Consider the following 56746-nt stretch of genomic DNA (forward strand, 5'->3'; position numbering starts at 1 on the left):
TTTTTGAAAAAGTATGGCCCGGTTCTTTCTGCTTCATGCAGGAGAGCCGGGCCATTTTTTTTGATTCCGGGTGGTTTCGCGTGTCCTTTGATGGGTACTGACATAATCCCGGCATGATGTACCCATTATCCACAGGCTTACCCACTCAGGCATCCTCAGATTCTGGGGATAAGTGTTCACGGGGCCCAAAGGGGAGGGAAATGACGCCTGAATGCGCGGCGAAAGCTGGAAGGAGCTGGCCTTCCAGGCACTCTGTTTTGGGAGGTTGTCAGCGAGAATGGCGGGGGCGTATTTCGCCCCTCTCTGAGAAAAATTCTGTCAGGAGAATATATTTTCAGATCAGACGAGGGGAAGACTGCCTCACCGGTTCTCATGACATCAAAGGCACGGAGATGAAGAGCAGTAGATACAAAAAAACCGCAGTTGCCTGCGGTTTTTTTGGTGCCCAGAAGAAGACTCGAACTTCCACGACCTTGCGGCCACAGATACCTGAAACCTGCGCGTCTACCAATTCCGCCATCTGGGCTCAGAGAGCAACCGGGTCACCCCGGCTGGTGAAGGGGTATTTAGCTTGCCCCCCAAACGCCGTCAACGGGGAAAATACATTTTTCTTCAGTTTTGTTTCATTTCGCCTTCACCTCGGTGTCCGGGTGGGTGAAATACCCGGAAAACCGCCGATTTTCGGATGCGGCTGTCCATGCTGGCGGCGGCCATCGCACCGTTCATCCGATGTGCTGAACCATTTGTGCGCAGCCTGATGGTGTAAAAAGGGCGTAGAGTTCGCATCATCAGAAGACACAGGTAGGCACAGGGCAGGAGCAAAGTCATGATGGAACAGAAGATCGCGACAGTTTTGGGGGGAAGCGGGTTTCTCGGGCGCTACGTTGTCCAGCACCTGGCGGAAGCGGGCTACCGGATCCGTATAGCCTGCCGCAGGCCAGACAGGGCCGCGGCCCTGCGCAGTCTGGGGGATGTCGGGCAGATTGCGCCGTTTTATGCGTCTGTGCTGGATGAGGGGTCTGTGGCCTGCGTGGTGGATGGCGCGTCTGTTGTTATCAATCTGGCGGCGGTTCTTGGCGCTTCGTCCGGGCAGGGGCTTGAGGCTGTCAATGTGGAGGGGGCCGGGCGCGTGGCGCGTCTGGCGGCCGCTGCCGGAGTGCCTGTGTTTGTGCAGGTGTCCGCGCTGGGGGCATCGCCTTCAGCACCATCGGCCTATGGGCGGAGTCGTGCCGCGGGAGAGGCTGCCGTAAGAGCCGCGATACCGCATGCCTCCATTGTCCGGCCCTCTGTTATTTTCGGGCCGGAAGACCATTTCTTCAACACATTTGCAGCTCTGGCCCGCTACCTGCCTGTATTGCCCGTGTATGGTGCGGATACCCGCCTCCAGCCTGTTTATGTGGGGGATGTCGCGCAGGTTATCGCGCGTCTGGTGCAGGAGCCGGCTCTGGCCGGGCGAGAGTGGGATCTCGGCGGGCCGGATGTCCTGACCATGAAGCAGATTTACCAGTGGGTTCTGCACACAACGCAGCGCTCTCGTCTGCTGTACGTCGTCCCGCAGGGTCTGGCGCGGATGCAGGCGGCTGTTCTTGAGCATCTGCCCGGGCATCTTCTGACACGGGACCAGCTTCTGATGCTCTCGCAGGATAATGTCGTGCCCGCCGGTCAATCAGGCTTTACCGCCCTTGGTCTGGAGCCACGGAGCATTGAGGCGATCGTGCCGTTTTATCTGGCCCGTTATCGGGCAGGGGGCGGGCGCTCTGGAGTTGTTGTTGAAAAACATGTAGTTAACTTATGAATGGTCCGATCTGGCACCTATTTGAGTGAGGTGAAAATCAGAGAATCGTCTTAAAAAGAGAAAAATTCCAGAAAGGGCAGCAATGCTGTCTTTTCAGGGTAAGGCATAAGGCGCTACCTCAGTCTGGCTTGTTTGGAGCGCAGCTTGTCCGTCGTGCGCCCTTTCTCCGGGAACCGCCTTATGACCACACCGATGCTGAAATTTGTCTCTGTCGCTCAACAGCAGCCTGATAAGCGCACTGCGCAGGCGCGGCGGGCGGATTTCAATGAAATTTATGAAGACTTTGCGCCTGCCGAGGCTGGTGAGCAGGCCAGCCGGTGCTCGCAGTGCGGGGTGCCGTTCTGCTCTGTGCATTGCCCGTTGGGCAACAACATCCCGGACTGGCTGATGCTCACGGCGCAGGGGCGTCTTGAAGAAGCCTATGAGGTCTCATCCGCCACCAATACCTTCCCGGAAATTTGTGGTCGCATCTGCCCGCAGGACCGGCTGTGCGAGGGAAGCTGCGTGATTGAGCCGGGGTTCGAGAGTGTGACCATCGGTGCGATCGAGCGGTACATTACTGATACCGCGTTCGAGAAGAACTGGGTCAAACCCACACGCCCTGCACAGGAACGGCCGGAATCCGTCGGGATTGTCGGTGCGGGTCCGGCGGGGCTTGCAGCGGCTGAGCGCCTGCGTGCAGCGGGGTATCAGGTCCATGTGTATGACCGGTATGACCGCGTGGGCGGCCTGCTGGTATATGGCATTCCCGGCTTCAAGCTGGAGAAGGACATTGTGGCCCGCCGCCATGCGCTGCTGGTGGAAAGCGGTGTGGTGTTCCATCTGGGGCAGGGTGTCGGCAGCGGTGCGGGAGATCTCTCCTTTGAAGAACTGCGCAGCCGCCATCAGGCTGTTCTGATTGCCACCGGTGTCTACAAATCCCGTGAGATTGGTGGCCCCGGCGCTGGTCTGGCAGGAATTGAACGCGCACTGGACTATCTGACGGCCTCCAACCGCCGCTCTCTGGGGGATGCCCTGCCGGACGAGGCTCAGGCGCTGAATGCCGAAGGCAAAAATGTCGTGGTTCTGGGTGGCGGCGATACCGCCATGGATTGCGTGCGCACGGCCATCCGGCAGGGAGCAAAATCCGTCAAATGTCTTTACCGGCGTGACAAGGCCAACATGCCGGGTTCCGTGCGGGAAGTGAAAAACGCGGAAGAGGAAGGTGTGGAGTTTGTCTGGCTCTCTGCCCCGGAAGCCTTTCTGGGTGATGAGCATGTGACGGCTGTACGCGCCACCCGGATGAAGCTTGGCCTGCCGGATGCCACGGGCCGCCAGTCCGTGGAACCGCAGGAAGGCGGCTCCTTCACGCTGGAAGCTGATCTGGTGATCAAGGCTCTGGGGTTTGACCCGGAACCACTCCCGCAACTGTGGGGCCAGCCTGACCTTGCCGTGTCCCGCTGGGGCACACTGAAAGTCGGGCATGAGAGCTTCATGACCAGCCTGCCGGGCGTGTTCGCCGCGGGGGATATCGTGCGCGGCGCCAGTCTGGTGGTGTGGGCTATTCGCGATGGTCGGGATGCGGCGGAACGCATTCATCAATGGATTGAAACACACGCAACGGCGCAGGCCGTGGCGGAGCAGGGATAATGGGTATGCAGAAGCATCCTGAAACCACGCACGGCGAAAGTGCCGAAGCTTTTTTTGAAGCATGGGACAACAATGTTTCCGCTCTGGAAGGGCTTTATGACCCGGCGGACGAACGGGATTCCTGTGGCGTTGGTCTGATTGCGGCACTGGACGGCAAGCGCCGGCGCGATGTGGTGGAAGCCGGTATTGCAGCGCTGAAAGCCATCTGGCACCGTGGCGCGGTGGACGCCGATGGAAAAACCGGAGACGGTGCGGGCATCCATGTGGAAATCCCGCAGAATTTCTTTGCCGATGCCATCACCAGCACGGGTGATCAGCCTGTAGAGGGTTCCATCATTGCTGTCGGGCAGGTGTTCCTGCCCAAGACAGACATGGTGGCGCAGGAACAGTGCCGCCAGATTATTGAAACGGAAATCCTGGCCTTCGGATATGGCATTTACGGCTGGCGTCAGGTGCCGATCGATACTGCCTGTATTGGTGAAAAAGCCAATGCAACACGGCCGGAAATCGAACAGATCATGATCCGTAACCTGCCCGGTTCCACGGAAGAGGTGTTTGAGCGTGACCTGTATGTGATCCGCCGCCGGATTGAAAAAGCAGCGATTGCAGCTCAGGTTGACCTGTATATCTGCTCGCTGTCCTGCCGGTCGATCATCTACAAGGGCATGTTTCTGGCCGAACATCTGACAGAGTTTTATCCGGACCTGCTGGATGCCCGCTTTGTCAGCCGTTTTGCCATTTATCATCAGCGGTATTCCACAAATACCTTCCCCACATGGAAGCTGGCGCAGCCGTTCCGGCGTCTGGCGCATAATGGTGAAATCAACACCATTTCCGGTAACATCAACTGGATGAAAAGCCATGAGACACGGCTTTCCCATCCGGATCTGGACCCGTGGATGCAGGATATCAAACCGCTTGTGCAGGCAGGTGGGTCCGATACGGCAACGCTGGATAACGTGTTTGAACTGCTGACTTTTGCCGGGCGTGATGCGCCCGCCGCCAAGGCGCTGATGGTTCCGGCCAGTGTTGGCGGGAATTCACTCATGAAGCAGTCCCATCGCGATATGTTTGCATATTGCAACGCCGTGATGGAACCGTGGGATGGCCCTGCCGCGCTGTGCGCAACGGATGGCCGCTGGGTGATTGCCGGGCTGGACCGCTCCGGCCTGCGCCCCCTGCGCTACACCGTGACGGACGATAATCTGCTGATTGTCGGTTCTGAAACCGGCATGGTGCGTGTGCCGGAAAACAATATTATCAAACGCGGGCGGCTTGGGCCGGGGGATGTCATTGGCGTTGATCTCCAGGAAGCGCGCCTGTACGGCAATGAAGAGCTGCTGGACCTTCTGGCCGCGCGTCAGGACTTCTCGTCCTGGGTTGGCGGGATTCAGAAAATTGGCTGTATTGTCCGCTCGGATGTGACAGAGCCGGTCTTCTATCAGGGTGAGGAACTGCGCCGCCGCCAGTTGGCGGTGGGCACCACGCTGGAAGAGCTGGAAGCCATCCTGCACCCGATGGTGGAAACCGGGAGCGAAGCTGTCGGCTCCATGGGGGATGATACGCCTCTGGCTGTGCTTTCCTCGCGTTTCCGTGGATTGTCGCATTATTTCAGGCAGGGTTTCAGTCAGGTTACTAATCCGCCGATCGACTCCCTGCGCGAATCCCGCGTGATGAGCCTTGTGACGCGTTTGGGAAATCTGGGAAATATTCTGGATCAGTCCGCAGAGCAGTGCGAGATGCTGCAACTGCCCAGCCCGGTTCTGACATCGGGTGAATATGAAGCCCTGCGGTCTTTCTGCGGCACATCCTGCTGCCTGATTGACTGCTCCTTCCCCGCGAAGGAGGGTGAGGCTGGCCTGCGCGATGCCATTGCCCGGATCCGGCGTGAGGCAGAAGAAAGCGTACGCGGCGGCTGCACCCATGTGTTCCTGACAGACGAAAACCAGTCACCCGATCGGGCTTATATCCCGATGATTCTGGCGACAGCGGCTGTCCATACGCACCTTGTCCGTCATTCCCTGCGTACCTTTACATCCCTGAACGTGCGGAGTTCCACCGCGCTCGATGTGCACGCCATAGCGGTGACAATCGGGGTGGGGGCCACCACGGTTAATCCGTATCTGGCGCAGGAATGTATTGCGGACCGGCACCGCCGGGGTCTCTTCGGGTCCTACACGCTGCGGGAATGCATGGAGCGCTACCGCAAGGCGGTGGATAAGGGGCTGCTCAAGATCATGTCCAAAATGGGCATCTCGATCGTGGCGTCTTACCGTGGCGGCTGCAATTTTGAGGCTGTTGGCCTCTCCCGTGCGCTGACGGCGGAATTCTTCCCCGGTATGCCCTCCCGCATTTCCGGTATTGGTCTGCCCGGCATTGCCCGGAATGTGCTCACATTCCATCAGGAAGCATGGGATTCTTCCTCTCTGGCGCTGCCGGTGGGCGGTTTTTACAAACTGCGCCGCAGCGGGGAACAGCATGCGTTTGATGGCACGCTGATCCACATGCTCCAGACAGCCGTGGCGAGTGACAGCTTCACCATCTACAAGCGGTATGCCGATGCCGTGCGGGCACAGCCGCCGGTTGCACTGCGCGACCTGCTGGACTTCCGGGAAGGGCGCACACCCATTCCGGTGGAAGAGGTGGAAAGCATTACGCAGTTGCGTAAACGCCTGATCTCTCCTGCTATTTCTCTGGGTGCGCTCAGCCCGGAAGCGCATGAGACTCTCTCCATCGCCATGAACCGGATTGGCGCGAAATCTGATTCCGGTGAAGGTGGGGAAGACCCGGAACGTGCAAAGCCGCGCCCGAATGGTGATAATGCCTCCTCTGCTATCAAGCAGGTGGCGTCTGGCCGTTTCGGTGTGACCGCACAGTATCTGAATGATTGCCGCGAGTTGGAAATCAAGGTGGCACAGGGTGCCAAGCCGGGTGAAGGCGGGCAGTTGCCCGGCTTCAAGGTGACGGAGCTGATTGCAAAGCTGCGCCACGCCACCCCGGGTGTGACTTTGATTTCTCCTCCGCCGCATCATGATATTTACTCGATTGAGGATCTTGCCCAGCTTATTTATGACCTCAAGCAGATCAACCCGGAAGCAACGGTTACGGTCAAGCTGGTGGCCCGCTCCGGCATTGGCACCATTGCGGCGGGTGTGGCGAAGGCGAAGGCCGATGCCATCCTGATTTCAGGCCATTCCGGCGGCACCGGGGCAAGCCCGCTGACATCCGTGAAATATGCTGGCCTGCCTTGGGAACTTGGTCTGGCGGAAGCGCATCAGGTGCTCATGCTCAACCGCCTGCGGCATCGCGTGAAGCTGCGCACGGATGGCGGCATCAAAACCGGGCGTGACGTGGTGATTGCCGCCATGCTGGGGGCTGAGGAATTCGGGATCGGCACGGCAAGCCTTGTTGCCATGGGCTGCATCATGGTGCGCCAGTGCCATTCCAATACCTGTCCGGTGGGCGTGTGCTCACAGGATGAGGCGATGCGCAAGAAGTTTGAAGGCACACCGGAGAAGGTGATCAACCTGTTCTCCTTCATTGCGGAAGATGTGCGCAATATTCTGGCCTCTCTGGGGTTCAGAACGCTGAATGAGGTGATCGGCCGTACCGATCTGCTGCGTCAGGTCTCCCGTGGTGCGGATTATCTGGATGATCTGGACCTCAACTCCCTGCTTTCTCAGGCAGACCCCGGGCCGTTTGCGCGCTACTGCACGCTGGAAGGCCGGAACGAGGTGCCCGATACGCTTGATGCGCAGATGATCAGCGATGCGAAGCCGCTGTTCGATCACGGTGAGAAAATGCAGCTGCACTATAATGTGCAGAACACGCAGCGTGCCATTGGCACCCGCATGTCTTCTCTCATTGTGCGGCAGTTTGGCATGACCACACTGGCGCCGGGGCATCTCACGGTGCGTCTGCGCGGGTCTGCCGGGCAGTCTCTGGGGGCGTTTGCCGTACAGGGGCTGAAGCTGGAAGTGCTGGGTGACGCCAACGACTATGTGGGGAAAGGCCTTTCCGGCGCGACCATTACGGTTCGTCCTTCTCCGTCTTCCCGCCTTGTCAGCAACCATAACGCCATTATTGGCAACACGGTGCTGTATGGCGCGACCGCGGGTGAGCTTTATGCCGCGGGGCAGGCGGGCGAACGCTTTGCCGTGCGTAACTCCGGCGCTGTGGCTGTGGTGGAAGGCTGCGGCTCCAATGCCTGCGAGTATATGACAGGCGGCACGGTGGTGGTGCTGGGTGAAATTGGTGACAATTTCGGGGCTGGCTTTACCGGTGGTGTGGCGTTTGTGCTGGATGATGCGAATACTTTTGAAAAACGCGTCAACCCCGAATCCCTGTTCTGGACCCGCGTGACCGATGGGCATTGGGCGCAGGAACTGCGGCGGCTGGTGGAGCGTCATGTGGAGGAAACAGGTTCTCCGTACGCCACGACACTGCTGCATAAGTGGGAGGATGTCCTGCCGCGCTTCTGGCAGATTGTGCCGAAGGATTATGCGCGCATTATCGGCTTCAGCGTGCCGGAAGAGGTATTGGCCCGCTCTGCCTGATCAGGCATGCGTCTGAAAGCAGGAGTATCCTGAATGACCTCCCCTTGTTTCCTCTGTGTATGAAGCAGGGGGAGGCTTTCGGAAACCGGGCCTTCAGGGCCGCCTGACCTGCGCTGTATGTGAACCCCGTTTGCGCGCACATGTACTCGCCTCATGCCGAATTGCACGGTAGGATGCGGATATGGAACATACAGCGCACCTTCTCCGTTCATCCCGGCTTCCGGCCTTCGCTGCCGACGCCGGAACAGTGGCCGCAACCAGTCCCGCGCAGGGGCAGGGGACTTCCGCCCTTCCGCGCTGGGACCTTTCGGCTCTTTATAACAGCATGGAAGATCCCGCGATCCGTCAGGATCTGGATCAGGCCGAGCAGCAGGCCCGCGCATTCGCCAGCCGCTATCAGGGCAAGCTGGCGGAGTTGTCCGGCGCGGAACTCGCGGAGGCAATCCGCTCCTGTGAAGCGCTGGAAGAAACGCTGGGCAAGGCCGGGTCCTATGCCTCGCTGCTGTTTGCCGCCAATTCCTCGGATACTGCCATCAGTCGCTTCAGCCAGTCTATCAGTGAGAGACTGACGGATATTTCCGCGCACCTGCTGTTTTTCACGCTGGAACTCAACCGGCTGGATGATGCCGATCTGGCGGAGAAGGTGCGGGACCCTGCTCTGGCCCGCTGGAAACCGTTTCTGGATGATACCCGCCTGTTCCGCCCGCATCAGCTTTCTGATGAGGTTGAAAAGGTGCTGCTGGAAAAATCCGTAACCGGAGCCCAGTCCTGGTCCCGCCTGTTTGATGAGACCATTGCCGCCCTGCGTGTCACGCTGGATGGCGAGGAAATGCCGGTAGGGGATGCGCTGAACCGCCTTTCCGATTCCGATCGTGCGGTGCGCGAGCAGGCCGGGAAAGCGGTGGGCAAGGTGTTTGCCGAGAATGTGCGGCTGTTTGCCCTTATTACCAACACGCTGGCCAAGGACAAGGCGATTTCTGATGGCCTGCGCCATTACGCCCGGCCTACCTCCTCACGCAATCTGTCCAACATGGTGGAAGATGAGGTGGTGGATGCGCTGGTATCCGCCGTGCGGCAGGACTACCCCCGCCTTGCGCATCGCTACTACGCGCTGAAAGCCAAATGGATGGGGCTGGACAAGCTGGAGCACTGGGACCGCAATGCCCCGCTGCCCGGCTGTGAAGACCGCAAAATTCCGTGGGATGAAGCCAAGCAGATCGTGCAGAAAGCCTATGATGATTTTGACCCGCGCATGGGCCGCGTCATCACCACTTTCCTGACGCATCCGTGGATTGATGTGCCGCCTGTGCCCGGCAAGTCTCCGGGCGCTTTTGCACACCCCACTGTGCCCTCCGCCCATCCGTTTATCCTGCTGAACTATCATGGCCGCACGCGGGATGTCATGACACTGGCACATGAGCTGGGCCACGGCGTGCATCAGGTTCTGGCGGCAAAGCAGGGCTATTTCCTGTCCAACACACCGCTGACACTGGCTGAAACGGCCAGCGTGTTTGGGGAAATGCTCACATTCCAGTCCCTGCTGGATGCGGAAACTGACCCGGCCCGCAAGCGCACGCTGCTGGCAGGCAAGGTGGAGGACATGCTCAATACCGTGGTGCGCCAGATTGCGTTCTACGACTTTGAAACCCGCGTGCATGATGAACGGAAAACCGGTGAGCTTCTGCCTGAACGGATTGGAGAAATCTGGCAGCAGGTGCAGACGGAAAGCCTTGGCCCGGCCTTTAACTTCACGCCGGATTACAGCGTGTTCTGGGCCTATATCCCGCACTTCATCCATTCACCGTTCTATGTCTACGCCTATGCTTTTGGGGATTGTCTGGTGAATGCGCTGTATGGTGTGTTCAGTGAAGGCACACCGGGCTTTCAGGATAAGTATATTGCCATGCTGGAAGCAGGCGGCACCAAACGCCACAGGGAGCTTCTGGCTCCGTTCGGGCTGGATGCGTCTGACCCCGGCTTCTGGCGCAAGGGGCTGGATGTGATTTCCGGCTTTATCGACCAGTTGGAGCAGGCATAACATGGCTGAACGCGATCTGGATAATGGCGGCGTTTTTGGTGAACTGCGCCGCATGGTCCAGACAACTGGCACCGTGGGGGGCATTGCCGCCCGCCTTACCGGGCACAAGATGGGGTTCCGCTCAGGCGGGGCCTCTCATGCGGAAGAGCTGAAATCCATTCTTGGCGGCCTGAAAGGGCCGCTGATGAAGGCAGCCCAGCTTCTCTCCACCATTCCCGGCGCACTGCCGGAAGAATATGCGGAAGAACTGGCCCAGTTGCAGGCCAATGCGCCGCCCATGGGCTGGAATTTTGTCCGCCGCCGCATGACAGCGGAACTGGGCGCGGGCTGGGAGCGGAACTTTCGTTCCTTCGGGCGTGATGCCGCGGCAGCAGCCAGCCTTGGGCAGGTGCATAAGGCCGTGCTGGTTGATGGCAGGCAGGTGGCCTGCAAGCTGCAATATCCGGACATGAATGCCGCAGTGGAAGCGGACCTGCGGCAGTTCCGGATGGCGATTGGCGTGTATCACCGTCTGGATAACGCCATCCGTCAGGATGATGTGGTGGAGGAACTGACCGAGCGCCTGCGGGAGGAGCTGGATTACCAGCGCGAGGCGGCCAACATGCGCCTGTATCGCAGTGTTCTGGCTGAGTGCCCGGAGGTAACGGTCCCTGCGCCGGTGGATGAACTATGCACCCGCCGCCTGCTGACCATGGAGTGGGTGAATGGCCGTGGCCTGAACAGCGTGATTCAGGCCGGCCTGAGTGAAGAGCAGAGGCAGAGAATTGCCCGCACATTGTTCCGTGCGTGGTATGTGCCGCTGTATCACTACGGTGTGGTGCATGGAGACCCGCATATGGGCAACTTCACCGTGCGGGATGATTATGGCCTGAACCTGCTGGATTTCGGGGCGATCCGTATTTTCAGCCCCTCCTTCATCAAGGGCAATATTGATCTCTACCGCGCCCTGCAGACCAAGGATAACGCACTCGCTGCCAAGGCGTATAAGGCTTGGGGCTTTACCGACCTGACACCTGAGAAAATCGAGGTACTGAATGAGTGGGCCGGTTTCCTGTATCAGCCGCTGATGGATGACCGCGTGCGTTATATTCAGGAAGGGAACGACCCGGCTCAGGGGCGTGAGATTCTCACGCGCGTTCATGAAGGGCTTCAGCGCACCGGTGGTGTGCGCCTGCCGCGTGAATTCGTGCTGGTGGACCGCTCTGCCGTGGGGCTGGGGTCTGTCTTCATGCGGCTGAAAGTGAAGATGAACTGGTATCAGCTCTTTCACGAAATCGTGCAGGACTTTGATGAAGCCGCTCTGGCCGCCCGCCAGAGCGCTGCCGTGGCGGCTGCGCGCTTCCCCGCGGAGCCTGCCGGTTCATAAGGCAGGCTGACCGGAGCCGCAGCGCACAGGCTGCCTGCGGCTCCGGGCTTCAGTAGGCGTGGTAATCCACTTTTTTCAGGTGGGTCTCGTTATAATCAAGCTGGTCCTTGGTGAGCTGGAAGCCCACTTCAAACCGGTAGTCCGACTCCGTATTTTTGGGTGGAATGGGCAGATCCACCGTGATGACCTTGGTATCCGTGGAGATGCTGGAGAGGTTGGCCGGGAATTCGAACGTGTGTCTGAACACGTGCTTGTTCACAATTTTGTCTCCATGCAGCACGGCCACAAACCACGGGAGCGTGACAGTGCTGCTGGTGGCCGCCGGGCCACGGTTCACCACAAAACGCAGCGCGATTCGGGTTTTCAGATCCTTCGGGCCAGCAGCCAGACAGTCCCCCTGAAGCTTCAGGATGCTCGCACGGGTGACCAGATGCGGAAATGTCGCTGTCTTGCCGTCATACAGGTAATAATCCGCCGCTTCCGGCGGAATGTGTGTGAGCGGGCAGGAGGGCGCGAAGGATACGGAAGCACTTTCCTCATCCCCACAGCCGCCAAGGGTTGTCAGCAGGCCAAGAGCGGCGAGACCTGACACCGCAAAACGGGGCAGCAGACTGCGTGGGCGAGAAAGCTTATGAGACATGTGCAAATCCGGAATTATCGGTTAGAGGGGGTTGAACAGATGAAAATAAGCAAAACATAGGCTCAGGCATGGCTTTGCAGGGCTGAATGCCGGAAAACGGGTTGCATCACCATCTCGCTTTGCGTAGGCCATGGCCACGGTTACCGCGACCTTCTCGGGGTTTCGGGCATAGCCTACCTTACTTATGCTTCTTTAATAGCTGTTTTTCTATACCGTCCGCCGCAAGTTTGGGGAACACCATGCCCGATCAAACTCCCACCCTTGCCACACAGGCGCCTGCACAGGCGCCGCATGGCAGGTCTCTCAAGGTTCTTCTCGCCGGTCCGCGCGGATTCTGCGCTGGTGTAGACCGCGCGATCCGCGTGGTGGAGGAAGCCATCCGCCGTTACGGCGCACCTGTTTATGTGCGCCACGAAATTGTCCACAACCGGACGGTTGTGGAAGCGCTGGAAGCGCAGGGTGCCATTTTTGTTGAGGAACTGGATGAAGTTCCGGCAGATGGTCACGTTGTGTTTTCTGCCCATGGTGTGCCCAAAACAGTGCCGGCCGAGGCGGAACGCCGTAACCTGCTGTACCTGGATGCAACCTGCCCGCTGGTGTCCAAGGTACACCGTGAGGCTGAGCGGCATTTTGCCGGTGGTGGCCCTGAAAGCCGCCATATCCTGATGATCGGCCATGCCGGGCATCCGGAAGTGGTGGGCACCATGGGGCAGCTTCCCGTGGGTGCTGTCACGCTGATTAACGATGCGGAAGAAGCCCGCACCGTGCAGCCTGCCGACCCCTCCCGTCTGGCCTTTATCACCCAGACCACCCTCTCCGTTGATGATACGGCCGAGATTGTGGACATCCTGCGTGAACGCTTCCCGCTGATTGAAGGGCCGAAGCGCGAGGATATCTGCTACGCGACCACAAACCGGCAGGAAGCTGTGAAGGCTATTGCTCCGGAATGTGATCTGGTGATTGTCATCGGTTCTCCCAACTCCTCCAACTCCCAGCGCCTGCGGGAAGTGGCCGAGCGTTCGGGTGCGCCGCGCGCCCTGCTGGTGCAGCGTCTGGATGCGCTGGACTGGTCCGTGCTGGACGGCGTGAATACGCTGGGGATCACGGCCGGGGCTTCCGCGCCGGAAGCACTGGTGCAGGAAATGGTGGCCGAAATGGCCAAGCGCTACACGCTGTGCATTGATGAGCGCACGGTGAAGGAAGAAAACGTGATCTTCCGCCTGCCTGCGCCACTGGGCTGAGGGCAGCGCGGAGGCATGGCTGTTTATACAGATGTGAGTGATGAAGCACTCGAGGCTTTTCTCGCGGACTATGCCATTGGCAATCTGGTGGCGTTTCGCGGCATTGCCGAAGGGGTGGAAAACAGCAACTTCCAGCTTCGCACCACGCAGGGTGACTTCATCCTCACGCTGTATGAAAAGCGGGTGAATGCGCAGGAGCTTCCGTGGTTTCTCGGGCTGATGCAGCATCTGGCGGGGCAGGGGGTAACCTGCCCGCAGCCGGTGCCCAGCACGGCCGGGCAGACGCTTGGCACACTGGCCGGGCGGCCTGCGGCCATCACCACCTTTCTGCCCGGCGTCTGGCCGCGCAAGATACGGCAGGAGCATTGCCGCCCGCTGGGGCGGGCTCTGGCGCAGTTGCATGAGGTCGGGCGGAGCTACGCGCCTGTCCGGCTCAATGCTCTGGGGCCTGCGGCTTGGCCGCCGCTGCTGGAGTCCTGTCGGGCTGGCGCGGATGCCGTGCATCCGGGCCTGCTGGCGGAACTCGATGCGGCATTGGCGCATATTCTGCCGCACTGGCCGGGGGAGGGAGAAAACCCCGCCCTGCCGCGCGGGCAGATCCATGCCGATCTGTTTCCGGACAATGTGTTCTTCCTGCACAAGGGCGTGTCCGGCCTGATTGATTTCTATTTCGCCTGCACGGATTTCCTAGCCTACGATATTGCCATCTGCCTGAACGCCTGGTGCTTTGAGGGGGATGGCGCATTCAACGTCACATTCGCGCGGCAACTGCTGCAAGGGTATGAGGATGTGCGCCCGCTGGGTGCGGAAGAACGGCAGGCTTTGCCGGTTCTTGCCCGGGGTGCAGCCATGCGCTTTCTGCTGACCCGGCTGTATGACTGGATCAACACACCGCCGGATGCTCTGGTAACCCCGAAAGACCCGCTGGATTATCTGAAGCGCCTGCGCTTTCATCTGGCAACGGAGACTGCTGATGGCTATGGATTCTGAAACCGGCTCCGGGGCAGGGCTGCAACCGGATATGCCGTCTGCCTCTCAGCCTGAAGGGGCGCCAGCAGAGCAGGCACAAGCGCCGGAAAAGCAGGTGGTGGAAATCTGGACGGATGGCGGCTGCCGTCCCAACCCCGGCCCCGGCGGCTGGGGGGTTCTGCTGCGCTTTAAAGGCGTTGAGCGGGAACTCTCAGGCGGGGAAGAGGCAACAACCAATAACCGTATGGAGCTGACAGCCGCGGCAGAAGCGCTGGAAGCCCTGAAGCGCCCCTGCGTGGTGCGCCTGCATACAGACAGCGAATATGTGCGGAACGGTATTACCCGTTGGCATACGGGCTGGGTGCGGCGCAACTGGCGCAATGCCGCGGGGGACCCGGTGGCGAATATGGATTTGTGGCGGCGCCTGCTGGATGCGGCCAAGCAGCATGATGTCTCCTGGCATTGGGTTAAAGGCCATTCCGGCGTGCCGGAAAATGAACGCGTGGATGAACTGGCGACCCAGGCGCGAAAAACCATGGAAGAAACGCTGAAGACAGCGGGCTGAGCATGAGTATCCGCCCGATTGTGCAGTTTCCGGACCAGCGCCTGCGTGCGTGTGCCGCGCCTGTTACCGTCTTTGATGACGCTCTCTCCGCGCTGGCCCGGGATATTCTGGACAGTATGCGGGCCGCACCGGGCATCGGCATGACTGCGCCGCACCTCGGCGTGGCGCAGCGTGTGGTGGTGCTGGAACTCCCGGATGCCCCCCACCCCCAGACCTATGTGAACCCTGAGATTGTCTGGATGTCGGAAGAAACGTTCCGGCAGGAAGAGGGCAGTGTGTCCATGCCCGGCGTGACAGACGAGATCGAGCGGGCGGCCAAAGTCCGCGTGCAGTATCAGGATCTGGAGGGGAACCATCATGTTGAGGATGCAGAGGGCCTGCGGGCGGCCTGCCATCAGCATGAAATTGATCAGTTGAACGGGGTGTTCTGGCTGCAGAGGCTTTCCAGCCTGCGGCGTAACCGCTTGATTGCCCGCTATGAAAAGGTGAAACGCCTTCAGCGGTAATGGGCAGGAGTGGGGCCGTCTTCCCTTCTGCCCTGCTCTCCTGATTGACTTTCAAGGGCGCACCCGGAAGTCTGCCCGGTGGGTTTGAAGAGGAAGAGCAGCCTCCAGAACCCGGCGCCGCAGGATGGCGTGGTTTTTTAGGGCGCGGTTTTCCCGGCTCCTGTTTTGCAAGAGGTCCATGGTGCCTGCCCCTTTCAAGCAAAGCCGCAAGGCGTCTGTCTGGTATCTTCTGGCGTTTGTGGTTCTGTCCGGTTTTTATACGCTGCTGGCGGCAACGCTTCCGTTCAATTCAGACAGCGTTTCCGCACTGCTGGAGGCGCGGGACATCCTGCACGGCAACATTCTGCTGCATGGCTGGGATCTTTCAACAGAGCCTTATTATGTCACGGAAATCTTGCCCTACAGCGTGGTGGCGGGTGTGGCAGGCTGGCACCTGTCCTTTTATTATCTTGTGCCGGCGGCGCTGCTGGCGGGCATGGTCCTGCTGGCCTTCCGGCTGTGCCGGGAACTGGCCCCGCAGGGGGCGTGGTGTTTTCTGGTGCTGGTGGCAGCCCCCACAGCCTTTGGCGTGCAGGTGATGCTGATCCCCTGTATTCATATGGGGGCCTATGTCGGGGTTCTGCTGTGCTGGCTGCTGGTGCTGGCTCAGAAAAAGCAGGAAAGACCAGCACTGTGGGGTGTGTTCGTAGCGCTGCTGTGTCTGCTGCTCTTCAGTGATGACATCGTCAAATACTGCTTCGTTTTCCCTGTTCTGGGCGCGGCGGTGCTGCAGGGCGTGCAAACATGGCGGCTTCAGAAGTCCCGGCCTGCGGAGAACTGGCGGCTGGTGGCCTGCGTACTGGTGGCGTTGCCGCTGGCGTCCGGGCTGAAGAGCGTTCTGGCCCATAATGGCGGGTTTCATGTGCCGGGGTTATGGACCATGTCGTTCGCCGGGCAGGAGCGGATTGGTTATAATTTTTCCGTGCTTGTTTCTGGTGTTCTGCATTTCTTCGGCGCGTATTTTTTCGGAAAAGACTTTTCCCTGCATGGCTCAGGGAACGAGCTGTTCCATCTGGCCGTGCTGGGGGCTGCTCTGGCGGGGGTGGTCAGGCTGGTGCGGAGCCGGAGCATCCGGTTCGATCTGTTCGATTATGCCGCCCTGCTGTGTATGGGCATTATGGTCGGGGCGTTTATGCTCAGCCAGTTGCCGATTGATGATGCATCCACCCGCTATCTGGTTTTTCCGTATGTCATGATGGCGCTGCTGCTGGCGCGGCATACCGTGTTGCCCGCCGTCGGACGGGCGATGTGTCTGGCCTGTGCCGCGGTATATGCGGTTTTGAGCATGCCCGCCCCCGTGCTGCATTTCTGGCAGACCAACAGGAATTTCCCCATCAATATGGAATTGGCGCGCCGTGGTCTGACGCAGGGTTTTGCACCGTACTGGAGCGCTGCGGTGAACAGCCTGCCCAATCCGGTGCGGATTGCCCCGGTGACGTTTGGCGCGGAGATCAAGCCGTTCCATTTCCTGTCACGGCGGGACTGGTACACGCAGGGCGGCACTTTTTTTCTCTGTGAGACACCCGCGCAGGCCGCACAGGCGCAGGCCCGGTTTGGCCCGGCCAGCACCGTTGAGACTGTGGATGGTCATCTCCTGCTGGTGTGGAACAGGTCTCTCACGGTGCCGGATTAGAAGAGAAGCCTGAAAGCCCCTTCAGCGGTCCGTCAGGCGGAATTCAATGCGGCGGTTGCGGGCGTAGGCGGCGGCTGTGCTTTCGGTATCCAGCGGCTGATAATCGGCAAAGCCGGTGGCGGCCAGATGGTGGGGGTTGATCCCTTCAGCCACCAGAAGCTTGACCACGGTAATTGCACGGGCGCTGGAGAGTTCCCAGTTGCTGGGGAAGGCGGTGTGAATGGGCTGGCGATCCGCATGGCCATCCACGCGCAGAATCCACGGGATTTCAGCAGGGATATGGCTGGAAACGCTTTTCAGCGTTTGTGCCAGAGTATGGATTTCCGCACGCCCTTCCGGAGAAAGATCAGCACTCCCGACGGGGAACAGGACTTCGCTCTGGAAGACAAAGCGATCTCCCACAATGTGAACACCCTGCTGGTTGTGCAGGATGTCCCGCAGGCGGCCGAAAAATTCGGACCGGTAGCGGCTGAGCTGGCCAACCTTGTCCGCCAGTGCCGTGTTCAGTTTCGCGGCGAGGTCACCAATGGTGGCATCCTTGCTCTGCACGGCTTTCTGAGAGACATCCAGCGCCTCCGCGAGGGATGCCAGACGGGTGTTCAGGTCTGTCAGCTCATCATTGAGCTGTGTGACGCGTGACTGGTCCGCAAGGCTCAGGGCGCTGGCGGCCTCGGCCTGTGCGGAAAGGGCTGCGGTGTCCTGTGTGTGCTGGGCCTGCAGGCCTTTCACGCTCTCTTCCAGGGCGTGGCTGCGGGCGTGTTCGGTATCAAGCTGGCGCGCGAGTTCCGCCGTCTGGCCTTCCAGCTTTTCCAGAACATGCTCACGCCGGTTCAGCGCCGCGGAGAGCAGGGTCTGCCCCATCACGAACACCAGCAGCACGAAAATGACAACCATCAGCAGGGTGGAAAGAGCATCCACATAGCCGGGCCACGCGTCCAGCCCGGCATGCAGTTTTCTGCGGCGGCGGGCCATGATCAGGGTGCTTTCCGGTCGGTGGCCGTGGTTTCGGCTGTGGCGGCAACGGTGCGGGCCAGCAGGCGCAGGTCGTTCCGCAGATCAGCCGTCATGCGGGTCCGGCCTTCCTCTGTGTTCTGCACCAGCGTGTGCAGCAGGCGTTCAATATTGTGCAGGACTTCTGTCTGGCCAGCGGAGGCTTCCAGCCTGTCGGAAAGCGTGCTGAGCACGGCAGTCTCGCGCTCGCGGCGGGCTTCGCTCGTGCGGACCAGATTTTGCAGGGATTCCAGATTTTCCGCCGTCTGTTCCAGCAGGGCCTGAATATAGGCCGGAACGGAGGCAGAGCTTTCCGCACCAGTGCTGGAGGGCGCGGCAAAACGGGTCTGTTCCGCCAGCCATTCTTCCAGTTCATTGAAGAAGCGGCTCTGGGCCTGCCCGGCCGTGAGGTCCAGAAAGCCGAGCACCAGAGCGCTGGCCAGCCCGAACAGGGAGCCGGAAAAAGCGGTGCTCATGCCGTGCAGGGGTTTGGCCAGCCCGGTTTTGAGCTGGCTGAACATGGCATCCAGATCGCCCCCGCCAACGGACATGTTGGCAATCACATCCGCAATGGAGGCAACAGTCAGCAGCAGGCCGTAGAACGTGCCCAGCAGGCCCAGAAAAATCAGCAGACCCGTGAGATAGCGGGAGACTTCCCGGCCTTCATCCAGCCTGCCGGAGAGGGAGTCCAGAACAGCCTGCATGGCGGGGGTGGAGAGGGCGGCGGGGTTGCCCCGCTGGTCCGGGCGGGTGCCAAGGGCGGTGGCCAGAGGGGCCAGCATGCGCGGCGGTGGCAGGGCCGCCAGACCGGTGCGGGACTGGCGGATGGCATCCACCCAGTCCACTTCCGGCAGCAGGCGGCGCACCATCATGACATTCCACAGGATACCAACGGCCAGAATGCCCAGAATCAGGCCGTCCAGCAGCGGGTTACTGAAGAACGCATCCCGCAGGGGGCGCCACAGCGCGCCGGCGACGAGCAGCACACACACGAGAAAGCCGAGCATTCTGAAAAGATAGTGTGTGGGGCGTGTCATGCTTTTCCGGTCCGGTTATGAAAGGGCGATCTGGGGTGGGTGCGTCAGGGTACAGCGTCCGACTGGTAGATATCCATATAATCCTGCACGCCATCCGCCGCGGGCGTTTTGGGCAGGCCGACCACGCGCAGATAGATGCGTGTGGAGGGAATCCCGCCATTCATCAGCACACTGCGGGCCGCAAGCCCGCGTGAGAGCGCCATGCGGCGAGGCATGGAGGGGTCATCCGCCGCACCCGAGCTATAGGCATCCACCATCGCCCGGACGTGCGGTTTGTCTGCCAGTGCCTGCCCGAAGGCCAGCAGGGCCTGATGCGTTGCCGGGTTCAGTGTGGCCGCACCGGCGGCAAAGGTAATCCGCACCCCGCCCGGAATGGGTGTGACCGTGCCGGTGGCTTTTTCCTCAACGGCGGGCTGGGGGGGAATGGGGAAGGGATGAAGCTCCACATCGGGCGGCGCCGGTGTCAGCTGCGGCACGGGCGGGGCTGCGGGCGGAATGGTGGGGGGCGGGGCCGGGTGCGCGGGTCTGGCAGGAGAGGCCGCCTGCGGTTTTGCCCCTGTGCCCGAAACCGCGCCGGACTGGTGGGGTGCCGCTGCACCGCCGGAGGGTGCTGCCGTGGCGGTCTGGCCGCCTGACTCCGCAGGTGGCTGCGTGACAGGGTGCGTGAGCGGCGGCTCTGTCACCGGTTTGGGGATCACCCGTCTGGGGGCCTGCGCGGGCCTGTGCGCCGCAGGGTGCGGCGTGGCTGCCGGGGCCGTGGGGGCAGGGCTGCTCCCAAGGCTGTCCAGTGCCTCACTGTTTGTAACAACCTGTGCGTGCGCGGCGGTGGCCGGCAACAGGAGGAGGGCGCACAGTCCGGTCAGACGGCGCAGTCTAGGATGAGAGCTCTGCATTGCGTGCAAGACTAAACCAGAAGAGGGGCGGGATGAAATGGGGGAACACCGTTTGGCCTGATCTTTTGCAGCCCGGGAAGGCGAATATACGGCATCAGGCTGAAAACTGTTCTGCGGCAATCCGTTCGGAGAGGGTCTGACCGGGGTCAAACAGCACGGTTACGGCTAGAGTCCGGTCTTCATGAATATGGACGCACACGACATCACGGATTTCAATCGAGTCTGCCACAGCGGCCACCGGGCGCTTTTCGTGCTCAAGAATGGTGAAGCCGACATGCGCCGTGGAGGGCAGGAGCGCCCCGCGCCAGCGCCGCGGGCGGAAGGGGCAGATGGGTGTGAGCGGCAGCAGGTTGCCCGAAAGCGGGACAATGGGGCCGTGGGCTGAGAGGTTATAGGCCGTTGAGCCCGCAGGGGTGGAGAGCAATGCGCCATCACAGATCAGTTCGGGCATGCGCACCAGCCCATCCACCTCCACACTGATCTTGGCGGCCTGCCGCGTCTGGCGGAACAGAAAGACATCATTCAGCGCCAAAGCCTCATGCGTGTCTCCCTGTGTGGTGCGCGCCTTCATGCGCAGCGGGTGCAGGGTGGCGGCCTGCGTTGTGGTCAGGCGTTCAGGCAGATTGTCTTCAAGCATCGGGTTCATCAGAAACCCGACGGAGCCGCAGTTCATGCCGTAAACCGGCGCGCTCAGCCCTTGCTCCAGCACCACACGCAGGGTCTCCAGCATGAAGCCATCTCCCCCAAGGCAGACAATAACCTCCGCCTCTCCGGGGTGGAGATTGCCGTACTGGCGCACCAGACGGTCAAACTCATGCCGCGCCACATCCGTCGGGGCGGCCATGAACGCAATGCGTTCCGGGGGCTTTTCCCATAACGGCGGGGCAGCGGGAACGGGGGCGGGGGGGAAACTGGTCATGGCAGGCACCCCGTGGCGAACCGGTGGCAGACAGATCTGGTGGTCACGCCGCGTCCCTTATCCTGCAACGGGTTGATCCTGAAAGGGGGATGTCTCATTTTTATAGTCAACCGGCGCGGCGAGGTGCGTGCCAAGCAGTTCATCATACACACGCAGGGTCGCCTGCTGCATGGCGTAGGTGGTGTAATGGGCCAGCACGGCGGCGCGGGCAGCGTAGCCCATGGCCTCCAGAGAGTCCTGCGGCGCGTGCAGTACGGCGAGAATGGCCTCGGCCAGCATGGACACATCGCCCGGCGTGACACTCAGCCCCGTGACCCCCTGTTGCACTGTTTCCAGCGCGGCGCCGTGTGCGGTGACAATAACGGGGCGGCACATGGCCTGAGCCTCCACCACCACACGGCCAAAGGGTTCCGGCCGGAGGGAGGGGATCACCACCAGATCAGCCAGCGCCATGGCGGCAGGCATATCCTGACAATGCCCGGCAAAACGCACGTGGTCCGCCAGCCCCAGAGCGCTGGCGTGGGCGGCCAGTTTCTCGCCATAGGGGTCTCCGGGCGGGCAGGAGCCCGCAAAAACACAGATCCACGGGGCAAGGGGGGCTGCCTGCTTTACCTGTGCGAGGGCGTCCAGCAGAAAGCACTGGCCTTTCCATTCCGTCAGACGGCCCGGCATGAGCAGAACCGGCACCCCGGCGGGCACATTCCATGCTTCTCCCAGCCGGTGGACCCGCTGCCCGCTGACAGCGTCCGGGCTGAATACAGCGGTATCCGCGCCGCGGGGGATCACCCGCAGGCGGTCCGGCCCCACATGATAATCCTCCTCCAGCCGCTGCCCGATGTGCTGGCTGATGGCTATCACCCTGTCTCCGGAGGCCAGCACCGCGTTATAGTGCCGCTTGCCGGGAAAGCTGTTGGCATGAACCCCATGCCATGTGGTGACAAGAGGGGTGCCCGTGCGGCGGCAGGCCAGCCGGGCCACCCATGCGGGCGCACGGGAGCGGGCATGCACGAGCGAGACACCGTTCTGCTGGATAAACCGGGCCAGCGTGCCCGCATTGCGCAGGATGGAAACCGGGTTCTTGCTGCCGCAACCGGGCAACGAGAGATGCCTGGCCCCAAGCCGTTCAAGTGAGGGAACCAGCCGGCCGCCGGCACTGATAACCAGTGCCGTGCCACCAGCCTGCGTAATGGCCTCGGCTATTTCCAGCGTGCCCCGTTCAACCCCGCCCTGTTCCAGCGCAGGGAGAATTTGCAGGATGACGGGGGAGGAGAGCGAAATCGTCATATCTCAACTGCTAGCATGGTTTTCAGGCAACAGACACTCTTCTCCGTAAACCGGAGCCTGATGTCCGGCTTGACCATCTGGCCCGATATACGCCCTATGGGCGATGTGATGACGCATGTGTCCTTCTCTGTCTGGTCTGCGCCGGGCCGTTATCCGGCTCTGGCCGTTCCTCTCGGGCTTGGCCTGAGCCTTCTGCTGGCCGAGGTTCCCGCCGCCCGTGCGGCCATTGTCCAGCCTCATGCGCTCGTGGGGCAGGGCGGCACCGGGGCTCCTGTCGCGGGCAGCCGGAAGGGGGCTGTAAAAACATGGTCCTCGTCGGACTGCATGGCGATGGTGGAGACCGACCCGTTCGGTGCGCGGGATTACGCGCAGGACTGGGGAAAACATGGAGGAGACCGCGAGGCCCGGCATTGCCATGCGCTGGCCCTGCTGGAGCTGGGGGATGAGCAGACCGCAGCGCAGGAACTGGATGATCTGGTGCGCAAGGCCCCGCCCTCCGGCCCGGAAAGTTCTGCCAGCCTGCGGGCAGTCATCGCGGAGGAAGCCGCCGAGGCATGGCTTTCCGCCGGAAACCCGCAAAACGCCCTGAGCATTGTCGAGTATGGTTTGTCCGTGCGGCCGGGGGATACCAATTTACGTCTGGTCAGGGCACGCGCCCTGCTGGAGCAGGGGAACGCCGGAGCGGTCATCCCGGATCTGACCGCGCTGGTCGCCCGGGCTTCCGAAGCCCCGCCGGGGGCGTTCGTGCTGCTGGCTTCAGCGGAGCGCAGGCTGGGGCAACTGGATAAAGCCACACAGCATATCACACAGGCCGTGCAGCATATGCCCGATAACCCTCCGGCTCTGCTGGAACGCGGGATTATTCGCGAACAGCTTGGGGATGCCGCAGGCGCACAGGCGGACTGGCAGCGTGTGCTGGAGCTTTCTCCCGATAGCCATGAGGCGGATCTGGCCCGGCAGGATCTGGCTGTTCTGGCGGCAGACCCGGATTCGCCGTGACGCAATGCCAGAGACCGGCCTGTATGAGCCCAGCCCGTATTCTGGTGATCCGGCTGGGGGCGCTGGGGGATTTCGTGCAGAGCTTCGGGCCGTTTCAGGCCATTCGCTCCGCCCACCCCGCCGCGCATATTACCTTGCTGACAACAGCCCCCTTCGTCGCGCTGGCCCGCCTTTCCCCCTGGTTTGATGCGGTTGAGGTAGACCCTCGCCCGTCGTGGGGGAATATTCCGGCCTTGCTGGCCCTGCGGCGGAAACTGCGGGGGTATGACCGCATTTATGATCTTCAGACCTCCAGCCGCACGGCTCGTTACTACAGTCTGGCAGGCCGCCCGGCAGGGTGGTGCGGGCATGTTGGCCGTGCGCCGCTGGTGCATGCCAACCCCTGGCGGAATGAGATGCATACACGCAGCAGGCAGCGGGACCAGTTGCGTATGGCCGGGCTGGCAGAAGTCCCCATGCCCGATGTGTCCTGGCTGGCGGAGCAGGGGCCGCGTCTGGCGGCAGCCTATGTGCTGATTGTGCCCGGAGCCTCTCCGCACCGGCCTGCCAAGCGCTGGCCGGTGGGCCGGTATGCGGAGCTGGCGTGCCGTCTTGCGCGGCAGGGGCTACGGCCTGTGGTGGTGGGGGCGCAGGCGGATAAACCTCTGGCGGCGGCCATCGTGCAGGCCTGCCCGCAGGCGCTGGATCTGGCCGGGCAGACCTCGCTGGCAGACCTCGCGGGCCTTGCCACGCGGGCTGAGGCGGCTGTGGGGAATGATACCGGGCCAATGCACCTGGCCGCTCTTATGGGCTGCCCCTGCGTTGTGCTGTTTTCCGCGGAGAGCAATCCGGCCCTGACAGCCCCCCTCGGACGTGCGCCGGGGCAGGTTTGTGTGCTTTCTGTGCGTGATCTGGCGACACTTTCTGTCAACAGGGTTGCAGCCGCGCTCTCCTGACGCCATTAAAAGCTTTTGCAACTTTCTGATTTCCGGAGTTCTTCCATGCCTGCCATCACCTTGCCCGACGGTTCCGTTCGCAGTTTTGACGGGCCGGTGACGGGCACGGCCATTGCCGAGGCCATCGGGCCGGGGCTGGCCAAAGCGGCACTGGCCATGGAGGTCAACGGTGCGTTGCAGGATCTCGGTCGCGCTGTGACCGAAGATGCGGCTGTCCGCTTCATCACCCGGAAAGACCCGGAGTCTCTCGAGATGATCCGGCATGACGCCGCCCATGTGCTGGCTGAGGCTGTGCAGTCTCTGTATCCCGGCACACAGGTCACCATCGGGCCGTCCATTGAAAATGGCTTTTATTACGATTTCTATCGTAACGAGCCGTTCACTCCGGATGACTTCGCCGCCATTGAAGCGCGGATGAAGGAGATTGTGGCCAATGCGGAGCCGTTTGTGCGGGAAGTCTGGCCGCGCGATAAAGCCATTGCCTTTTTTGAAGAGAAAGGTGAGCGCTTCAAGGCCGAGCTGATCCATGATCTGCCGGAAGATGAGGATATTTCCATCTACCGTCAGGGCGAATGGCTGGACCTTTGCCGTGGGCCGCACCTGCGGAACACGAAGGATGTCGGCACGGCCTTCAAACTGATGAAGGTGGCCGGAGCCTACTGGCGCGGGGACCACCGGAACCCGATGCTGACCCGTATTTACGGCACGGCCTGGCGGGACCAGAAGGAACTGGACGCCCACCTGCACCAGCTTGAAGAAGCCGAACGGCGCGACCATCGCCGGATTGGCCGTGAAATGGACCTGTTCCATTTTCAGGAAGATGCTGTGGGTCAGGTCTTCTGGCATCAGAAAGGCTGGCGTCTGTATTGCGCGCTGCAGGACTATATGCGGCGGGTACAGACTCGCGCCGGATATCAGGAAGTGCGCACGCCGCAGCTGGTGGACCGCGCGCTGTGGGAAGCCTCGGGGCACTGGGACAAATATCGCCACCACATGTTCATCGCCACGGTTGAGGATGAGGACAAGACCCTTGCCCTCAAGCCCATGAACTGCCCGTGCCATGTTCAGATTTTCCGCCACGGCCTGCGCTCCTACCGTGAACTGCCCATGCGGATGGCCGAATTCGGGGGCTGCCACCGCTATGAGCCTTCCGGTGCGCTGCATGGTCTGATGCGCGTGCGCGGCTTTACGCAGGATGATGCGCATATTTTCTGCACGGAAGAGCAGATTGCGGATGAAACCGTGCAGTTCATGCAGATGCTGCGTGAGGTTTACAAAGATCTGGGCTTCGAACATTTCCGTGTGAAATTTGCGGATCGTCCGGAGCAGCGGGCAGGCAGTGATGAGACATGGGACAAGGCCGAAAACGCCCTGAAGGAAGCGTGCAACGTTGCGGGTGTAGCGTATGAATATAATCCGGGTGAGGGCGCGTTCTACGGCCCGAAACTGGAATTCGTACTGCGGGATGCCATCGGGCGTGACTGGCAGTGCGGTACTCTTCAGGTGGATCTGGTTCTCCCGGAACGACTCGACGCGAACTATATTGGCGAAGATTCAGCGCGGCATCGTCCGGTTATGCTGCATCGGGCCATTCTGGGTTCTTTCGAGCGCTTCATCGGGATTCTGATCGAGCAGCATGCAGGCCGTTTCCCGCTCTGGCTCGCACCGGTGCAGGTGGTTGTGGCGTCTATCGTCAGTGATGCCGGGGCTTATGCGGAAGAGGTTGCGGCAGCCCTGCGTGCTGCGGGTCTCGCTGCGGAAGCCGATGTGCGGAATGACAAGATTAACGCCAAGATTCGCGAACACAGCGTGGCTCGCGTGCCGATTATTCTGGTTGTAGGCCGCCGGGAAGCAGAAGAGCGGACCGTCGCCATGCGGCGTCTGGGTGGGCAGGATCAGGAAACTCTCGGGTTTGATGCCGCCGTGGCACTGATTACAGAGGAAGCCACTCCGCCTGACCTCCGCAAAAAGGGGTGAGACCAGGCTGATTGTTTCAAGCAGGGCTGGAATGAGTCCGTTTTCTGGCCGGACCTGCTTGATAAACGGCCAGGAATTGCGCACATAATAAAAGCCTGAGCGGAAGCACCGGGAGGTGCTTCTGTTTGTTGTTTTATCCACGACAGGAGCTGACCATAGCCAGACCCCCTATTCCCGCGCCGCCCACCCGCGAGGGACCACGTGTTAACGAAGAGATCCGTGTACCGCAGGTTCGTCTGATTGACGAAGAAGGCGAGATGGCGGGTGTCATGTCCACCCGCGATGCGCTGGCTCGCGCTTATGGTGTCGGTCTGGATCTTCTTGAGATCAGCCCGAACGCGGAACCGCCTGTTGCCAAGATTCTTGACTACGGCAAGTTCAAGTACGAGCAGCAGAAGAAGCGCAACGAAGCCCGCAAGAAGCAGAAAGTTATTGAAATCAAGGAAGTCAAGGTTCGTCCGAATATCGACGAAAATGACTACCAGGTTAAAATGCGTTCTGTGAAAAGCTTCCTGGGCGATGGTGACAAGGTGAAAGTCACCCTGCGTTTCCGTGGTCGTGAAATGGCGCATCAGGAACTGGGCATCAAGGTTCTGGAGCGGATCCGGACCGAGATGGATGAACTGGCTAAAGTCGAGCAGATGCCGCGCCTTGAAAACCGGCAGATGATCATGGTGCTGGCACCGCGCTAACTCTGTTTCCGGCTGCCGGGCCTGTCTTGCAGCGTGACGGAATTTAAAAAGGCGTCTGTGCGGGGGGTAACCTCCGCACAGACGCCTTTTTTATTTGGCGCAGGGAAAGGCCTCAGGGGGCCAGCAGCACAGTGGCTGTTGCTCTTGCCTGCACGGTCTGTTCTTCCGCAGTGCTGGACGGTGGCGGGGGTGCGCTGTCTGCTCCGCCGCGGGCGGAGGCCATGGCAGCCATCATCAGCACAGGGCGTGGAAATGCGCCGTTTGAGACAGAAATATTGGTAAAGCGCACCACATGCAGGCCCAGAGGGGCTGCCAGGGTTTCAGCCTGTTTTTTCAGGTCCTCCACGGCTTTTTTCCCGGCTTCGAGCATCAGAGCTTTCTGGTTCTCGGGAGAGAGAGACCATGAAAGGTCTTCCAGCATCAGGCCTTCTCCCTGAAGCTGGCCGGTCAGCGGCAGCAGGGCTGTGCCGTCTGTGGCGGTAAAGGTCAGTTCCTGTCCCGCTGTCCATGAGGACGGAGCTTTATCCTGCAGGGTTTCAGACACTGAATATTGCAGCACGGCGGCTTTGATGTCGTTGGTTTTGCCGGCCTGTTCCAGGGCCTGATGGACCTGCGCATTCACGGCTTGCTGAGCCGCAGCGGCTGTCTTGGCCCGGCTTTCCGCCCGGAAACGGGCAACAAGCTGGTTGGGCGCTGCCTTGACAGAGCCTGAGCCAGAGATTTCCAGCCGGGTGTACGTATCTTCCGGCTTGGTCTGGCTGCTTTGCGCAAAAACCGGGCTCAGGCTTGCCAGAGCGAGGGGGAGTGCAAGCACCAGTGTGCCGGTTGCGGTCATGCGGGAGGAAAGACGCATTAAGGGGACTTCCTTTTCAGGGTGGAAAGAGCATGCCGGAGGCGGATAAGTCCGGCGCGGACCAACCCCTCGCGGCACAGATCCATGCCTTCATCCCGGAGTTGGCTGACCGTGCGGGGCAGGGCCTCTTTCTTGTAATTCTCAATGGCATGGGACAGGCGGAGGCAGAAAGCCATGCTGTCTGATGTGATAATAACAGGTTTTGGGGGTGGCAGAGCACCAATTATGCGGCGCCCCTCAACAGGGGGCGGGGGCGGAAGAACCGCTTGTGCTGAAAGTCTGGTCGTTACGGCTGCTGTCGCAATGCTCCCTAATGTCAGCATAAGGGCGAGAGGCAGAGATCGTCTCATATTTAATGCATTGGAGGGAGTGCGGTGGCTTTTTCAAGGCAGCTCCCTTTTGGTAATGCTTTATTAATGTTTTGCGTTCTGAAATTAATGCGAGAGTTTACGCAATAACCTCTGTGGGGAAGTTTTCTTCATCCGGCAGAGGTACTTCAAGGCATGTGATCAGGCCGGGAGTATTGGGGGCAAGCTGAAGCTGGCCCTCATGCAACTGGACAATAGCCTGCACCAGCGCGAGTCCAAGCCCGGAACCGGGTGTGCTGCGGGCCTGTTCCGCCCGGAAAAAACGTTCCGTGGCGCGGGCCATATCGGCGTCATTCATCCCGATGCCTTCATCCGCCACACTCAGGCGCAGCAGCCTGCTCCGGCCGTCCAGAGGTGGCTCAAGTGTCACGATTTCTGCCGAGAGTGTGACCGTGCCCCTGGGTGGAGAAAACTTGATGGCGTTATCCAGCAGATTGGCTACAGCCTGCTGAAACATGGCCCTGTCTCCAAAAAAGGGCAGAGAGGCGGGCAGGGACTGGGTAAATGTCAGCCCGTGCTCTTCCGCCACGGCCTCGTACAGTTCGCACACATCCTGAAGTGCCGGGATCAGATCAAACAGCACAAAGGCGGAGCGCCGTGCGCCGGACTCAATCTGGGCAATGCGCAGAAGGGCTTCGCAAATAGCGGTCACATTATCCAGATTGCCCACGGCCTGCTCGATTGCGGCCCGCAGGGCGGCTTCTCCCTTGGCGTGGAGGGCGGCGTATTCCAGTTGCGCACGGGCACGCGTGACAGGAGTACGCATGTCATGCGCGATGGCGTTGGAGACCTGCCGGACACCGTCCATCAGGCGGCTGATGCGGTCCAGCATCTCGTTGATGGCCTTGGAGACGGCATCAAGCTCATCATCCGTGCCGTGCACGGGCATGCGCTGGGACATATCCCCGTGTGTAATGGCCAGCGTGGTCCTGCTGATGGTGTGGATCACATGCTGGAACAGGCGGCGGACAAGCCAGCCACCGCCTATGGCCAGCAAGGCGATCATGATCCAGGCCCACAGCAGGGTGTCTGTCAGCATTTTGCGCAGGAGCGTGCGCCCGCTGATATCCCGGCCTATCAGCAGCCGGTATCCGTCAGGCAGGCCGTAAGCCCGCACTTTGGCCAGATCCTGCGTATAGGCGCGCTGAACGGGGAGATTGAACCAGTGGTGGTTGCGGGTAATCTGGCGAGGCCATTCTGCCAGATTTCCGGCAATCCATTTGCCGTCCTTGTTGACCAGCAGATACAGGGTGTTGTCATCCACATCCTGTTCCAGCCGGTCATCAATCATCATGGTCAGGCCGGGGGGGCCGCTTTCTTCCCAGACATTGAACAGGGCGCGGGAATCCGCCGAGATTGCCAGCTCAACCCGGTGTTCAAGCAAACCGGCTGTTCCCCACCAGATGAAGGAGAAGAACAGGACCGTGGAGCAGATGAAGAGACTCCCGTAAACCAGCGCAAAGCGCAGGCTGACAGAGCGCAGGTTAAAGAAACCGGGCGAGGGGCTTACGGGAGCAGAGGCATCCGGCAAGCTCATTCCTGCAGCATGTACCCCGCGTTGCGTATGGTGTGCACCAGCGGCCGCCCGAAGGGTTTGTCAATTTTCTGCCGCAGGCGGGAGACGTGTACGTCAATCACATTGGTCTGCGGGTCAAAATGATAATCCCACACGCCTTCCAGCAGCATGGTGCGGGTTACAACCTGCCCGGCATGGCGCATCAGGAATTCCAGCAGCCTGAATTCACGCGGCTGGAGGTCAATTTTCTGTCCAGCGCGTTTGACGCCACGGGCCAGCAGATCAATCTCAAGATCACCAACCATCAGGCGTGTCTGCGGCTGGGCTTCATTCCGGTTGCGGCGGACAAGAGCTTCGATCCGGGCCTGAAGCTCACTGAAGGAGAAGGGCTTTGTGACATAGTCATCCCCTCCGGCCTTCAGTCCGGCAACTTTTTCATCAACATCCGCCAAAGCCGACAGGAGAAGGACCGGGGTGACGTTGCCCTGCCCGCGCAGGGTTTCAAGGATATGAATCCCATCCACTCCGCCGGGGAGCATTCTATCAAGAATGACAACATCAAACTTCTCGTTGGTGGCGAGTGCCAGACCTTCCTTGCCGTTTTCGGCCTGCTCGACAAGGTGTCCAGCTTCAGAGAGGCCTTTGGCAATGAAAGTTCTGACTGTTTGATCGTCTTCAACAAGAAGAATGCGCATTTCTGAACTCAGACTCCGGAAGTAATTACCAAAATCTTACGGTGTTCCTACCTGTTTGTCACGGCCCGAGTTTTACAATCGTTCCTCATCGGAGAGGGGCGGGGTGAGGCCATCAAAAATAGACAACAGGGCGGCTGTCAGCGGAGAGGCAAAAATCAGACCGGGGAAACCGAGAATGGTGCCAAACAGCGTCTGGGACAACACGGTAATGGCAGGTGGCATCTGCACGGCATGACGCTGGATGACCGGGGCGAGAACATTACCTTCGAAAAACTGGATCACGCTGTAAAGCACAGCCACCATAATCGTTTCCCGCGTGCCCAGAGAAAGGGCGATCAGCAGGGCAGGCACGGCCCCCATAATAGCCCCGATATACGGGATGAAGTTGCACAATCCCGCCAGAACCCCCAGCGCCAGCGCCAGTGGCACACCAATGAACCACAGCCCGACACCCGAGAGGACACCCACCACCAGCATGTCCAGAGATTGTCCGGCCACCCATGCCCACAGAGTCTGGCTTGCACGGAGCATCAGCATCCGTGCTCTGGGCCGCTGGCCCACAGGCACAAGACGCAGCGCGCCATTTGCGTACAGGGTGGGGGACATGGCGAAATACAGCCCGGCAATCAGGATGACGATAATTGTCCCTGCCACCCCGAAGGCGGAGCCGAGGATGCCCGTCATGGAACCAGCAATCCGCGAGCCCAGAGAGGCCAGACTGCTGCTGCTCCCGCCGTGCTTTCCGCCGAGAGAGGAGGGCAGATAATTCAGGATCATCTGGCCGGTGGGGCTGTTCTGCAGTGTGGCGCGCAGGGAGGTTTCCTGTTGGCGCAGGGCATCCTGCAGGCGTGAGGCTTCACTCACAATGGCCGGGCCACTGCCCCAGACCAGCAGAACCACCGCCGCCAGCAGCGCCGTGACAACCACAGTCAGGGACCAGCCATAAGGCAGCCGCAGATGCTTGACGAGAATATTGGACAAACCATGCAGCACCACGGCAAACAGGGCTGCGGCGAATACAACGGTCAGCACATCTCCCAGCAGCCACACCAGCAGCCCTATAACGGCCAGCCCGAGGGTCAGGCGCAGGATATGGGTAATGCTGCCCAGCCATCCCGCGCTTTCATTGCCGGTGCTTTCATCCTTGGTGGGGGTCATGGTGGGGGAGGCAGATGGGTGGGCGGCTGTCGGAACTGTGGCCGTGGCCTGATTTTCCCCGCTCTGGTCAAGGGTGTTTGGACCAGACGAGGCGGAGGAGGCAGAGGTCATAAAAAGAGATCTTTCATAAGGCTGCCTGTGTAACGGCTGGCCAACAGTTTGGTGACAGCAGTTGGTGCATATTTTTATACACTCTGTAATAAAATATTTTATGTCAGCGTGTCTGGCCGCAAGGAAAGTTTGGGGGGCAGGGGTGCTGATTGTCCGCCGGGGAAGGCTGAGTGGCCGCGTACGGTCATAAAAACCATGTTCGCATTTGCTGTGCGGAGCCTTGCCGCCGGAACAGATGCGTGAGCGGGCGGAGTGCAGCACCCGCCCTTGTTGCGAGTCGAAAATGAGAGGGCCGGCCGCTGCGGTCGGGGTCAGTCCTCCACCGCCGCATTTTCCAGTTCCGCTTCGGCTTCCAGCCAGCGTTCTTCCAGTTCGGCCTGCTCCTTGCCAATGGCGGCCAGACGCGTGTTCAGGCGTGTGACGTCATTGGCTTTTCCCTCGCTGTACAGGGCGGGGTCAGCCAGCGTAGCTTCTATTTTCGCGCGCTCTGTGGCCAGTTTGCCCAAGGCTGCTTCGGTATCCTTGATAATCTTGCGCAGCGGGGCCTGCGCCTTGCGCGCTTCGGCGCGTTCCCGCCGGTCATCCTTGCGGCTGGCCTGCGCCTGCGTGTCCTGCTTCGTGCGGTTTGTGGCGCGGTTCTGCTCGATCAGCCAGCGGCGATAGTCCGCCATATCTCCCTCAAAAGGCGTGACCTTGCCATCGGCCACCAGCCAGAGCCGGTCCGCCACCATTTCCACCAGATGCGGGTCATGGCTGATGAGCAGCACGGCGCCTTCAAACTCTGAAAGTGCACGCACCAGCGCATCACGCGCATCCAGATCGAGATGGTTGGTTGGTTCATCCAGAATCAGCAGTTGCGGTGCATCCCGTGTGGCAAGAGCCAGCAGCAGGCGGGCTTTCTCGCCGCCTGAAAGGTCTTTGACCGGGGTTTCGGCCCGGTCCGCATCCAGCCCGAACCGTGCGAGTTGTGCCCGCACAACCGGGGGCAGCGCCTTGGGGAGCGCGCGTTCCATATGGTCGATCGGGGTCTGGTGCAGCACCAGCTCTTCCGCCTGATGCTGGGCAAAATAGCCGATTTTCAGCCGGGAATTCCGGTCAACCGTGCCGGACAGGGGCTCCAGCCGCCCGGCAATCAGCTTGGCGAGCGTGGATTTGCCGTTGCCGTTCGCCCCCAGCAGGGCAATCCGGTCTTCCATATCCAGCCGGAAGGAGAGATTGCTCAGCACAGGTGCGCCACCGTAGCCGAGGCTGACGCGGTTTGCCGTGAACATGGGCGGCGCCAGTTGCTCGGGCTCGGGAAAGGCGAAGCGGGTGGGGGCGTCTTCCACCACGCTTTCAATCACGGGCAGTTTTTCCAGTGCCTTCAGGCGCGCCTGTGCCTGCCGGGCTTTGGTCGCCTTTGCCCGGAAGCGGTCCACAAAGGATTGCATGTGGGCGCGCTGTGCCGCGATTCGTTCGGCGGCGCGCGCCTGCTGAAGGGCCTGCTCTGTGCGGATTCGGACAAAGTTTTCGTAGCCGCCGGGGGTCAGGCTGAGCTTGCCCTTGTCCAGATGCGCGATGGCATCCACGCACGAATCCAGCAGGCCGCGATCATGGCTGACAATCAACGCGGCACCGGCAAAGCGGGTCAGCCAGCCTTCCAGCCAGAGGGTGGCTTCCAGATCCAGATGGTTGGTGGGTTCGTCCAGCAGCAGCAGATCGGGCTCCAGAAAGAGCGCGGTGGCAAGAGAGACGCGCATGCGCCAGCCGCCCGAAAAATCTGAAACCGGGCGGCGCTGGGCTTCGGCGCTGAAGCCGAGCCCCGCCAGCACGGACCCGGCACGGGCCGGGGCGCTATCGGCCTGAATGGCGGTCAGGCGTTCATGAATTTCCCCGATGCGGACCGGGTCCGTTGAGGTTTCGGCTTCGTTCAGCAGGGCGGTGCGTTCGGCATCACCCGCCAGAACAGTTTCGAGAAGAGAGGCGCCATCGGCCGGAGCTTCCTGCTTCACGCGGGCCATGCGCGCGCGGGAGGAGAGGCGGATTTCCCCTCCATCGGGCGCGCTGTCCCCCGCAATGGCACCCAGCAGGGTGGACTTTCCGGCCCCGTTCCGCCCCACGAGCCCCACCTTGCGGCCGGGTTCTATGGAGAGGTCTGCGTGGTCCAGAAGTGTGCGGCCAGCAATGCGGAGAGTAAGGTCGGAAATGACAAGAAGGCTCAACGGGGGTCTCGTTCTGTCTGGAAACTTGTTTTGATCAGGGGAAGTACCTACCAGCCTGCGTGAATATGCTCTAGAGGAGCATCCTGAAAGGCCGCGTTTTGTGCGGCCCGATTATGCAATGAGGAGACCGCACATGGCGACAGAACGTACTCTTTCCATCATCAAGCCCGATGCCACCCGTCGTAACCTGACCGGCAAGATCAACGCCGTGTTTGAAGACGCCGGCCTGAAAATTGTTGCCCAGAAGCGCGTGCAGCTCACCCCGGCTCAGGCCGGTGCGTTCTATGCCGTGCACAAGGAACGCCCGTTCTATAACGATCTGGTATCCTTCATGATCTCCGGTCCGGTTGTTCTTCAGGTTCTGGAAGGCGAAAACGCCGTTGCCAAGAACCGTGACGTGATGGGCGCAACGGACCCGAAAAAGGCCGAAGCCCACACCATTCGCGCCCAGTTTGCTGAAAGCATTGAAGCAAACTCCGTGCATGGTTCTGACAGCGCGGAAAACGCTGCCAACGAAATCCGCTTCTTCTTCGCGGAAACCGAAATCCTTCCCTGAGAAGGCGCTTCATGCACAGCCGGACTCCTTGCCTGATGGCATGAGTGTCTGGCGGACGGCATGAAACTCTGGCCCGGACCGGAACCCATGGCACGTTTCAGTGTTTTGGGAGCTGGACGGGCCAGTTTTGTATGAGCAGGTTTCATTGTGAAGAAGAGTTCTACAAAAAGAACATAAAAGTTATAAGAAGGCCGAATATCCTGCCAGAAAAGGCAGGGCAGATATGGCAGGAGTGAAAAAATACTACAGAACAGAGGGTTGAGTGTTATTCTGCCTCTACATCCTGTTTTCAAGATATCCACTCTGTGCATGGGTGGTGGCGCGTCAGCACCAAGGTTCCAGGCGCGTGGTTCTTTATGATCCTCAATAGAGAGGCTGTCTGAATAGTTTGCAGCGGAAGGCGCACGAAGCGTTTTGCGGCTGAAAAGATGAACTGTTCAGGTTGCTTTCTGGAAATTCTGAAAAACCGGCCGAGGTCAGGCCTTTTCATGGCCGCCCGTGCAGGAAACGCCTGTTTAGGAAAGGACGCTCATGAAAGTTCTGGCGGTTCACCCCAGTGCCCTGATGTACACCAAGGTTTTTCTCAGGCTCGAGCCCCTCGGGCTGGAACTGGTGGCCGGTGCCGCGCGTGATGCCGGGCACGATGTGCGGATTATTGATCTTCAGGTTGAAAGCCATAAGGATTACTGGGCGCTTCTTGAAGATTTTCAGCCTGATGTTGTCTGTTTTTCAGGGAACTATCTGGCCAATGTACCGGAAATTATTGATTTGTGCCGTGCCACGCGGGTGCGGTGCCCCAGTATTTTCCAGTTTATTGGTGGTCACTCTGTTTCCTTCATTGCGCGGGATGTGCTGGCCCTTTCCGAGGGCGCTGTGAACTGCATCCTGAAAGGGGAGGGCGATGCCTCTGTCGGCCTGCTGCTGGACGCGGTGGCGGAGGAGAAAGACCTGCTTACGGTGCCGGGGGTTGTCACCATGGAGGGGGAAGGGCCAGCACCGGTTTTTGTAGACTCCCTCGACACAATCCGCCCGGCGCGGGATCTGCTGCGGCACCGCAACAAGTATTTTATCGGAACACTGGACCCGGCAGCTTCCATCGAGTTTGCGCGCGGCTGCCCGTGGGACTGCACGTTCTGCTCCGCCTGGACCTTCTATGGCCGCTCCTACCGCACCGCCAGCCCGACCGTGATTGCGGATGAACTGGAAGAGATCAAGGAACCGGGCATCTTCATAGTGGATGATGTGGCCTTTGTGCATGAAGAGCACGGCATGGCTATTGCCAATGAAATCAAGAAACGGGGCATCAAGAAGGAATATTATCTGGAAACGCGGGCGGATGTGCTGCTGCGGAACAAGGAGGTGTTCAAGGTCTGGAGCGAAATCGGCCTTTCCTACATTTTCATCGGGATGGAAGCGGTGGATGAGGAAGGGCTGAAGCAGTTCCGCAAGCGTGTCTCACTGGACAAGAATTTTGAGGCGCTGGAGTATGCGCGGTCTCTGGGGCTGATTGTTGCCATCAATATTATTGCCGACCCTTCATGGGACCGCAGCCGGTTTGAGGCGGTGCGGCAGTGGTGTCTGGAAATTCCGGAAATCGTCAATATTTCCGTCACCACCCCGTATCCGGGCACGGAAATCTGGCACAAGGAAGCACGCCGCCTGACCACGCGGGATTATCGCCTGTTTGATATCCAGCATGCCGTGCTTCCCACAAAACTGCCGCTGCCGGAGTTTTATGAAGAACTGGTCAAAACCCAGCAGGTGCTGAACACCAAACATATGGGGTGGGAAGCGCTGAGGGATACAGCCGGGATTGCGGGCCGCCTGCTGCTGAAAGGGCAGACAAACTTCCTGAAAATGCTGTGGAAGTTCAATTCTGTTTTCAACCCTAAGTTGCAGCTTGCCGACCATATGCGCAAGGCTCGGTATCTGATGCCCATCCAGCCGGATGTCGTAAGCTCCGTGGACCGGAAAGACCTGTATGTTCATGGTCCGGGCGGACGCAAGACCCGTGCGCTGGATGATGAAACAGAACAGTTTGTTGATAAAACCCGCATGAGCGAAGAAGTCTGAGGCCCGCTGAGTGCGGGGTCAGGCGCTGGAGGACGGCTGATATGCAACCTCTGGTGGCGGAAAGCTGAAGGCCCCGGCTGTATAGCTTTCAATCACCGCGCTGATCGGCGTGCCGTCCTGCCGGGAGAGGGTGGCATGGTGGCGGAAAAGCAGAGGTGGAAACTCAAGGGGCAACCCACTTCCCGTCGGGAGCGGCCCCAGTTCCCACCCGGCAGGCAGGGCGGACCAGAGCCGTTCCGCCTGAACAAGCTGGCGCGTGAAGGCCAGAGCCGCGGTTACGCGCCCGAACGGGGTTTCTGTGGTGTCCAGCTCCTCATTCATCGCCGGGGTGAGGCGCGCCGGGAGATACCAGTTTTCCGCTTCAGACAGCACAATAGGCCCACACATAAGCCGCACATGCCGGTAACGGAGGGTGCCTGCCGGCACGGATGCAGGCAGGCGTAACGCCGCCTGAAGGTTTGGGGGGCAGGGGCGTGGCGGTGTGCGCAGGTTGACCGCCCGGAGTGTAGGGGGGGAGGCCAGACGATGCCGCTGGCTCCACTCTTCCAGCGTGCGCGTGGCGCTGGCGCTGCCGAGAAGGGTTGCATCCAGCGTGTTGAGGAGTGCTGTCAGCATCAGCCGGTGCAGGGGGGTATCCCGCCAGCAGGCTTCGGGCTCAGGCGGCGGGGCGGCAGAAGGAAGAGGCATATCCGGCATGGCGGGTATCTTACCTTGCGTGGCCTGTTCTGCCGAGGGGGCAGAGAGGGGCTGTTTGACAGAAGCGGACTATGCCGGAAAGGCGGGGGCGCTTTTTTCTCGCAGGAAGGGCTTTTTGCACCAGCACCTGTTGGGGTAGACGTTGGAGATCTGCTCTGGACGTCTGCCCTGGCGGACTGGTGCGGGAGCGTGTGGATTTCAGAAAGGGCAATGTGAGAATGGCAACAACAGAAACAAGCTTTATGGTGGAAGGCATGACCTGTGAGGGGTGCGTTTCCTCTATCAAACGCGCGTTGGCCGCTGTTGATGGCGTAGAGGCTGTTGATGTCACCCTTGCCACGGGCGACGTGAAAATTGTGTATGATCCCGCACGCGCCGGGATATCCTCTTTGCAGAATGCCATTCTCGGGGCTGGCTTCGACGTAGGCTGAAGGGCGCACCCTGTTTGGCGTGCGGCTTTGTCATGCGGTGCGCACGGAGGGGCTTTGCCCTGCTTACTCTATGCGCACACCGCGAGGCATGGCAGGGTTGGCAGCCTGAATGCGGCATCGGGCTGCCCGGCGCAAAAGTGTGAGGAAATGGTCAGCGTGGTTGTGAGACGGAACAGCAAGATAATCGGCTTTGGAGTGATGCTCACCGGCCTCGCACTGCTGGGGGGATGTTCTTCCGAAACAGGCCGCGTGCCTTTTGTGGATACGGATGTGTCCTGCCTGAGAAAGCAGATGAAGGGGCCGATGTTCCTCAGCTTTCCTCTGGCGGCCAATACCTGCCAGCGCATGAGCAATCATAATTTCATTCTGAATGAAAAAAATGCGCATCCGCTGCCGCTGAACCTGAAAGACGCGCCAGACCTGCAAAAGCAGGCGGATGAATACGGATACAGCTACACCAAGTAACACTGGGGGTTAGGGGCAGACTGCTCTCACAGCGGGGTCAGCTGTCCAGTTCTGTGTCCCAGTAGAGGTAGTCGCGCCAGCTTTCATGCAGGTAATTGGGCGGGAAGGCGCGCCCGTTATCCTGAAGCTGCCAGGATGTCGGGCGGGTAGGGCGCTGCCGGGGCACCATGTTGATGGTGTGAGGCAGGTGCGGACCTTTCCGCAGATTGCAGACACCACAGGCTGTCACAACGTTTTCCCATGTCGTGCGGCCGCCCTTGCAGCGGGGGATGACATGGTCAAATGTCAGGTCCGGGGCTGGAAGTTTGTCCCCGCAATACTGGCAGGAAAAATTGTCACGCAGGAAAACATTGAAGCGGGTGAAGGCTGGCTTGCGGGCGGAGGGAACATAGTCTTTCAGGGCGATGACGCTGGGAAGACGGAAAGTCTGATGGGGGGAGTGTACTTCCGCATCATATTCACTCAGCACCGAAACCCGGTCCAGACATACGGCCTTGATACTATCCTGCCAGGACCAGAGAGAGAGGGGGAAGTAGGAGAGCGGACGAAAATCCGCGTTCAACACCAAAGCCGGAAAATTCAGCATACTGCCGTCAGCCAAGACGCGCCTCCTTGGTGTAGTGAGGGCGCAACTTCAAAGCTGGCGTAAAAACTCGTAACGGAACGCCGGCGGAAGTGCGTCGTCGAGATCAATAACGCAGCGAGTATTGCAGATTGACTGATTTCTGGCAAGAAATCGTACAAGTATTTAATAAAACAGTATTATTATCATTCTGTGAAACCTGTGTGACTGTTATCGTGATGCGCTGTAACAATGACTGAGCGTTCCTGGAACACCCGCTTTGCCCCCAGCCCGACCGGCTTTTTGCATCTGGGGCATGTGGCCTCCGCTCTGGCGGGCTGGGTGCATAAAGGGCCGTACGGCACATGGCTGGTGCGGATGGAAGATATTGACCCGCAACGCTGCCGTGAAAGCTACATGACAGCCCTGCTGGACGATCTGGAATGGCTTGGCCTGCGCTCTTCCCGGCCTGTGTTGCGGCAATCTGCCAACATGGCGGCGTATCGGGCCACTCTGGAGCGGCTGGACCAGATGGGAGTGCTGTACCCCTGTTTCTGCACCCGCTCCGATATTGCGCGGGAGTTTGCCGGCATGATGTCCGCCCCGCACACCGCGCCGGATGGCAGCCTGCGTTATCCCGGTCTCTGCCGACATCTCTCCGAGGGGGCGCGGGCAGCAGCTCTGGCCGAGGGCAGGCCGCATGTGCTGCGGCTGGATATGGCGCGGGCGCTGGAGGTGGCGCGCGCATTAGAGGGGGCACAAACACATACGGCAGCCTCAGGGGCAGGATCAGGTGTTACGGGGTGGCAGCCTGCGGAGCCCGGCACAGGGCACGGCATATGGCCGCTGACCTATACAGACCTTGAACGTGGCATAGTCCGTTGCCAGCCCGACCTGTTTGGGGATGTTGTTCTGGCCAGACGGGATGTGCCCGCATCGTATCATCTCTGTGTCACGCATGATGATGCGGCACAGGGCATCACGCTGGTGACACGCGGGGAGGACCTGCGGGCGGCAACAGACTTGCATCGTCTGCTCCAGGCCCTTATGGGCTGGCCCACGCCGGCGTATCTGTTTCACCCGCTGTTATGTGATGCCGAGGGGCGGCGTCTTTCAAAACGGGACGGGGCCAAAGCCGTGCGCAGTATGCGCATGGCGGGGTTGACGCCGGAAGATGTCCGCCGTGCGGCCGGGTATCCCGGCGTATTTTGGTGATAATTTCACAATTTTTTCATGAAATTTGAAACAGGAAGGGGTTTCGCCGGTTCCGCCGGGGGAAGAAGCGCATTACTGTACCGGCCCTAGCCGGTTTTTCATATCATCAGGCCATGCTCCGGCGGCGTAAGGTGGGGCTGATGGCATAGTGTGTCAGGAAGTGTTGGGATTATGAGCATTGTTGCTGACCGTCTGAACAGGATTAGCCCGAGCCAGACGATTGTTATTTCAACCAAAGCGCGGGAACTGAAGGCGCAGGGGCGAAATATCATCAGTCTTTCGGCCGGTGAGCCGGATTTCCGCACACCTGAAAATATTGCCCGCGCTGCCATGAAAGCCATTGAAGATGGCCAGACCCGCTATACCGATGTGGCGGGCACGCCCGCCCTGCGCAAGGCCGTTGCGGAACGCTTCCGGCTGGATAGCGGGCTGGACTACACGCCTGAGGAAATCATTGTCTCCACCGGCGGCAAGCAGGTGATCTATAACGCCATGATGGCGTCCCTCAACCCGGGGGATGAAGCCATTATTCCGGCCCCGTGCTGGGTGTCTTACCCTGATATCGTGACACTGGCGGAAGGTGTGCCGGTTATTGTGCCGTGCCGCCGGGAAAATGGCTTCAAGCTCACGGCAGAAGAGCTGGAAGCCGCTATTACGCCGCGCACACGGTGGGTTTTCCTGAATTCTCCCTGCAACCCCACCGGGGCGGCCTATTCCGCGGAAGACCTGCGCCCGCTGTGTGACGTGCTGCTCCGGCATCCGCATGTCTGGGTGTTCACGGATGATATTTACGCCAAGCTGACATATGACGGCTTCCGCCCCGCCACCTTTGTTGAGGTAGAGCCGCTGTTGCGCTCCCGCACCGTGACCATGAACGGTGTTTCCAAGGCCTATGCCATGACAGGCTGGCGGATTGGCTTCTCCGGCGCGCCGGTGGAAATGACCAAGGCGATGAACAAGCTTCAGGGCCAGTCGACCTCCAACACCTGCTCCATTGCGCAGGCGGCGGCGGTTGAGGCGCTGACAGGCCCGCAGGACTTTATTGGCGAGATGGTCAAAACCTATCAGGCCCGGCGCGATCTGGTGGTGGCCATGCTGAATGAGGCTGAAGGGTTGCAGTGCGACAAGCCGGAAGGCGCGTTCTATGTGTTCCCCTCCGTGAAAAACTGCCTTGGCAAGACCTCTCCGGGTGGGCGCACGCTGGAAACGGATGAGGATTTTGTCACCGCCCTGCTGGAAGAGGAAGGCGTTGCGGCCGTGCATGGCTCCGCCTTCATGTATCCGGATTACATGCGGATTTCCTATGCCACGGATACGGAAAGCCTGCGTGAAGCCTGCACCCGTATCCAGCGCTTCTGCAAAGGGTTGATTTAAGGCCATGGCGCGCTCTTTCGCTCATCGGCTGGAGGGGCTGCCTGCTCCGGCCACCATTGAAATGGCGCGTCGTGCCCGTGAACTGCGGGCGGAAGGCCGACCGGTTATTTCTCTGGCGCTGGGGGAGCCGGACTTTCCCACACCGCCTGCCGTGGTTGAGGCCGCACATGCCGCGGCTCTGGCCGGGCAGACAAAATATCCACCTGTGGACGGCACCCCTGCGCTCAAGGCCGCCATCGCGCGCAAGTTCGCGCGGGAAAACGGGCTGGACTATGCGCCGGATGAGATCATGGTCTCCAACGGTGGCAAGCAGGTGATTTTCAATGCCTTCATGGCCACCCTGAACCCTGGTGACGAAGTGGTGGTGCCCACGCCCTACTGGGTCAGCTACCCGCTGATTGCCCGCATGTTTGGCGCGGTGCCGGTTTTTGTGCCTTGTCGGGAGGAAGATGGCTTCAGGCTGGATGCGGAGGCGGTGGCTGCTGCCCTTACGCCAAAATCCCGCTGGCTTGTGCTGAACTTTCCCAATAATCCGACCGGTGCGGTTCTTGCGGCGGAAGACCTTCAGGCCATTGCCGCGGTTTTGCGCCAGTATCCGGATGTCTGGATTCTGTCAGACGAGATTTATGAACATCTGGTGTTTGATGGCGTTCGTTCAGCCTCTCTGGCGGCGCTGGCACCAGATTTGAAAGACCGGATCATCACGCTGAACGGTGTGTCCAAAGCCTATGCCATGACAGGCTGGCGCGTGGGGTTTGCCGGTGGGCCGAAGGACCTGATTGCCGCCATGCGGGGTGTGCAGGGCAATACCACATCCGGTGTCTGCACCATCGCGCAGGCGGCTGCTGCCGCCGCGCTGGATGGTCCGGCTGATCTGGTGCGGGAAATGGCGGCAACCTATGGCCAGCGCAGGCAGAAGGTGGTGGACGCGCTGCGGCGTATTCCGGGTCTGACCTGCGCCATGCCGGAGGGAGCATTCTATGCGTATCCCGGTGTGGCCGGGTGCCTTGGCCGCACCAGCGCGGGGGGCGCGCGTCTGGAAACAGACAATGATTTTGCTCTGGCCTTTCTGGATGAAGAATATGTCGCAACCGTTCCGGGGAGCGCCTTCGGGCATTCTCCGTATCTGCGTCTGTCCTGCGCCACGGGGGAGGCGGATCTGATGGAGGCGTGCCAGCGTCTGGAACGGTTTGTGGGGAACCTGCGCTGAAACAGCCCGGATGCTTCAGCCTGCCGGGGTGGCCCGGCAGCGCTGGGTGGGGCGGCTGATCTTCAGGGGGTCGCGCCCGGCGTTTTCTCCGCGCGCGGGTATTTTTTCAGGATGAAACCGTGCGCAGAAAGCGCAAGGTTTTCTTGCCGGCGTTCAGATACGCATAGGTCTGGGCGCTGTTATAGATGGTGAAATCATTGGCCTGAACGAGCTGGGTTTCGGTATCGAATTCCAGCGTCAGGGCGCCTTCCAGCACAAAAATCATTTCATGCCAGCCTTCCGGGTCGGGCTCCGCCTGATAGCGTTCCCCCGGTGCGAGAGACCACAGCCAGAGCTGGGTGTCCTGCCGGGCCGGGGCTGCTCCCAGCAGGGTTGCCTTGCTGGCCGGGCCGCTGCCGCGCCACATCACTTCCTCAATACGGCGCAGTTCCCGGTCCGGGTTGCTCACCAGCTTGAGAAATGTGGTGTCCAGCGCCTCGGCCAGACGGTCCAGACTGCCAAGGCTGATATTCGCGGTGCCCGCTTCCAGACTCACAATCATGCGCCGGCTGATGCCGGAGGCTGTTGCCAGAGCATCCTGACTCAGGCCGGCTTCCTTGCGCAGGCGGCGCAGGTTTGTCCCCACATATTTCAAAACATCAGAGCGTGGGGGTTGATTGTGCATTATACTGCTCATATACGCTTTTAACCATGACCAACATGCCCCACACCTCAGGCTCCCATGCCAGAGTCCTGTCAAAACAGGAGATCATACTTGTCCTGATCACCATGCTGTGGGGGGCAACGTTTCTTATCATTCATCATACCATGGAACATACCGGCCCGCTGTTTTTTGTGGGGGTGCGGTTTATCACGGCAGGGTTGATGTCCGTGCTGCTCTTCCGCAAGTCTCTGGGCGGGATGACGCGGTATGAGCTCAAGGCGGGGAGCATGATTGGTGTGGGGGTTTTTCTGGGGTACACGTTCCAGACCCTTGGCCTGAAAACCATTCCCAGCAGCCAGTCCGCATTCATTACGGCGCTGTATGTGCCGATGGTGCCTTTCCTTCAGTGGGCCGTGCTCCGGCGCAGGCCGCATATGATGAGCTGGGTGGGCGTGCTGGTGGCGTTTGTGGGGCTTGTGTGCCTCACGGGGCCGGATGCTGTCAGCGGCCTGAGCTTCAGCCCCGGCGAGATTGCGACCCTGCTTGGTGCCGTCTCCATCGCGGGCGAAATCATTCTTATCAGCCGGTACGCCGTGCGGGTGGACAGCCGCAGGGTCACGATTGTGCAATTACTGGTGGCGGGCCTGCTGGCGCTGGCCTTCATGCCTGTGGCCGGAGAGCATGTTCCGGCGTTTTCATGGGTCTGGGTGGTGTCTGGCGTGGGGCTGGGGGTGATGAGCGCCGTGATCCAGTTCGCCATGAACTGGGCGCAGAAAACCATTTCCGCCACGCGGGCAACAGTGATTTATGCCGGTGAACCCGTTTGGGCCGGGCTGGTGGGGCGCATGGCCGGAGAGCGGCTGCCGCCACTGGCCATGGTGGGAGCGGGGCTGATTGTGCTGGGTGTTCTGGCCAGTGAGATCAGGCTGACACGCAGAAAGAAAGAGCCTGAATTTTCATGAGGAGCGGTTTGAGCGCCCTGTGCACGAACGCTCCCTGATAAACCAACCGTAAGGGCATGATCCGTAGGGAAAGCGGGTCTGTCAGAGTTTGTGAATTCTCTTCAGCCCGTCAGTCGGTCAGCACATTGCGCGTATAGCGGTGCGCGAGAGAGGCTGCCGCCTCTGTGCTGGGAAGCTGGCCGATAAGTTGCAGTTCATCGCAATACTGGGCCATCTGATTCCGCAGCACATGCCCGATGACCGGGTTAATGGCAGGCTCATTGCGCAGCATGGCGCGTGTGGTTTCCGCCACGAGGTCTGATGTCTCTCCCGTGACCAGTGTTGCCGCGTCATCAGGATGTTTGCTGGCCCATTTGGCGGCGTCACGCAGCGCGAGGGTGAGGGCGGTTGCGGCGTCCGGGTCTGCTGTCAGTGCTGACTGGGAGACACCGAGAATCAGGCTTGTGCGGTCTGCATAATGGCCGGTGTTGCTGCTGACGAGTTCGGAAAACAGGTCAGCATGGTCAGACAGCATGTGCCAGGCCAGCGGGTCATGCGCCACAAGGGCGTCAATCGTGTGGTCGCGCGCTGAAGAGACCATCTGCTCAGCAGGCATGTCTACCCAGGTGATGCCGCCCATGGCGTTAATGCCCTTGCGGCGCATCATGATGGCGAAGAAGAATTTATCCGCGGCATTTTTATCCGGCATGGCCACGGTGCGCCCGACAAGCTGCTCAAGCCGGGTGATACCGGCCTCGCGCCGCACCAGCAGCCGGAATGTGCCGGGCTGAATACCCAGCACAAGGCTGGCGGGCAGCCCGGCATACAGGCGCGGGAGCCATGTGAGCGCTGGCGCAACGGCGTAATCCGCCTTGCCCGCGGCCAGCGCATCCAGCGCCTCGTTTCCGTTCTGCGCCGCGGAGAGGGTTTCAACCTCAAGGCTGTAGCGCGTGAAAAACCCTTTCTGATACGCAACGGCCAGAACGGGGGCTATGTCGGAATGCGGCCAGATCAGCTTCAGCGTGCGATATTGCCCATCCGGCTGTTTGCGCGGGGGGCGTTGGTGCGCATGGCGTTCAAACGCGCTTACGGCTCCCGCCACGGCCAGTCCGGCAAGGCTGCCCAGAACAAGCCTGCGGCGGAAGGCGGGGTCGGAGGAAGGTCCTTGTGCGCTCATGCTTCTTTCTTACCATGGACTTCTTCTGGCGTCCTCCGCACATAAAAACACAGAACCCAAAAAAAATGAAAAAAGGGGCTTTACGGCACCCCCGCATCACGGTTATACGATGCCTCGCTGATCCCGAATAGCTCAGTTGGTAGAGCAAGCGACTGTTAATCGCTGGGTCGTAGGTTCGAGTCCTACTTCGGGAGCCAGCCTTTTTCCCAAAATATAAAATCATTTTGAAAAGCCTGTCAGGCCGTTTTCTACTGTGTCTTTCAGCAGGCTCACGCAGTATTTGCGCGTATGCCAGCCGGATACGCACCGCTGTGCCACCTGATGTGGCCGAAATAGCCTGCACGCCGAGTGCCTGCCCCCGCCACAATATTTCAGATTCGAGGGGGCTGATCTGCCCGAAGCTCCAGCCGTGTGGACAGGCCATCCTGCGTCAGAAGATGGCGTGCATCCCGTGCTGTGCATGCGCGAAAACTGTTTGACAGGAAGAGGAACTATCAGAATTCTGCTGCCGGATGCGGATGCGCCTCTTTGCATGGCATCAGGTCGTATCGTCCTGAAACATCAGAAAGTGTCATACTGTTTTTGGAAATTGCATTGCTTGCTGCTCAGCCTCTCTATGCGGGAGAGAAAAAGCCGTTCTCTTCCTGTTTTGTGGAGGAGAACGGCTTTTTTGTCTGGGTAGGCAGAGCGTCCGTCAGGTTGGTTTGACGGTTTTTTGCGCCTGAGTGTCGAGCCGGTTTTTCAGGTGGGCTCTCAACGCAGGGCGGCAATGCCTGTCAGTTCAACGCGCCAGTCGGGCCTTGCAAGTTTGGCTTCCACCGTGGCGCGGGCGGGTTTGTTGTCCCGATCCAGCCAGGCATCCCATGCCCTGTTCATGGCGGCCATATCATTCATGTCCGCCAGAAAGATCTGCACGGAAATCAGGCGGCTTTTATCTGTGCCAGCCTTGGCCAGCAGCGCATCCACCTGCCTGAGGATGTCGGCCATCTGCCCTTCCGCATCCAGTGAGGCATCGTCTGCAACCTGCCCGGCCAGATGCACGAGACCGTTGTAAATAACAGCGCCTGTCAGGCGTTCCTCGGGGTCAAGGCGTGTAATGCTCATGGTTTTTTCCTTGTGCTACTGTGTGTTCAGGAGAGGGGCATGTTATCAATAAGCCGGACATCGCCAAGGCTCGCGGCCACAAAAAGCCGGGCTCCGGGTTCAGCTTTTTCAACCGGGGCCAGATTTTTTTCAGAACGCAGCTCAAGATAATGCACCCTGAAACCAGCTTCTTCCAGCGCCCGGGTGCAGGTGTCGAGGCTGGCGGGAATGGGGTTTCCGGCCTTCAGCGCCGCGAGGCACGCCATCAGCGCCAGTGGAAGCTGCGCGGCCTGCGTGCGCTGGGTGGCGGTAAGCCGCCTGTTGCGGGAAGAAAGGGCCAGATGGTCAGCCTCCCGCACGGTGGGAACTGGCAGAATGGTGATAGGCAGGTCCAGATCTGTCACCATCCGGCGGATAATGCTGAGCTGCTGATAGTCCTTTTCCCCAAAAGCTGCGATGGTGGCGCGGGTTTGCATGAACAGCTTGGTGACAATGGTCGCAACGCCATCAAAATGGCCGGGGCGGTCTCCGCCACACAGCATCTGGTCCAGCCCGGAGACGATGACACGGGTTGAAAAACCGGGCGGATAGATCTGTGTTTCATCCGGTGCATACAGAATATCCACCAGTCCGGTTTGGGCCAGAAGGGCTTCGTCCGCTTCCAGACCACGCGGATAGAGCCGGAAATCATCCGGGTTATTGAACTGGATCGGGTTGACAAAAATCGTCACGATGCGCCGCGTGGCTTTGCCATCCAGAGCGCGCACCAGTGTCAGATGCCCTTCGTGCAGAGAGCCCATGGTTGGCACCAGCCCGATGGTTTCTCCCTCACGCTGCCACTGTGTGACAATTTCGGCCAGTTCCTGTCTGGTTTTAACAAGCTTCATGACGCATCCCGGTTTGCGATAAAAAGAATAAGGCCACCCGCACGAGCAAGGGTGTGCGATGGGCCAAGGCGCGGGTGTTGGGGCCAGTGCCCGTCTTACTGCGTTTTCCGGGCAGGTTCCAGCAGTGCGCACCGGTGAGGTGTGGTGTGCGGAACCTGCCGTGGCGGCGTTGGGCGCCGGTGCCGCAGCAGGGGTGGACCACAACGATGGGGTTTCATCAGGCTGATTTCAAGGCGGCGGGCGGGGCTGCTGCCGTGCTTTGACATCTGCCGGAGAGCCTGCTTAACAGAACGGGATGGTTCCCGTTCTGGGATGAAAAGGGAAGTATGGTGAGAACGCTGCTGTTTCTCGGCCATCGCTGCCCCCGCAACTGTATGTGACATCAGGCATGCTGCAACACTTTGGTTTTCCGGGTGTTTCTGGCCACTGGAGCGTTCTCCGGGAAGGTCTGTAGTGTGTGAAGGCGCCCGGGAACGGGGGTTTTGTGTCATCAGCCAGGAGACCTGCCATCCGGTTTTGGAAGAGTCATGCCTGGCGGGGTGTCCGGTGCATGGTGGCGTGCAAAGGCGCGCTATCGTCTGGGTTTGGCAGATGGCTCTGTAACAGCATCCCCATGCCGCCGTGCGCGGCGTGCTGCCTGATGGGTGCTTATGTCTGCCGCAATCTCCGTGCCTGTCGTCAAAGGGTGGTGCCCCGGCCTGTTCGCGCCCATGCAGGCGCAGGATGGCTGGCTGGTGCGCGTGCGCCCGCCGCTGGGCAGGATGACCGCCGCGCAGGCCAGACTGGTGGCGGACAGTGCCGAACAGGATGGCAATGGGCAGATCAGCCTGACAAACCGGGGCAATCTTCAGTTGCGCGGGTTCAAGCCGGACGCAGCACTGGCTTTCTCCCGGCGCATGGTTGAAGCGGGTCTGGGTCTGGCGGACCCAGAGGCGGAACGGCGCACGGCCCTTCAGCTCTCCCCTCTGGCTGGGCTTGACCCGGCCTGCGCAGCAGGGGCGCTGCGCTGCGCGGAACGTCTGTATGCGGGACTTGCTGGCAGCGCGGCGCTTTCCGCCTTGCCCGACAAGTTCGGATTTTGTGTTGATGGCGGCGGATTTTTTCCAACCGGTGTGCTGCAGGCGGATATCATGCTTCAGGCTGCTGGGGCTGATGGAGTCTCTGGCGCGGGCGGGGGGCTGTGGCGGGTTGTCTCCGGCAGTGCCTGCACGGTTGCACAGGGTCCTGAAGAGGCCGTGCAGACAGCTCTGGCGTTGGCCGGGGCTTACTGTGAGGCGTATGTCAGGCAGGGCGAAAAAAAGCGCCCTCTTCGGGTTCCCTCTGTGGGAGAAAGCCTGTTTGCCGAGATCGGTCTACGCCCGGATGCTGTGGGGATGGCATCTGTTGCTCAGGCACCGCGCGTGCGGGCGGGGTATCTGGTAGGGGCGGCCAGTGCCGCCGTGGCTCCGCTGGGGCGTATGACAGGCACCATGCTGCGGGCCTGTGCGGCAGTCGCGGAGGAAGGGGATGGTGTGCTGCGCCTTACACCGTGGTCCGGCCTGATTTTCTCCGGGTTGACGAAACTTCCTGATCTTGAAGGCATGATCACCCGGCCAGATGATGCCCGGCTGCGTGTGCATGCCTGTATCGGGGTTTCAGGCTGTGCGCAGGCTGTGCGGGATGTGGGGCAGGATGCACTGTCTCTGGCCCCCTTCGTGCCGGAAGGGGAGATTCTGCATGTTTCCGGTTGCAGCAAAGGCTGTGCTTATCCGGCGGTGGCGGAGGTCACGCTGGTGGCCGGAGCGGAAGGGTATGGGCTGATCAGGCACGGCAGGGCGGGGGATGAGCCGGTCCGCTATGTGTCCGGGTGGGAAGAGGTGCGGGCCTGTGTGCAGGCTCCGCCCGAAGGGGAACGCAACTGATGCAGACTTACGAATATATTCGTGATGGAGCGGCTATTTACGAACGCTCCTTTGCCACCATTCGCGCGGAAGCGGACCTCAGCGGCTTCTCTCCGGAGCAGGCGCAGGTTGTGGTGCGGATCATTCACGCCTGCGGGATGGTGGATGTGGCGCGTTCTGTGTCTGTTACAAATGATTTTGTGGGCTCCGCGCGGGATGCCCTGAAAAAATCCTGCACTATCCTGTGTGATTCGGAAATGGTCGCGCATGGCATAACGCGGGCGCGCCTGCCCGCGGAGAATGATGTGGTGTGCACGTTGTGTGACGCCCGCACACCCGAGCGTGCGCGGCTGATCGGGAATACGCGCTCGGCTGCGGCGCTCGATTTGTGGGGGGAGCGGCTGGCTGGCGCTGTTGTGGCGATCGGGAATGCGCCTACTGCCCTGTTCCACCTGCTGGAACTGCTGGATGCAGGCGCGCCGAAACCTGCTGCCATTATTGGCCTGCCTGTCGGGTTTGTTGGGGCTGCGGAATCCAAGGAGGCGCTGGCGAAAAGGCATGATGTACCGTGGCTTGTTGTGCATGGCAGGCTTGGGGGGAGTGCCATGGCGGCCGCGGCGGTCAACGCGCTGGCGAGCGACGTGGAGTGATGGCGCAGGGCACATTCTATGTGGTGGGCGTCGGGCCGGGAGACCCGGAACTGATCACGCTGCGGGCTGCGAAAATTCTGCATGCGGCCCCGGTTGTGGCGTATTTTTGCAAGCAGGATTCAATGGGCCACGCGCGGCGGATTGCGCAGGCGCACATTGCCCCCACAACGCAGGAAATGCGTCTGGCCTATCCGTTCACAACGGAAGTTTCAGTCAAGGACCCCGTATATCAGACACGCATGACGGCGTTTTATGAGCAGTGCGCGCAGGACCTTGCGGCAGTTCTGGAGCAGGGGCGGGATGTGGCCCTGCTGTGTGAGGGAGACCCCTTCCTGTATGGCTCCGCCATGTATCTGTTTGACCGGCTGCATACCCGGTTTGAAACGGTTGTGGTGCCGGGTATTTCCGCCATGAGTGGATGCTGGTCACAATCAGCCCTGCCGATGACGCATGGGGATGACGTGCTGTGCGTACTGCCCGCCACCATGCCGGAGCAGGATCTGGTGCGCTGGCTGGAAAAAGCGGATGCCGCTGTGGTGATGAAGATCGGCCGGAACATGCCCAAACTGCGCACAGCGCTGGAACGGGCCGGGCGGCTGCCGGAGGCACTTTATGTAGAGCGTGGCACGCAGGTGGAGGCGCGCAGCCTGCCTGTGGCGGAACATGAAGGCCCGGCCCCCTATTTTTCACTGGTGCTGGTGCCCGGTAGAAAGGGCGTGCGATGAGCGGCTCTGTCAGCATTATCGGGCTGGGGCCGGGCAATGTGCTTCAGCGCACCCCGCAGGCGGATCAGGCTCTGGCGCGGGCAACGGATCTTGTCGGGTATGGTCCCTATGTGCAGCGTGTTGAGGCCCCGGCCTCTGTCGTGCGGCATAGTTCGGACAATCGGGAGGAACTGGACAGGGCGCGCCACGCGCTTGAAATGGCCATGCAGGGGCGGCATGTTGCTGTTGTGTCCGGGGGAGATGCCGGGGTGTTTGGTATGGCCAGCGCGGTGTTTGAGGCTGTGGAACATGGTCCGCAGGCCTGGCGGGCGCTTGAGATCACCGTGGTGCCGGGCCTGAGCGCGGTTCTGGCCGTGGCGGCGCGGCTGGGTGCCCCGCTGGGAGGGGATTTCTGCGTGATCTCCCTTTCCGATAATCTCAAGCCGTGGCCTCTCGTTTTGCGCAGGCTTGCTCTGGCGGCTGAGGCGGGTTTTGTTATTGCGCTGTATAATCCCCGTTCAAAGGCCCGCCCGCATCAGTTGGGAGAGGCGCTGGAGCATCTGCGCGCCTGTCTGCCCGGCTCGGTGCCCGTTGCGTTTGCACGGGCGGTGGGGCGGCCGGAGGAAAGCGTACGTCTGGCCTCGCTGGCGGAGGCGGATGCCGCGTGGGCGGATATGAGCACACTGGTGCTGATTGGCTGTGCGGCCAGCCACCTCATCCCCCGTCCGGGCGGGGGGGCGCCGTGGTTTTACACTTCCCGCAAGGTTGAGGCTGCCTGATGCGTATGCAGCCACATGATGGCCTCTTCAGCCGTGTGGACCACGGGGCAGGCAGGGTGTGGAGGGCGCTTGATCATGATTACCGGGCAGCGCAGGGTGCGGGCGGCCAGAAGTTTTGGAAACGTGGCGTCTCCACCAGAATTTTTTGTTACAAGAAGCTCAATTCCGTGTGCCTGCATCAGGGCGGTTTCCGCAGCGTAATCAAAGGGCCCACGGGCGGAGAGGCACACCGTATGGGGTGGCAGGCAGGCCGGGTCTGGCGCATCAATGGACCGCAGCAGGTAGCTGTGCTGTGGGGCGTTGCGGAAAGGCGCGAGGTCCTTGCGGCCGGTTGTCAGAAAGATGCGGAGCGGGCGACGGCCGTAGTGTTCGGGGTCTGCCAGCATGGAGGCCGCGTCATTCAGGGTGGGTACGCTCAGCCAGGTGTCTTCCGCAGTCGGGCGCCAGCCGGGCCGCTCCAGCCGCAGCAGGGGGAGGGCGCTCTGCGCACAGGCCGTGGCGGCGTTCTGGCTCATGGTGGCGGCAAAAGGATGGGTGGCGTCAATAACCGCCTGAATGGCCTTCTCTGCCAGCCAGTCCCGCAGGCCGCGCACGCCCCCGAAGCCGCCAATGCGCACGGGAAGATCGGGCAGATGCGGGGCCTTGGTCACACCTGCCAGCGAGAGAGTGGGCGCGAACGCGGGCAGGCTGGCCAGCAGCCGGCACAGGGCGGAGGCTTCGGTTGTGCCGCCCAGAATCAGCACGGGTATTGGCGTGGTTTGTGCGCAAGAAAGCATGATGTGCGGTATCCTGATGCACCTGATAGGGTTTTTCATAACGACCTGTACCCTGCCTGCGCAAGCTGGACCTGCGCAAGGCGGGGCTGGGGCAAGAGCAAGAGCCTGAATCAACGGGCAGCCGCATGATGGAGAAGGAAGCAGGGCCATGCCTGATGTCTGGCTGACAATACTCGGAATAGGGGAAGAGGGCGTGGCGGGTCTAAGCGCCTCGGCCCGCACCCTTCTCTCTCAGGCGGCTTATGTGGTGGGTGGCGCGCGGCATCTGGCTCTGGCGGCGGAGCTTGTGCAGGGAGAAACTCTGGTCTGGCCATCACCTTTTGAAAAAGGGGTGGAGGCCATTCTCGCGCGGCGGGGCACGCCGGTTGTGGTGCTGGCCTCGGGAGATCCCTTTTTCTACGGTGCGGGGGCGACACTGGCGCAGCATGTGCCTGCGGAGGAAATGCTGTGTCTGCCCGCGCCCTCATCTGTGTCGCTCGCCTGCGCGCGGCTGGGCTGGGCGATGCAGGCGTGTCGGGTTGTGTCGCTATGTGGCCGCAGCCTTCATCGCATGATGCCGCTTCTGCAACCCGGAGCACGGCTGATAGTGCTGTGCGCGGATGAAGGGTCCCCAGCACAGGTTGCCACATGGCTGACTGAGTCCGGGTTCGGGGGGACGCGCTGCCATGTTCTGGAGGCGCTGGGCGGGCCGAAGGAACGGCATCTTACGTTTGAAGCGCGGGAAGGTGTGCCGGAAATGCCGGGGAGGCTGGTTCTTCTGGCGCTGGAGGTCGTGCCGGAACGGCGGGCCTACTGCCTGCCGCGCACGGCGGGCCTTCCGGATTCCTGCTTTGAACATGATGGCCAGATGACCAAGCGGGAAATTCGCGCCGTCACCCTGTCCTCTCTGGCGCCGCGCGCGGGGGAAGTGCTGTGGGATGTGGGCGGTGGGTCCGGTTCCGTGGGGATTGAATGGATGCTGGCAGACCCCTCCTGCCGCACCATCACACTGGAACCGCAGCCCGAACGAAGTGCGCGGATTATCCGCAACGCCCTGCATCTGGGGGTTCCTGATTTGCAGGTGGTGGAAGCCCCTGCACCACAGGGATTTAAAAATCTGGAGCGGCCGGATGCCATTTTTATTGGTGGCGGATGCAGTCGTCCCGGTGTGCTGGAAGCGGCGTGGGAAGCGCTGAAGCCCGGAGGCCGCATTGTGGCGAATGCCATCGCCATTGAAACAGAAATGCGGCTGATACAGGCCATGCAGGAATGGGGGGGCAGCCTGACACGTCTGGCTGTCTCCCGCGTGGAGGGTGTGGGGCAGATGCACAGCTTCCGCCCGGCCATAAGTGTGACGCAGTGGGTGGTCTGGAAGGCTGAGGCTGCATGAGTGTTGCCGGGTTCGGGTGGTGTCATGCCGCGCAGGCACCGGCTGCCGCGGACTTTGTGCGGCAGGTGGTGCGGCAGGGGGGGCATACGGCTCTGACATGTCTCGCTGTGCCGGCGTTCCGTCGGGGTGATGCACTACCGGAGCAGGTTGCAGCACGCCTTGGTGTTCCCCTCCTGTGGGTTCCGGCGGAGGCCATACAGGCCATGCAGGGGTTGTGTCAGACAGGATCAGAAAAAGTGCTGAAGGAAACAGGCTTTGCTGCTGTGGCGGAGGCCTGCGCGTTGGCCGCGGCTGGGCCGGGGGCGGTGTTGCTGGTGCCCCGGCAGACGGGGGAGGGCGTAACCTGCGCTCTGGCGGAAGGAAAGGATGCGGAATGACTGTTTATTTTATCGGAGCGGGGCCGGGGGCGGCGGATTTGCTGACCTTGCGTGGGCGGGATCTGCTGGAGCGCTGCCCGGTATGCCTTTATGCCGGGTCCATCGTGCCGCCGGGTATGCTGCAATTCTGCCCCCCCGGGGTAAGGCTGGTGGATACAGCCCCGCTTTCTCTGGATGAGATTGAGGCGGAATATCTCCGTGCGCATGAAGCAGGGCAGGATGTGGCCCGCCTGCATTCAGGTGATTTATCCCTCTACAGCGCTGTAGCTGAGCAGACCCGACGGCTGGACAGGCTGGGTATCCCGTGGAGCATGGTGCCGGGGGTGCCGGCCTTTGCCGCAGCGGCCTCCGTGCTGGGGCATGAACTGACAATGCCGGGTGTGGCGCAGAGCATTGTGCTCACCCGCATGACAGGTCGGGCCTCGGCCATGCCGGAGCGTGAGACACTGGCAGCGTTCGCGGCAACAGGGGCCACCCTCGCTATTCATCTGGCTGTTCATGTTCTGGAAAAAATTGTGCTGGAGCTGACACCTTTCTACGGTGCGGAATGTCCGGTGGCCATCGTGGCGCGTGCAACATGGCCGGACCAGCTTGTGCTGCGTGGCACACTGGGCACGATTGAAGCCGAACTGGCGCAAAACCCGGTGGAGCGTACAGCCCTTGTGCTCGTGGGGCCAGCGCTGGCGGAAAAAGACTTTCGGGAAAGTGCCCTGTATAGCAGGGAGTATCAGAGGCGGTTCAGGAGCTGAGTCCCGCATCCCGCGGCTCGGGAAAAGGCCCCGCCTGCCCCACACATGCTCCGGCACGGTCAAACACCATGACATCCACCACGCAGGATGTGGGGGCAAGGGTTTCCAGAACCGTGTTCAGAGCAGAGCGGGCAATGAGTGCGCCCAAAGGCACCTGCGCGGCACGCGCCAGCAGGAAGGCTTCCGCCACGGTGGGGCTGGTGGCAAGGGCTTCCGTTACGGCGGGGGGCGCACCGCCTGCGGCGGCAAGCCGGGCCAGAGCCGCCATGTCAGCCTGACCACGTTTGGAATGCAGGTCCAGCCGCCCCTGACCAAGCTTGGTCATCTTGGCAATGCCTCCGGCAATTGTCAGGCGTGCAACCGGGTGGCGGCGGAGATATTTCAGCATACCGCCAACAAAATCGCCCATTTCTATCAGTGCGGTGTCCGGCAAGGTGTAAAATTTCTGGACAGCTTTTTCTGAAACATTCCCGGTAGAGCCTGCAAGATGCGTGAGGCCTTCTGCCCGCGCGACATCAATGCCGCGATGAATGCTGTCAATCCACGCAGCACAGGAAAACGGCACCACAATGCCGGTTGTGCCGAGAATTGACAGGCCCCCTGTAATGCCCAGGCGGCTGTTAAGGGTGCGTTGCGCCAGTCTGGCGCCCTCCTGAATGGAGAGCGTGACTTCCGCATCCGGCAGGCTGCCGTTGGCTTCTGTCAGGGCGGTGCGGATCATGGCGCGGGGGGTGGGGTTGATGGCAGGTTCACCGGGGGGAATGGGCAGGCCGGCGCGCGTGACCATGCCTACACCCGGCCCGGCCCGAAACTGCACGCCGGAACCGGAGGGCAGGCGGCGCACCGTGGCGCGGATTACTGCGCCATGCGTGATATCCGGGTCATCCCCCGCGTCTTTCACAACTTCCGCAAAGGCCCCCCCCTGCTCCCACCCTGTACGGCAGAGTGCAAAATCCGGCTGCTGCCCGCCGGGCAGGGTAATGCGCACACTGGCCGGAGGGGTCTGGCCCAGCAGCATCAGCCATGCGGCTTTCGCTGCGGCTGTTGCGCAGCTTCCGGTGGTCCAGCCCCGGCGTAACTCTGTTCCGCTTTGCTCCATAAGCTGCTTGTAGAGCATTCAGGCGTGGGGCGGTATCCGGGAAGAGCAGGGCATGGTACCCATTTGTAAGGTGACGCAAGCCCCTCCCGCTGTGATAGAGAGAGGCATGTCTTACGCTGATTTTGTTCATCTCCGTGTTCATTCCGCCTACTCCCTCAGTCAGGGCGCTATCCGCGTGCCGGAGATCGTCTCTCTGGCGAAGGACATGCGGATGCCTGCCGTGGGCATTGCGGATTCGGGGAATCTGTTCGGGGCGCTGGAATTCTCGCAGTATACCAGCGGGGCGGGCATTCAGCCCATCATCGGCTGCCAGCTTGGTATGGCTGCCCGGAATGACAAGCCGGGGGCACCGTCCGAGCCGGTTGTGCTGCTGGCGCAGAATGAAATCGGGCTGGCCAATCTGCACTTCCTCTCTTCCGCCGGGTTTCGGGAGTCGGACCCGGCGGACCCGGTGGTCAGCATGGATCTGCTGTGTGAAAAATCCGAGGGCCTGCTGTTGCTCACGGGGGGCACGCGCGGGCCGGTGTTTCAGATGCTGGCGGAAGGCCAGAGAGAGGAAGCTGAACGCTGGCTGGCGCGGGCGAAGGAAGCCTTTGATGACAGGCTGATTGTGGAACTGCACCGCCACAAGCTACCGGTGGAACAGGCTGTGGAACCCGGAGTTCTGATGCTGGCGGACCAGTTCGGCCTGCCGCTTGTCGCAACCAATGAATGCTTCTTCCCGCGACCGGAAATGTATGAAGCGCATGATGCGCTGATCTGTATTGCGCACGGCCGCACCATGGCGGAGCGTGACCGCTGGCGCGTGACGCCGGAGCACTGGTTCAAGCCGCCGGAGATGATGCGCGCCCTGTTTGCCGATCTGCCGGACGCCTGTGACAATACGCTGGAAATAGCCCGCCGCTGTGCCGTGAAGGTGGAAACCCGCAAGCCGCTGCTGCCAGTCTGCCCCAAGGTACGGGATGGTGCGACGGAAGATCAGACCCTGCGGGCCATGGCATGGGAGGGCCTTGAACAGCGCCTTGCGGGCATGACCATGGATGAGGAAACTCTCCAGAAATACAAGGACCGGCTGGCGTTCGAGCTTGATATTATCTCCGGCATGGGCTTCCCCGGGTACTTCATGATCGTTGCGGATTTTATCCAGTGGGGGAAGGGGCAGGGTATTCCGGTGGGGCCGGGGCGTGGCTCGGGCGCAGGGTCACTCGCGGCATGGGCGCTGACCATTACGGATATCGACCCTATTCCCTTCAACCTGCTGTTCGAACGGTTTCTGAACCCCGAACGTGTGTCCATGCCAGACTTTGATATCGATTTCTGTCAGGACCGACGGGATGAGGTGATTGCCTACGTGCGTCGGGAATACGGGGCAGACCGCGTGGCGCAGATTATTACATTCGGTAAGCTGCAGGCGCGTGCGGCTGTGCGTGATGTGGGGCGTGTGC

The 56746-nt window shown here is 60.9% G+C and carries 50 protein-coding genes, 2 tRNA genes and 1 riboswitch (1 of these 53 only partly in view); of the genes, 32 read left to right on the forward strand and 20 right to left on the reverse strand.

What is annotated here, in order from left to right:
- Positions 1-439: 439 nt before the first annotated feature.
- Positions 440-526, reverse strand: a tRNA-Leu gene (locus GOB82_RS06365).
- A 300-nt stretch (positions 527-826) separates the two neighbouring features.
- On the opposite strand from GOB82_RS06365, the gene GOB82_RS06370 reads away from it, so the two are divergent.
- From GOB82_RS06370 to GOB82_RS06390, 5 genes are all read left to right on the forward strand, one after another.
- A complete protein-coding gene (locus GOB82_RS06370) occupies positions 827-1795 on the forward strand; it encodes a complex I NDUFA9 subunit family protein (RefSeq protein WP_166121240.1) in 969 nt (322 codons plus the stop codon).
- Positions 1796-1975: 180 nt separating this feature from the next.
- The gene (locus GOB82_RS06375) at positions 1976-3424 is read left to right on the forward strand and encodes an NAD(P)-dependent oxidoreductase (RefSeq protein WP_166121243.1); all 1449 of its coding nucleotides are present in this window, start codon (positions 1976-1978) and stop codon (positions 3422-3424) included.
- Positions 3424-7980, forward strand: a complete 4557-nt coding sequence (gene gltB, locus GOB82_RS06380; RefSeq protein ID WP_377792261.1) for a glutamate synthase large subunit — start codon at positions 3424-3426, stop codon at positions 7978-7980. Before GOB82_RS06375 ends, gltB begins: the two co-directional genes overlap by 1 nt.
- Before the next feature lie 181 nt (positions 7981-8161).
- Entirely contained in the window at positions 8162-10018 is a 1857-nt protein-coding gene (locus GOB82_RS06385; RefSeq protein ID WP_166121249.1) for a M3 family oligoendopeptidase, read from the forward strand.
- Between the two features lies 1 nt (position 10019).
- Complete coding sequence (locus GOB82_RS06390) at positions 10020-11384, forward strand: ABC1 kinase family protein (RefSeq protein WP_166121252.1); 1365 nt, start codon at positions 10020-10022, stop codon at positions 11382-11384.
- A 49-nt stretch (positions 11385-11433) separates the two neighbouring features.
- Here the strand turns inward: GOB82_RS06390 and GOB82_RS06395 are convergent, their stop codons facing one another.
- The gene (locus tag GOB82_RS06395; RefSeq protein ID WP_166121255.1) at positions 11434-12024 is read right to left on the reverse strand and encodes a hypothetical protein; all 591 of its coding nucleotides are present in this window, start codon (positions 12022-12024) and stop codon (positions 11434-11436) included.
- 239 nt (positions 12025-12263) lie between these two features.
- Between GOB82_RS06395 and ispH the strand changes: the two genes are divergently transcribed.
- From ispH to GOB82_RS06420, 5 genes are all read left to right on the forward strand, one after another.
- Positions 12264-13265, forward strand: coding sequence for a 4-hydroxy-3-methylbut-2-enyl diphosphate reductase (gene ispH / locus GOB82_RS06400; RefSeq protein WP_166121258.1), 1002 nt, complete (start codon positions 12264-12266; stop codon positions 13263-13265).
- Between the two features lie 15 nt (positions 13266-13280).
- Entirely contained in the window at positions 13281-14255 is a 975-nt protein-coding gene (locus GOB82_RS06405) for a homoserine kinase (RefSeq protein ID WP_166121262.1), read from the forward strand.
- 31 nt (positions 14256-14286) lie between these two features.
- Complete coding sequence (rnhA, locus tag GOB82_RS06410) at positions 14287-14799, forward strand: ribonuclease HI (RefSeq protein WP_166121497.1); 513 nt, start codon at positions 14287-14289, stop codon at positions 14797-14799.
- Positions 14800-14801: 2 nt separating this feature from the next.
- Positions 14802-15305 (forward strand): peptide deformylase, encoded by a 504-nt coding sequence (locus GOB82_RS06415; protein WP_166121265.1) that lies wholly within the window; start codon positions 14802-14804, stop codon positions 15303-15305.
- 178 nt (positions 15306-15483) lie between these two features.
- Entirely contained in the window at positions 15484-16977 is a 1494-nt protein-coding gene (locus GOB82_RS06420) for a hypothetical protein (RefSeq protein ID WP_166121268.1), read from the forward strand.
- A 21-nt stretch (positions 16978-16998) separates the two neighbouring features.
- Here GOB82_RS06420 and GOB82_RS06425 read toward each other — a convergent pair whose 3' ends face one another.
- The 5 genes from GOB82_RS06425 to GOB82_RS06445 form a co-directional block, all read right to left on the reverse strand.
- The gene (locus GOB82_RS06425; RefSeq protein WP_166121271.1) at positions 16999-17949 is read right to left on the reverse strand and encodes a peptidoglycan -binding protein; all 951 of its coding nucleotides are present in this window, start codon (positions 17947-17949) and stop codon (positions 16999-17001) included.
- A 2-nt stretch (positions 17950-17951) separates the two neighbouring features.
- Positions 17952-19004: a flagellar motor protein MotA gene (locus tag GOB82_RS06430; protein WP_166121274.1), complete on the reverse strand. Its 1053-nt coding sequence runs from the start codon at positions 19002-19004 to the stop codon at positions 17952-17954.
- A gap of 44 nt (positions 19005-19048) precedes the next feature.
- The gene (locus GOB82_RS06435) at positions 19049-19897 is read right to left on the reverse strand and encodes an OmpA family protein (protein ID WP_242007236.1); all 849 of its coding nucleotides are present in this window, start codon (positions 19895-19897) and stop codon (positions 19049-19051) included.
- Between the two features lie 94 nt (positions 19898-19991).
- On the reverse strand, positions 19992-20816 hold the full coding sequence (locus GOB82_RS06440) for an NAD kinase (RefSeq protein ID WP_166121276.1): 825 nt from the start codon (positions 20814-20816) through the stop codon (positions 19992-19994).
- A gap of 57 nt (positions 20817-20873) precedes the next feature.
- Positions 20874-22100 carry a glycosyltransferase family 4 protein gene (locus GOB82_RS06445; RefSeq protein WP_166121278.1) on the reverse strand — a complete coding sequence of 409 codons (1227 nt, stop codon included), beginning with the start codon at positions 22098-22100 and terminating at the stop codon, positions 20874-20876.
- A 60-nt stretch (positions 22101-22160) separates the two neighbouring features.
- On the opposite strand from GOB82_RS06445, the gene GOB82_RS06450 reads away from it, so the two are divergent.
- The 4 genes from GOB82_RS06450 to infC all read left to right on the forward strand — a co-directional run bounded on the left by GOB82_RS06450 (position 22161) and on the right by infC (position 26703).
- Positions 22161-23099, forward strand: coding sequence for a tetratricopeptide repeat protein (locus GOB82_RS06450; protein ID WP_242007237.1), 939 nt, complete (start codon positions 22161-22163; stop codon positions 23097-23099).
- A gap of 23 nt (positions 23100-23122) precedes the next feature.
- Positions 23123-24034 (forward strand): glycosyltransferase family 9 protein, encoded by a 912-nt coding sequence (locus GOB82_RS06455; protein WP_166121281.1) that lies wholly within the window; start codon positions 23123-23125, stop codon positions 24032-24034.
- 45 nt (positions 24035-24079) lie between these two features.
- Positions 24080-26011: a threonine--tRNA ligase gene (thrS, locus tag GOB82_RS06460; protein ID WP_166121283.1), complete on the forward strand. Its 1932-nt coding sequence runs from the start codon at positions 24080-24082 to the stop codon at positions 26009-26011.
- Positions 26012-26181: 170 nt separating this feature from the next.
- A complete protein-coding gene (gene infC / locus GOB82_RS06465) occupies positions 26182-26703 on the forward strand; it encodes a translation initiation factor IF-3 (protein ID WP_166121503.1) in 522 nt (173 codons plus the stop codon).
- A gap of 112 nt (positions 26704-26815) precedes the next feature.
- Here the strand turns inward: infC and GOB82_RS06470 are convergent, their stop codons facing one another.
- Positions 26816-27556 (reverse strand): SIMPL domain-containing protein, encoded by a 741-nt coding sequence (locus GOB82_RS06470; protein WP_242007238.1) that lies wholly within the window; start codon positions 27554-27556, stop codon positions 26816-26818.
- 32 nt (positions 27557-27588) lie between these two features.
- Between GOB82_RS06470 and GOB82_RS06475 the strand changes: the two genes are divergently transcribed.
- Positions 27589-27741, forward strand: a complete 153-nt coding sequence (locus GOB82_RS06475; RefSeq protein WP_166121287.1) for a hypothetical protein — start codon at positions 27589-27591, stop codon at positions 27739-27741.
- Between the two features lie 262 nt (positions 27742-28003).
- Here GOB82_RS06475 and GOB82_RS06480 read toward each other — a convergent pair whose 3' ends face one another.
- The 4 genes from GOB82_RS06480 to GOB82_RS06495 all read right to left on the reverse strand — a co-directional run bounded on the left by GOB82_RS06480 (position 28004) and on the right by GOB82_RS06495 (position 33605).
- On the reverse strand, positions 28004-29455 hold the full coding sequence (locus GOB82_RS06480; protein ID WP_242007239.1) for a sensor histidine kinase: 1452 nt from the start codon (positions 29453-29455) through the stop codon (positions 28004-28006).
- A gap of 2 nt (positions 29456-29457) precedes the next feature.
- Positions 29458-30135, reverse strand: coding sequence for a response regulator transcription factor (locus tag GOB82_RS06485; RefSeq protein WP_166121293.1), 678 nt, complete (start codon positions 30133-30135; stop codon positions 29458-29460).
- Between the two features lie 72 nt (positions 30136-30207).
- Positions 30208-31293, reverse strand: a complete 1086-nt coding sequence (locus tag GOB82_RS06490) for an AI-2E family transporter (RefSeq protein WP_166121508.1) — start codon at positions 31291-31293, stop codon at positions 30208-30210.
- 422 nt (positions 31294-31715) lie between these two features.
- Positions 31716-33605 carry an ABC-F family ATP-binding cassette domain-containing protein gene (locus GOB82_RS06495; RefSeq protein WP_166121296.1) on the reverse strand — a complete coding sequence of 630 codons (1890 nt, stop codon included), beginning with the start codon at positions 33603-33605 and terminating at the stop codon, positions 31716-31718.
- Between the two features lie 133 nt (positions 33606-33738).
- Here GOB82_RS06495 and ndk point away from each other — a divergent pair, with 133 nt between their 5' ends.
- Together ndk and hpnR are read left to right on the forward strand one after the other, a co-directional pair.
- Entirely contained in the window at positions 33739-34161 is a 423-nt protein-coding gene (ndk, locus tag GOB82_RS06500) for a nucleoside-diphosphate kinase (protein WP_043553592.1), read from the forward strand.
- Positions 34162-34692: 531 nt separating this feature from the next.
- A complete protein-coding gene (gene hpnR / locus GOB82_RS06505; protein WP_166121299.1) occupies positions 34693-36234 on the forward strand; it encodes a hopanoid C-3 methylase HpnR in 1542 nt (513 codons plus the stop codon).
- An 18-nt stretch (positions 36235-36252) separates the two neighbouring features.
- On the opposite strand, the gene GOB82_RS06510 is transcribed toward hpnR, so the two are convergent.
- Positions 36253-36930: a hypothetical protein gene (locus tag GOB82_RS06510; RefSeq protein WP_166121302.1), complete on the reverse strand. Its 678-nt coding sequence runs from the start codon at positions 36928-36930 to the stop codon at positions 36253-36255.
- Between the two features lie 218 nt (positions 36931-37148).
- On the opposite strand from GOB82_RS06510, the gene GOB82_RS06515 reads away from it, so the two are divergent.
- Positions 37149-37361: a heavy-metal-associated domain-containing protein gene (locus GOB82_RS06515; protein WP_166121305.1), complete on the forward strand. Its 213-nt coding sequence runs from the start codon at positions 37149-37151 to the stop codon at positions 37359-37361.
- A 147-nt stretch (positions 37362-37508) separates the two neighbouring features.
- Entirely contained in the window at positions 37509-37826 is a 318-nt protein-coding gene (locus tag GOB82_RS06520) for a hypothetical protein (RefSeq protein ID WP_166121510.1), read from the forward strand.
- 37 nt (positions 37827-37863) lie between these two features.
- Here the strand turns inward: GOB82_RS06520 and GOB82_RS06525 are convergent, their stop codons facing one another.
- Complete coding sequence (locus GOB82_RS06525; protein ID WP_194300399.1) at positions 37864-38427, reverse strand: HNH endonuclease; 564 nt, start codon at positions 38425-38427, stop codon at positions 37864-37866.
- A gap of 213 nt (positions 38428-38640) precedes the next feature.
- On the opposite strand from GOB82_RS06525, the gene gluQRS reads away from it, so the two are divergent.
- From gluQRS to GOB82_RS06540, 3 genes are all read left to right on the forward strand, one after another.
- On the forward strand, positions 38641-39603 hold the full coding sequence (gene gluQRS, locus GOB82_RS06530) for a tRNA glutamyl-Q(34) synthetase GluQRS (RefSeq protein WP_166121308.1): 963 nt from the start codon (positions 38641-38643) through the stop codon (positions 39601-39603).
- Between the two features lie 171 nt (positions 39604-39774).
- The gene (locus tag GOB82_RS06535; RefSeq protein ID WP_166121311.1) at positions 39775-40977 is read left to right on the forward strand and encodes a pyridoxal phosphate-dependent aminotransferase; all 1203 of its coding nucleotides are present in this window, start codon (positions 39775-39777) and stop codon (positions 40975-40977) included.
- 4 nt (positions 40978-40981) lie between these two features.
- Positions 40982-42187, forward strand: a complete 1206-nt coding sequence (locus tag GOB82_RS06540; protein WP_166121314.1) for a pyridoxal phosphate-dependent aminotransferase — start codon at positions 40982-40984, stop codon at positions 42185-42187.
- 106 nt (positions 42188-42293) lie between these two features.
- Here GOB82_RS06540 and GOB82_RS06545 read toward each other — a convergent pair whose 3' ends face one another.
- A complete protein-coding gene (locus tag GOB82_RS06545) occupies positions 42294-42863 on the reverse strand; it encodes a helix-turn-helix domain-containing protein (RefSeq protein ID WP_166121316.1) in 570 nt (189 codons plus the stop codon).
- 14 nt (positions 42864-42877) lie between these two features.
- Here GOB82_RS06545 and GOB82_RS06550 point away from each other — a divergent pair, with 14 nt between their 5' ends.
- Positions 42878-43792: a DMT family transporter gene (locus tag GOB82_RS06550; protein WP_198911954.1), complete on the forward strand. Its 915-nt coding sequence runs from the start codon at positions 42878-42880 to the stop codon at positions 43790-43792.
- A gap of 109 nt (positions 43793-43901) precedes the next feature.
- Here the strand turns inward: GOB82_RS06550 and GOB82_RS06555 are convergent, their stop codons facing one another.
- Positions 43902-44948, reverse strand: a complete 1047-nt coding sequence (locus GOB82_RS06555) for an ABC transporter substrate-binding protein (protein WP_166121321.1) — start codon at positions 44946-44948, stop codon at positions 43902-43904.
- Between the two features lie 121 nt (positions 44949-45069).
- Between GOB82_RS06555 and GOB82_RS06560 the strand changes: the two genes are divergently transcribed.
- Positions 45070-45145: transfer RNA gene (locus GOB82_RS06560), tRNA-Asn, on the forward strand.
- 556 nt (positions 45146-45701) lie between these two features.
- Here GOB82_RS06560 and GOB82_RS06565 read toward each other — a convergent pair.
- Together GOB82_RS06565 and panC are read right to left on the reverse strand one after the other, a co-directional pair.
- On the reverse strand, positions 45702-46052 hold the full coding sequence (locus GOB82_RS06565) for a RidA family protein (protein ID WP_166121324.1): 351 nt from the start codon (positions 46050-46052) through the stop codon (positions 45702-45704).
- Between the two features lie 26 nt (positions 46053-46078).
- On the reverse strand, positions 46079-46918 hold the full coding sequence (panC, locus tag GOB82_RS06570; RefSeq protein WP_166121327.1) for a pantoate--beta-alanine ligase: 840 nt from the start codon (positions 46916-46918) through the stop codon (positions 46079-46081).
- Between the two features lie 279 nt (positions 46919-47197).
- A riboswitch (cobalamin riboswitch) is annotated at positions 47198-47443 on the forward strand.
- Positions 47444-47568: 125 nt separating this feature from the next.
- Between panC and cobG the strand changes: the two genes are divergently transcribed.
- From cobG to cobJ, 4 genes are read left to right on the forward strand one after another with little or no spacing between them, the layout of a single operon-like run.
- Positions 47569-48819 (forward strand): precorrin-3B synthase, encoded by a 1251-nt coding sequence (cobG, locus tag GOB82_RS06575; protein ID WP_166121329.1) that lies wholly within the window; start codon positions 47569-47571, stop codon positions 48817-48819.
- Positions 48819-49448 (forward strand): precorrin-8X methylmutase, encoded by a 630-nt coding sequence (locus tag GOB82_RS06580; protein WP_166121332.1) that lies wholly within the window; start codon positions 48819-48821, stop codon positions 49446-49448. Before cobG ends, GOB82_RS06580 begins: the two co-directional genes overlap by 1 nt.
- On the forward strand, positions 49448-50173 hold the full coding sequence (locus GOB82_RS06585; protein ID WP_166121335.1) for a precorrin-2 C(20)-methyltransferase: 726 nt from the start codon (positions 49448-49450) through the stop codon (positions 50171-50173). Before GOB82_RS06580 ends, GOB82_RS06585 begins: the two co-directional genes overlap by 1 nt.
- Positions 50170-50931 carry a precorrin-3B C(17)-methyltransferase gene (gene cobJ / locus GOB82_RS06590; protein WP_166121338.1) on the forward strand — a complete coding sequence of 254 codons (762 nt, stop codon included), beginning with the start codon at positions 50170-50172 and terminating at the stop codon, positions 50929-50931. The genes GOB82_RS06585 and cobJ overlap by 4 nt, the downstream gene beginning before the upstream one ends.
- Here cobJ and GOB82_RS06595 read toward each other — a convergent pair.
- Complete coding sequence (locus GOB82_RS06595) at positions 50901-51707, reverse strand: cobalt-precorrin-6A reductase (protein ID WP_194300400.1); 807 nt, start codon at positions 51705-51707, stop codon at positions 50901-50903. The two genes, cobJ and GOB82_RS06595, sit on opposite strands and share 31 nt — an antisense overlap.
- Before the next feature lie 148 nt (positions 51708-51855).
- On the opposite strand from GOB82_RS06595, the gene cbiE reads away from it, so the two are divergent.
- The 3 genes from cbiE to cobM are packed head-to-tail and all read left to right on the forward strand — an operon-like array spanning position 51856 to position 54202.
- Positions 51856-53076, forward strand: a complete 1221-nt coding sequence (gene cbiE / locus GOB82_RS06600; RefSeq protein WP_166121342.1) for a precorrin-6y C5,15-methyltransferase (decarboxylating) subunit CbiE — start codon at positions 51856-51858, stop codon at positions 53074-53076.
- A complete protein-coding gene (locus tag GOB82_RS06605) occupies positions 53073-53453 on the forward strand; it encodes a cobalamin biosynthesis protein (RefSeq protein ID WP_166121345.1) in 381 nt (126 codons plus the stop codon). The genes cbiE and GOB82_RS06605 overlap by 4 nt, the downstream gene beginning before the upstream one ends.
- Positions 53450-54202, forward strand: coding sequence for a precorrin-4 C(11)-methyltransferase (gene cobM / locus GOB82_RS06610; RefSeq protein WP_166121348.1), 753 nt, complete (start codon positions 53450-53452; stop codon positions 54200-54202). Before GOB82_RS06605 ends, cobM begins: the two co-directional genes overlap by 4 nt.
- Here the strand turns inward: cobM and GOB82_RS06615 are convergent.
- Positions 54192-55301, reverse strand: coding sequence for a cobalt-precorrin-5B (C(1))-methyltransferase (locus GOB82_RS06615; RefSeq protein WP_166121351.1), 1110 nt, complete (start codon positions 55299-55301; stop codon positions 54192-54194). The genes cobM and GOB82_RS06615 overlap by 11 nt on opposite strands.
- Positions 55302-55407: 106 nt before the next feature.
- On the opposite strand from GOB82_RS06615, the gene dnaE reads away from it, so the two are divergent.
- A protein-coding gene (dnaE, locus tag GOB82_RS06620) for a DNA polymerase III subunit alpha (protein ID WP_166121354.1) crosses the window boundary here: on the forward strand, positions 55408-56746 show its start. The gene runs 2081 nt beyond the window's last position; the window shows 1339 of its 3420 coding nt (coding positions 1-1339); the start codon lies at positions 55408-55410; its stop codon lies off the right edge, out of view.

The organism is Acetobacter farinalis, from assembly GCF_011516935.1.
Taxonomy (GTDB): domain Bacteria; phylum Pseudomonadota; class Alphaproteobacteria; order Acetobacterales; family Acetobacteraceae; genus Acetobacter; species Acetobacter farinalis.

Bases quoted from the DNA above. Each gene is read 5' to 3' on its own strand.
- GOB82_RS06370 (WP_166121240.1), top strand. From the start codon at position 827: ATGATGGAACAGAAGATCGCGACAGTTTTGGGGGGAAGCGGGTTTCTC.
- GOB82_RS06375 (WP_166121243.1), top strand. From the start codon at position 1,976: ATGACCACACCGATGCTGAAATTTGTCTCTGTCGCTCAACAGCAGCCT.
- gltB (WP_377792261.1), top strand. From the start codon at position 3,424: ATGGGTATGCAGAAGCATCCTGAAACCACGCACGGCGAAAGTGCCGAA.
- GOB82_RS06385 (WP_166121249.1), top strand. From the start codon at position 8,162: ATGGAACATACAGCGCACCTTCTCCGTTCATCCCGGCTTCCGGCCTTC.
- GOB82_RS06390 (WP_166121252.1), top strand. From the start codon at position 10,020: ATGGCTGAACGCGATCTGGATAATGGCGGCGTTTTTGGTGAACTGCGC.
- GOB82_RS06395 (WP_166121255.1), bottom strand. From the start codon at position 12,024: ATGTCTCATAAGCTTTCTCGCCCACGCAGTCTGCTGCCCCGTTTTGCG.
- ispH (WP_166121258.1), top strand. From the start codon at position 12,264: ATGCCCGATCAAACTCCCACCCTTGCCACACAGGCGCCTGCACAGGCG.
- GOB82_RS06405 (WP_166121262.1), top strand. From the start codon at position 13,281: ATGGCTGTTTATACAGATGTGAGTGATGAAGCACTCGAGGCTTTTCTC.
- rnhA (WP_166121497.1), top strand. From the start codon at position 14,287: ATGCCGTCTGCCTCTCAGCCTGAAGGGGCGCCAGCAGAGCAGGCACAA.
- GOB82_RS06415 (WP_166121265.1), top strand. From the start codon at position 14,802: ATGAGTATCCGCCCGATTGTGCAGTTTCCGGACCAGCGCCTGCGTGCG.
- GOB82_RS06420 (WP_166121268.1), top strand. From the start codon at position 15,484: ATGGTGCCTGCCCCTTTCAAGCAAAGCCGCAAGGCGTCTGTCTGGTAT.
- GOB82_RS06425 (WP_166121271.1), bottom strand. From the start codon at position 17,949: ATGGCCCGCCGCCGCAGAAAACTGCATGCCGGGCTGGACGCGTGGCCC.
- GOB82_RS06430 (WP_166121274.1), bottom strand. From the start codon at position 19,004: ATGACACGCCCCACACACTATCTTTTCAGAATGCTCGGCTTTCTCGTG.
- GOB82_RS06435 (WP_242007236.1), bottom strand. From the start codon at position 19,897: ATGCAGAGCTCTCATCCTAGACTGCGCCGTCTGACCGGACTGTGCGCC.
- GOB82_RS06440 (WP_166121276.1), bottom strand. From the start codon at position 20,816: ATGACCAGTTTCCCCCCCGCCCCCGTTCCCGCTGCCCCGCCGTTATGG.
- GOB82_RS06445 (WP_166121278.1), bottom strand. From the start codon at position 22,100: ATGACGATTTCGCTCTCCTCCCCCGTCATCCTGCAAATTCTCCCTGCG.
- GOB82_RS06450 (WP_242007237.1), top strand. From the start codon at position 22,161: ATGTCCGGCTTGACCATCTGGCCCGATATACGCCCTATGGGCGATGTG.
- GOB82_RS06455 (WP_166121281.1), top strand. From the start codon at position 23,123: ATGAGCCCAGCCCGTATTCTGGTGATCCGGCTGGGGGCGCTGGGGGAT.
- thrS (WP_166121283.1), top strand. From the start codon at position 24,080: ATGCCTGCCATCACCTTGCCCGACGGTTCCGTTCGCAGTTTTGACGGG.
- GOB82_RS06470 (WP_242007238.1), bottom strand. From the start codon at position 27,556: ATGCGTCTTTCCTCCCGCATGACCGCAACCGGCACACTGGTGCTTGCA.
- GOB82_RS06475 (WP_166121287.1), top strand. From the start codon at position 27,589: ATGCCGGAGGCGGATAAGTCCGGCGCGGACCAACCCCTCGCGGCACAG.
- GOB82_RS06485 (WP_166121293.1), bottom strand. From the start codon at position 30,135: ATGCGCATTCTTCTTGTTGAAGACGATCAAACAGTCAGAACTTTCATT.
- GOB82_RS06490 (WP_166121508.1), bottom strand. From the start codon at position 31,293: ATGACCCCCACCAAGGATGAAAGCACCGGCAATGAAAGCGCGGGATGG.
- ndk (WP_043553592.1), top strand. From the start codon at position 33,739: ATGGCGACAGAACGTACTCTTTCCATCATCAAGCCCGATGCCACCCGT.
- hpnR (WP_166121299.1), top strand. From the start codon at position 34,693: ATGAAAGTTCTGGCGGTTCACCCCAGTGCCCTGATGTACACCAAGGTT.
- GOB82_RS06510 (WP_166121302.1), bottom strand. From the start codon at position 36,930: ATGCCGGATATGCCTCTTCCTTCTGCCGCCCCGCCGCCTGAGCCCGAA.
- GOB82_RS06515 (WP_166121305.1), top strand. From the start codon at position 37,149: ATGGCAACAACAGAAACAAGCTTTATGGTGGAAGGCATGACCTGTGAG.
- GOB82_RS06520 (WP_166121510.1), top strand. From the start codon at position 37,509: ATGGTCAGCGTGGTTGTGAGACGGAACAGCAAGATAATCGGCTTTGGA.
- gluQRS (WP_166121308.1), top strand. From the start codon at position 38,641: ATGACTGAGCGTTCCTGGAACACCCGCTTTGCCCCCAGCCCGACCGGC.
- GOB82_RS06535 (WP_166121311.1), top strand. From the start codon at position 39,775: ATGAGCATTGTTGCTGACCGTCTGAACAGGATTAGCCCGAGCCAGACG.
- GOB82_RS06540 (WP_166121314.1), top strand. From the start codon at position 40,982: ATGGCGCGCTCTTTCGCTCATCGGCTGGAGGGGCTGCCTGCTCCGGCC.
- GOB82_RS06545 (WP_166121316.1), bottom strand. From the start codon at position 42,863: ATGAGCAGTATAATGCACAATCAACCCCCACGCTCTGATGTTTTGAAA.
- GOB82_RS06550 (WP_198911954.1), top strand. From the start codon at position 42,878: ATGACCAACATGCCCCACACCTCAGGCTCCCATGCCAGAGTCCTGTCA.
- GOB82_RS06555 (WP_166121321.1), bottom strand. From the start codon at position 44,948: ATGAGCGCACAAGGACCTTCCTCCGACCCCGCCTTCCGCCGCAGGCTT.
- GOB82_RS06565 (WP_166121324.1), bottom strand. From the start codon at position 46,052: ATGAGCATTACACGCCTTGACCCCGAGGAACGCCTGACAGGCGCTGTT.
- panC (WP_166121327.1), bottom strand. From the start codon at position 46,918: ATGAAGCTTGTTAAAACCAGACAGGAACTGGCCGAAATTGTCACACAG.
- cobG (WP_166121329.1), top strand. From the start codon at position 47,569: ATGTCTGCCGCAATCTCCGTGCCTGTCGTCAAAGGGTGGTGCCCCGGC.
- GOB82_RS06580 (WP_166121332.1), top strand. From the start codon at position 48,819: ATGCAGACTTACGAATATATTCGTGATGGAGCGGCTATTTACGAACGC.
- GOB82_RS06585 (WP_166121335.1), top strand. From the start codon at position 49,448: ATGGCGCAGGGCACATTCTATGTGGTGGGCGTCGGGCCGGGAGACCCG.
- cobJ (WP_166121338.1), top strand. From the start codon at position 50,170: ATGAGCGGCTCTGTCAGCATTATCGGGCTGGGGCCGGGCAATGTGCTT.
- GOB82_RS06595 (WP_194300400.1), bottom strand. From the start codon at position 51,707: ATGCTTTCTTGCGCACAAACCACGCCAATACCCGTGCTGATTCTGGGC.
- cbiE (WP_166121342.1), top strand. From the start codon at position 51,856: ATGCCTGATGTCTGGCTGACAATACTCGGAATAGGGGAAGAGGGCGTG.
- GOB82_RS06605 (WP_166121345.1), top strand. From the start codon at position 53,073: ATGAGTGTTGCCGGGTTCGGGTGGTGTCATGCCGCGCAGGCACCGGCT.
- cobM (WP_166121348.1), top strand. From the start codon at position 53,450: ATGACTGTTTATTTTATCGGAGCGGGGCCGGGGGCGGCGGATTTGCTG.
- GOB82_RS06615 (WP_166121351.1), bottom strand. From the start codon at position 55,301: ATGGAGCAAAGCGGAACAGAGTTACGCCGGGGCTGGACCACCGGAAGC.